The 42,660-nt window shown below is 71.7% G+C and carries 50 protein-coding genes (1 of these 50 cut by a window edge); 28 read left to right on the forward strand and 22 right to left on the reverse strand.

The features are described 5' to 3' along the window. The 6 genes from AB0N73_RS04535 to AB0N73_RS04560 all read left to right on the forward strand — a co-directional run. Nucleotides 1-597, forward strand: the 3' end of a protein-coding gene (locus tag AB0N73_RS04535; RefSeq protein ID WP_363560809.1) for a multidrug effflux MFS transporter. Its footprint begins 762 nt before the window's first position; the window shows 597 of its 1,359 coding nt (coding positions 763-1,359); the start codon falls outside the window, past its left edge; it ends in the stop codon at nucleotides 595-597. A 61-nt stretch (nucleotides 598-658) separates the two neighbouring features. Continuing rightward, entirely contained in the window at nucleotides 659-1,306 is a 648-nt protein-coding gene (locus tag AB0N73_RS04540; RefSeq protein ID WP_363560811.1) for a phosphatase PAP2 family protein, read from the forward strand. A 38-nt stretch (nucleotides 1,307-1,344) separates the two neighbouring features. Then, complete coding sequence (locus AB0N73_RS04545; RefSeq protein ID WP_363560813.1) at nucleotides 1,345-3,777, forward strand: FdhF/YdeP family oxidoreductase; 2,433 nt, start codon at nucleotides 1,345-1,347, stop codon at nucleotides 3,775-3,777. Between the two features lie 55 nt (nucleotides 3,778-3,832). Beyond that, nucleotides 3,833-5,434, forward strand: coding sequence for an SDR family oxidoreductase (locus AB0N73_RS04550; protein WP_363560815.1), 1,602 nt, complete (start codon nucleotides 3,833-3,835; stop codon nucleotides 5,432-5,434). Between the two features lie 10 nt (nucleotides 5,435-5,444). After that, the gene (locus AB0N73_RS04555; protein ID WP_363560817.1) at nucleotides 5,445-5,918 is read left to right on the forward strand and encodes a MogA/MoaB family molybdenum cofactor biosynthesis protein; all 474 of its coding nucleotides are present in this window, start codon (nucleotides 5,445-5,447) and stop codon (nucleotides 5,916-5,918) included. Beyond that, nucleotides 5,915-6,343 (forward strand): molybdenum cofactor biosynthesis protein MoaE, encoded by a 429-nt coding sequence (locus tag AB0N73_RS04560; protein ID WP_363560910.1) that lies wholly within the window; start codon nucleotides 5,915-5,917, stop codon nucleotides 6,341-6,343. The genes AB0N73_RS04555 and AB0N73_RS04560 overlap by 4 nt, the downstream gene beginning before the upstream one ends. Nucleotides 6,344-6,366: 23 nt before the next feature. On the opposite strand, the gene AB0N73_RS04565 is transcribed toward AB0N73_RS04560, so the two are convergent. The 6 genes from AB0N73_RS04565 to AB0N73_RS04590 are packed head-to-tail and all read right to left on the reverse strand — an operon-like array spanning nucleotide 6,367 to nucleotide 10,290. Beyond that, nucleotides 6,367-6,600, reverse strand: a complete 234-nt coding sequence (locus AB0N73_RS04565) for a MoaD/ThiS family protein (RefSeq protein WP_363560819.1) — start codon at nucleotides 6,598-6,600, stop codon at nucleotides 6,367-6,369. Continuing rightward, nucleotides 6,600-6,860 (reverse strand): DUF6457 domain-containing protein, encoded by a 261-nt coding sequence (locus AB0N73_RS04570; RefSeq protein ID WP_363560821.1) that lies wholly within the window; start codon nucleotides 6,858-6,860, stop codon nucleotides 6,600-6,602. The genes AB0N73_RS04565 and AB0N73_RS04570 overlap by 1 nt, the downstream gene beginning before the upstream one ends. After that, the gene (locus AB0N73_RS04575) at nucleotides 6,857-7,465 is read right to left on the reverse strand and encodes an NTP transferase domain-containing protein (RefSeq protein WP_363560823.1); all 609 of its coding nucleotides are present in this window, start codon (nucleotides 7,463-7,465) and stop codon (nucleotides 6,857-6,859) included. Before AB0N73_RS04575 ends, AB0N73_RS04570 begins: the two co-directional genes overlap by 4 nt. Nucleotides 7,466-7,469: 4 nt before the next feature. After that, nucleotides 7,470-7,946, reverse strand: coding sequence for a cyclic pyranopterin monophosphate synthase MoaC (gene moaC, locus AB0N73_RS04580; protein ID WP_363560825.1), 477 nt, complete (start codon nucleotides 7,944-7,946; stop codon nucleotides 7,470-7,472). Next, nucleotides 7,943-9,181 (reverse strand): gephyrin-like molybdotransferase Glp, encoded by a 1,239-nt coding sequence (glp, locus tag AB0N73_RS04585; protein WP_363560827.1) that lies wholly within the window; start codon nucleotides 9,179-9,181, stop codon nucleotides 7,943-7,945. The genes moaC and glp overlap by 4 nt, the downstream gene beginning before the upstream one ends. Continuing rightward, the gene (locus tag AB0N73_RS04590; RefSeq protein ID WP_363560829.1) at nucleotides 9,178-10,290 is read right to left on the reverse strand and encodes a ThiF family adenylyltransferase; all 1,113 of its coding nucleotides are present in this window, start codon (nucleotides 10,288-10,290) and stop codon (nucleotides 9,178-9,180) included. Before AB0N73_RS04590 ends, glp begins: the two co-directional genes overlap by 4 nt. A 161-nt stretch (nucleotides 10,291-10,451) precedes the next feature. On the opposite strand from AB0N73_RS04590, the gene AB0N73_RS04595 reads away from it, so the two are divergent. Genes AB0N73_RS04595 through AB0N73_RS04615 form a run of 5 tightly spaced genes read left to right on the forward strand, consistent with a single transcriptional unit; the run spans nucleotide 10,452 to nucleotide 14,180 of the window. Beyond that, the gene (locus AB0N73_RS04595; RefSeq protein ID WP_363560831.1) at nucleotides 10,452-10,844 is read left to right on the forward strand and encodes a TOBE domain-containing protein; all 393 of its coding nucleotides are present in this window, start codon (nucleotides 10,452-10,454) and stop codon (nucleotides 10,842-10,844) included. A 1-nt stretch (nucleotide 10,845) separates the two neighbouring features. Further along, nucleotides 10,846-11,643 (forward strand): molybdate ABC transporter substrate-binding protein, encoded by a 798-nt coding sequence (modA, locus tag AB0N73_RS04600; RefSeq protein ID WP_363560833.1) that lies wholly within the window; start codon nucleotides 10,846-10,848, stop codon nucleotides 11,641-11,643. Next, entirely contained in the window at nucleotides 11,640-12,449 is an 810-nt protein-coding gene (locus AB0N73_RS04605; protein WP_363560835.1) for an ABC transporter permease, read from the forward strand. The genes modA and AB0N73_RS04605 overlap by 4 nt, the downstream gene beginning before the upstream one ends. Beyond that, nucleotides 12,446-13,546 carry an ABC transporter ATP-binding protein gene (locus tag AB0N73_RS04610; RefSeq protein ID WP_363560837.1) on the forward strand — a complete coding sequence of 367 codons (1,101 nt, stop codon included), beginning with the start codon at nucleotides 12,446-12,448 and terminating at the stop codon, nucleotides 13,544-13,546. The genes AB0N73_RS04605 and AB0N73_RS04610 overlap by 4 nt, the downstream gene beginning before the upstream one ends. 40 nt (nucleotides 13,547-13,586) lie before the next feature. Further along, nucleotides 13,587-14,180 (forward strand): GNAT family N-acetyltransferase, encoded by a 594-nt coding sequence (locus AB0N73_RS04615; protein WP_363560839.1) that lies wholly within the window; start codon nucleotides 13,587-13,589, stop codon nucleotides 14,178-14,180. A 223-nt stretch (nucleotides 14,181-14,403) separates the two neighbouring features. Here the strand turns inward: AB0N73_RS04615 and cydC are convergent, their stop codons facing one another. The 4 genes from cydC to AB0N73_RS04635 form a co-directional block, all read right to left on the reverse strand. Next, the gene (gene cydC, locus AB0N73_RS04620; RefSeq protein WP_363560841.1) at nucleotides 14,404-16,110 is read right to left on the reverse strand and encodes a thiol reductant ABC exporter subunit CydC; all 1,707 of its coding nucleotides are present in this window, start codon (nucleotides 16,108-16,110) and stop codon (nucleotides 14,404-14,406) included. Next, entirely contained in the window at nucleotides 16,107-17,945 is a 1,839-nt protein-coding gene (gene cydD, locus AB0N73_RS04625) for a thiol reductant ABC exporter subunit CydD (RefSeq protein ID WP_363560843.1), read from the reverse strand. Before cydD ends, cydC begins: the two co-directional genes overlap by 4 nt. A gap of 103 nt (nucleotides 17,946-18,048) precedes the next feature. Beyond that, nucleotides 18,049-19,080, reverse strand: a complete 1,032-nt coding sequence (gene cydB / locus AB0N73_RS04630) for a cytochrome d ubiquinol oxidase subunit II (RefSeq protein ID WP_363560845.1) — start codon at nucleotides 19,078-19,080, stop codon at nucleotides 18,049-18,051. Between the two features lie 9 nt (nucleotides 19,081-19,089). After that, complete coding sequence (locus AB0N73_RS04635; protein ID WP_363560847.1) at nucleotides 19,090-20,538, reverse strand: cytochrome ubiquinol oxidase subunit I; 1,449 nt, start codon at nucleotides 20,536-20,538, stop codon at nucleotides 19,090-19,092. A 208-nt stretch (nucleotides 20,539-20,746) separates the two neighbouring features. Here AB0N73_RS04635 and moaA point away from each other — a divergent pair, with 208 nt between their 5' ends. Further along, nucleotides 20,747-21,802 (forward strand): GTP 3',8-cyclase MoaA, encoded by a 1,056-nt coding sequence (moaA, locus tag AB0N73_RS04640; RefSeq protein ID WP_363560849.1) that lies wholly within the window; start codon nucleotides 20,747-20,749, stop codon nucleotides 21,800-21,802. 2 nt (nucleotides 21,803-21,804) lie between these two features. After that, nucleotides 21,805-22,641, forward strand: coding sequence for a formate dehydrogenase accessory sulfurtransferase FdhD (gene fdhD, locus AB0N73_RS04645; RefSeq protein WP_363560851.1), 837 nt, complete (start codon nucleotides 21,805-21,807; stop codon nucleotides 22,639-22,641). A gap of 12 nt (nucleotides 22,642-22,653) precedes the next feature. Here the strand turns inward: fdhD and AB0N73_RS04650 are convergent, their stop codons facing one another. Beyond that, nucleotides 22,654-23,319: an ArsR family transcriptional regulator gene (locus AB0N73_RS04650; protein WP_363560853.1), complete on the reverse strand. Its 666-nt coding sequence runs from the start codon at nucleotides 23,317-23,319 to the stop codon at nucleotides 22,654-22,656. 153 nt (nucleotides 23,320-23,472) lie between these two features. Here AB0N73_RS04650 and AB0N73_RS04655 point away from each other — a divergent pair, with 153 nt between their 5' ends. The 5 genes from AB0N73_RS04655 to AB0N73_RS04675 all read left to right on the forward strand — a co-directional run bounded on the left by AB0N73_RS04655 (nucleotide 23,473) and on the right by AB0N73_RS04675 (nucleotide 27,597). After that, nucleotides 23,473-24,402: a diacylglycerol kinase family protein gene (locus AB0N73_RS04655; RefSeq protein ID WP_363560855.1), complete on the forward strand. Its 930-nt coding sequence runs from the start codon at nucleotides 23,473-23,475 to the stop codon at nucleotides 24,400-24,402. Nucleotides 24,403-24,439: 37 nt separating this feature from the next. Continuing rightward, on the forward strand, nucleotides 24,440-25,060 hold the full coding sequence (locus AB0N73_RS04660; RefSeq protein ID WP_363560857.1) for a hypothetical protein: 621 nt from the start codon (nucleotides 24,440-24,442) through the stop codon (nucleotides 25,058-25,060). Between the two features lie 140 nt (nucleotides 25,061-25,200). Continuing rightward, nucleotides 25,201-25,800 carry a copper resistance CopC family protein gene (locus tag AB0N73_RS04665; protein WP_363560859.1) on the forward strand — a complete coding sequence of 200 codons (600 nt, stop codon included), beginning with the start codon at nucleotides 25,201-25,203 and terminating at the stop codon, nucleotides 25,798-25,800. A 31-nt stretch (nucleotides 25,801-25,831) separates the two neighbouring features. Continuing rightward, nucleotides 25,832-26,368, forward strand: coding sequence for a copper chaperone PCu(A)C (locus AB0N73_RS04670; protein WP_363560861.1), 537 nt, complete (start codon nucleotides 25,832-25,834; stop codon nucleotides 26,366-26,368). Continuing rightward, nucleotides 26,368-27,597 carry a Dyp-type peroxidase gene (locus AB0N73_RS04675; RefSeq protein ID WP_363560863.1) on the forward strand — a complete coding sequence of 410 codons (1,230 nt, stop codon included), beginning with the start codon at nucleotides 26,368-26,370 and terminating at the stop codon, nucleotides 27,595-27,597. Before AB0N73_RS04670 ends, AB0N73_RS04675 begins: the two co-directional genes overlap by 1 nt. Before the next feature lie 6 nt (nucleotides 27,598-27,603). Here the strand turns inward: AB0N73_RS04675 and AB0N73_RS04680 are convergent, their stop codons facing one another. From AB0N73_RS04680 to AB0N73_RS04705, 6 genes are all read right to left on the reverse strand, one after another. Continuing rightward, complete coding sequence (locus AB0N73_RS04680) at nucleotides 27,604-28,023, reverse strand: DUF5684 domain-containing protein (protein ID WP_363560865.1); 420 nt, start codon at nucleotides 28,021-28,023, stop codon at nucleotides 27,604-27,606. A 69-nt stretch (nucleotides 28,024-28,092) separates the two neighbouring features. After that, entirely contained in the window at nucleotides 28,093-28,500 is a 408-nt protein-coding gene (locus AB0N73_RS04685; RefSeq protein WP_363560867.1) for a glucose-6-phosphate dehydrogenase, read from the reverse strand. 119 nt (nucleotides 28,501-28,619) lie between these two features. After that, nucleotides 28,620-29,933, reverse strand: a complete 1,314-nt coding sequence (locus AB0N73_RS04690; RefSeq protein ID WP_363560869.1) for a hemolysin family protein — start codon at nucleotides 29,931-29,933, stop codon at nucleotides 28,620-28,622. A 165-nt stretch (nucleotides 29,934-30,098) separates the two neighbouring features. Then, nucleotides 30,099-30,899, reverse strand: a complete 801-nt coding sequence (locus AB0N73_RS04695; protein WP_363560871.1) for an SDR family oxidoreductase — start codon at nucleotides 30,897-30,899, stop codon at nucleotides 30,099-30,101. Nucleotides 30,900-30,943: 44 nt separating this feature from the next. Beyond that, on the reverse strand, nucleotides 30,944-31,834 hold the full coding sequence (locus AB0N73_RS04700; RefSeq protein WP_363560873.1) for an SMP-30/gluconolactonase/LRE family protein: 891 nt from the start codon (nucleotides 31,832-31,834) through the stop codon (nucleotides 30,944-30,946). After that, complete coding sequence (locus AB0N73_RS04705) at nucleotides 31,824-33,635, reverse strand: glycoside hydrolase family 15 protein (protein WP_363560875.1); 1,812 nt, start codon at nucleotides 33,633-33,635, stop codon at nucleotides 31,824-31,826. Before AB0N73_RS04705 ends, AB0N73_RS04700 begins: the two co-directional genes overlap by 11 nt. A gap of 175 nt (nucleotides 33,636-33,810) precedes the next feature. On the opposite strand from AB0N73_RS04705, the gene AB0N73_RS04710 reads away from it, so the two are divergent. Then, entirely contained in the window at nucleotides 33,811-34,380 is a 570-nt protein-coding gene (locus tag AB0N73_RS04710; RefSeq protein ID WP_363560877.1) for a DNA starvation/stationary phase protection protein, read from the forward strand. Nucleotides 34,381-34,452: 72 nt separating this feature from the next. Continuing rightward, nucleotides 34,453-35,334: an SDR family oxidoreductase gene (locus AB0N73_RS04715; RefSeq protein WP_363560912.1), complete on the forward strand. Its 882-nt coding sequence runs from the start codon at nucleotides 34,453-34,455 to the stop codon at nucleotides 35,332-35,334. 92 nt (nucleotides 35,335-35,426) lie between these two features. Here AB0N73_RS04715 and AB0N73_RS04720 read toward each other — a convergent pair whose 3' ends face one another. Beyond that, nucleotides 35,427-35,765 (reverse strand): hypothetical protein, encoded by a 339-nt coding sequence (locus AB0N73_RS04720; RefSeq protein ID WP_363560879.1) that lies wholly within the window; start codon nucleotides 35,763-35,765, stop codon nucleotides 35,427-35,429. A gap of 269 nt (nucleotides 35,766-36,034) precedes the next feature. On the opposite strand from AB0N73_RS04720, the gene AB0N73_RS04725 reads away from it, so the two are divergent. Beyond that, nucleotides 36,035-36,418, forward strand: a complete 384-nt coding sequence (locus tag AB0N73_RS04725) for a MarR family transcriptional regulator (RefSeq protein WP_363560881.1) — start codon at nucleotides 36,035-36,037, stop codon at nucleotides 36,416-36,418. A gap of 13 nt (nucleotides 36,419-36,431) precedes the next feature. On the opposite strand, the gene AB0N73_RS04730 is transcribed toward AB0N73_RS04725, so the two are convergent. The 4 genes from AB0N73_RS04730 to AB0N73_RS04745 all read right to left on the reverse strand — a co-directional run bounded on the left by AB0N73_RS04730 (nucleotide 36,432) and on the right by AB0N73_RS04745 (nucleotide 38,344). Continuing rightward, complete coding sequence (locus AB0N73_RS04730; RefSeq protein WP_363560883.1) at nucleotides 36,432-36,776, reverse strand: hypothetical protein; 345 nt, start codon at nucleotides 36,774-36,776, stop codon at nucleotides 36,432-36,434. A 121-nt stretch (nucleotides 36,777-36,897) separates the two neighbouring features. Further along, nucleotides 36,898-37,185 (reverse strand): hypothetical protein, encoded by a 288-nt coding sequence (locus AB0N73_RS04735; protein WP_363560885.1) that lies wholly within the window; start codon nucleotides 37,183-37,185, stop codon nucleotides 36,898-36,900. Further along, the gene (locus AB0N73_RS04740; protein ID WP_363560887.1) at nucleotides 37,182-37,778 is read right to left on the reverse strand and encodes an Asp23/Gls24 family envelope stress response protein; all 597 of its coding nucleotides are present in this window, start codon (nucleotides 37,776-37,778) and stop codon (nucleotides 37,182-37,184) included. The genes AB0N73_RS04735 and AB0N73_RS04740 overlap by 4 nt, the downstream gene beginning before the upstream one ends. After that, nucleotides 37,775-38,344, reverse strand: coding sequence for an RNA polymerase sigma factor (locus AB0N73_RS04745; protein WP_363560889.1), 570 nt, complete (start codon nucleotides 38,342-38,344; stop codon nucleotides 37,775-37,777). The genes AB0N73_RS04740 and AB0N73_RS04745 overlap by 4 nt, the downstream gene beginning before the upstream one ends. A gap of 146 nt (nucleotides 38,345-38,490) precedes the next feature. Here AB0N73_RS04745 and AB0N73_RS04750 point away from each other — a divergent pair, with 146 nt between their 5' ends. The 7 genes from AB0N73_RS04750 to AB0N73_RS04780 all read left to right on the forward strand — a co-directional run bounded on the left by AB0N73_RS04750 (nucleotide 38,491) and on the right by AB0N73_RS04780 (nucleotide 42,519). Further along, complete coding sequence (locus tag AB0N73_RS04750; RefSeq protein WP_363560891.1) at nucleotides 38,491-38,979, forward strand: Asp23/Gls24 family envelope stress response protein; 489 nt, start codon at nucleotides 38,491-38,493, stop codon at nucleotides 38,977-38,979. Continuing rightward, entirely contained in the window at nucleotides 38,976-39,164 is a 189-nt protein-coding gene (locus AB0N73_RS04755; RefSeq protein WP_363560893.1) for a DUF2273 domain-containing protein, read from the forward strand. The genes AB0N73_RS04750 and AB0N73_RS04755 overlap by 4 nt, the downstream gene beginning before the upstream one ends. After that, nucleotides 39,161-39,556 carry a hypothetical protein gene (locus AB0N73_RS04760; RefSeq protein ID WP_363560895.1) on the forward strand — a complete coding sequence of 132 codons (396 nt, stop codon included), beginning with the start codon at nucleotides 39,161-39,163 and terminating at the stop codon, nucleotides 39,554-39,556. Before AB0N73_RS04755 ends, AB0N73_RS04760 begins: the two co-directional genes overlap by 4 nt. After that, on the forward strand, nucleotides 39,553-40,158 hold the full coding sequence (locus AB0N73_RS04765) for a DNA/RNA endonuclease G (protein ID WP_363560897.1): 606 nt from the start codon (nucleotides 39,553-39,555) through the stop codon (nucleotides 40,156-40,158). The genes AB0N73_RS04760 and AB0N73_RS04765 overlap by 4 nt, the downstream gene beginning before the upstream one ends. After that, a complete protein-coding gene (locus AB0N73_RS04770; protein WP_363560899.1) occupies nucleotides 40,155-40,772 on the forward strand; it encodes a hypothetical protein in 618 nt (205 codons plus the stop codon). The genes AB0N73_RS04765 and AB0N73_RS04770 overlap by 4 nt, the downstream gene beginning before the upstream one ends. 46 nt (nucleotides 40,773-40,818) lie before the next feature. Next, the gene (locus AB0N73_RS04775; RefSeq protein ID WP_363560901.1) at nucleotides 40,819-40,989 is read left to right on the forward strand and encodes a CsbD family protein; all 171 of its coding nucleotides are present in this window, start codon (nucleotides 40,819-40,821) and stop codon (nucleotides 40,987-40,989) included. 261 nt (nucleotides 40,990-41,250) lie between these two features. Then, the gene (locus AB0N73_RS04780) at nucleotides 41,251-42,519 is read left to right on the forward strand and encodes an ammonium transporter (protein WP_363560903.1); all 1,269 of its coding nucleotides are present in this window, start codon (nucleotides 41,251-41,253) and stop codon (nucleotides 42,517-42,519) included. Nucleotides 42,520-42,660: the final 141 nt, after the last annotated feature.

The following is a 42,660-nucleotide window of genomic DNA, read 5'->3' on the forward strand; positions in this document are numbered from 1 at the left end:
CGCAGTGTGTTCAGCGACCGGGTCTTCGTGGGCGTCCTCGTGATCGGCGGGATGGCGTTCAGCGGGCTCTTCTCCTACCTGTCCGCGTCGTCGTTCCTCTTCCAGCAGAGCTTCGGCTTCGACGCGCAGCAGTACGGACTGCTCTTCGCCGCGAACTCGGTCGGGTTGGTCATCGGCGTGCAGACCGCATCCCGCCTCGCCGCCCGATACGGCCCGCAGTGGGTGCTCGCCTTCTCGACGGTCGCGCTCGTGCTCACGAGCGCCGCGATCATCATCGCGGACCAGGCGGGCGGCGGGATGTGGGGCACGATCATCCCGCTGTTCTTCTTCATGACCGCCTGCGGGTTCACCTTCCCCTGCGTGCAGGTGCTGGCGCTCGACCGGCACGGCAACGCGGCGGGCACCGCGCAGTCCATCATCGGGGCCACCAACTTCGGCGTGGCGGGAATCGTGTCGCCTCTGGTGGGCGGGCTCTCGCACGGTGCCCCCATCACGGCCACGACCATGGCCTCGGTCATGGTCGGGTGCGGGATCATCGCGGTCGCCGCGCTCTGGTTCATCGTGCGCCCCCGCACCGTCGCGCATCTGACTCCCTGAGCCGGAAGGCGGCCGGGTGCAAGGCCCGTGAGCCGGCGCGAGATCCTGTCAGACTGACCGGATGAGCGATCCCACCGCATCCCCTCGCCGCCTGCTGCTGATCTGGGGGATCTGCCTGCTGGCCGTCGGCGCTGCGCTGGGCCTCTGGATCTTCCTCAAGGGAGCCACCCCGTTCGCCGTGGATGCGGGGTGGAACGATCTGCTCGCGGGCGCGCGCTCGCCGGTGCTGCTGTCGGTGTCGACGTTCTTGAACGTCGCCGGCGGCACGATCGTGGGGTCCTTCGTCGTGCCGGTCGTGGGCGTCGCCGCGTTCCTCATCGCCCGCCGGCCGTGGTCGGCGGGGGCGCTGGTGATCGCCATCGCCGCGAGCGCGCTGCTCGTGCAGATCCTGAAGAACGTGTTCAACCGCGCCCGCCCCGAAGAGATGCTGGTCATCAGCGACCACGGCTCGTTCCCCTCGGGGCACGTCGCGAACGCCGCGACCGTGGCCGCCATGCTCGTGCTCCTGCTTCCGCGCGTCTGGACGATCGTGGTGGCTGTGCTCTGGGTGCTGGTCATGGCGTTCAGCCGCACCTACCTGCACGCCCACTGGCTGAGCGACACCCTGGGCGGCGCGCTCGTCGGCGTGGGCGTGGCCCTGGTGTGCACCGGCCTCCTCTTCGAACGCCTCGCCCCCGAGATCAGGCGCGAGGCGCGCTCGGCCACCTGATCGCGCCGACGCGCCCGGGCGCGGCGTAGCATCGGGGCATGGTGATGAAGCCTCCCTCTCGTGATATCGACGAGACCCGCGTCCGCGTGTCCGAGCCGAAGCAGGTGGCCGTGGGGGTGCCGGCAGTCCTCCACGCGCTGCAGATCTCGGCCCAGCAGATGGGCGTCGCCCGGACGGCGCGGACGCTGCTGCGGGTCAACCAGAAGGACGGCTTCGACTGTCCCGGATGCGCCTGGCCCGAAGAGGACCGTCGCCATGTCGCGGAGTTCTGCGAGAACGGCGCGAAGGCGGTGGCCGAGGAGGCCACGGTCCGCCGGGTGGGCCCGGAGTTCTTCGCCGCGCACTCGATCGACGAGCTGCGCGCGCACGACGACTGGTGGCTCGGTCAGCAGGGGCGCCTGACCACGCCGATGATCCTCGACGAGGGGGCCACCCACTATCGGCCGGCGTCGTGGGACGAGGCCCTCGACACGATCGCCGACGCGCTGACCTCGCTCGACGATCCGGATGAGGCCGTTTTCTACACGTCGGGGCGCACATCGAACGAGGCCGCGTTCCTCTATCAGCTGCTCGTCCGCGGTGTCGGCACGAACAACCTGCCGGACTGCTCCAACATGTGCCACGAGTCGTCCGGGTCGGCGTTGACCGAGACGATCGGAATCGGCAAGGGCACGGTGTCGCTCGACGACATCCACAACGCCGATCTGCTGATCGTCGCCGGGCAGAACCCCGGGACGAACCACCCCCGCATGCTGAGCGCGCTCGAGAAGGCGAAGCAGAACGGGGCGCGGATCATCGCGGTCAATCCGCTGCCGGAGGCGGGCCTGCTGCGCTTCGAGAACCCGCAGACGGTGCACGGCGCGCTGCTGGGCGGCACGCCGCTGGCCGACGAGTTCGTGCAGATCCGGCTGGGCGGCGACCAGGCGCTGTTCCAGGCGATCGGCAAGCACCTGCTGGAGTGCGAGGGCCGCGACGGCGGCGTGGTCGACCACGACTTCGTCGCCCGGCACACGAGCGGCTACGAGGCGTACGTCACGGCGATGGCCGAGGCGCAGTGGTCGGAACTCGAGCGCGCGACGGGACTCGACGAGGCGCGCCTGCGCGCGATCGCGGAGGAGGTGCGCACCTCTTCGGCGACGATCGTGTGCTGGGCGATGGGGCTCACCCAGCACAAGCACTCGGTGCCCACGCTGCGCGAGGTCGTCAACGTGCTGCTCCTGCAGGGGTCGTTCGGCCGGCCCGGGGCGGGCGTCTGCCCGGTGCGAGGTCACTCCAACGTGCAGGGCGATCGCACGGTGGGGATCTACGAGAAGCCGTCCGAGGCGTTCCTCGACGCCCTCGAGGCCGAGTTCTCCTTCGCGCCGCCGCGCGAGCACGGCTACGACACGGTCGCGGCGATCCGCGCGATGGCCGCGGGCCGCGTGCGCGTGTTCATGGCGATGGGGGGCAACTTCGTCAGCGCCACGCCCGACACCGCGGTGGTCGAGGAGGCCATGGGCTCGATCGGCCTGACGGTGCAGGTCTCGACCAAGCTCAACAGGTCGCACGTCGTGCCGGGGCGCCGCGCCGTCATCCTCCCCACGCTCGGACGCACCGATCGCGATCGACGCGGCGGTCGCGAGCAGCGGGTGTCGGTCGAGGACTCGATGGGCGCCGTGCACTCCTCGCGCGGGCGCCTCGCGCCGCCCTCCGACGACATGCTGAGCGAGGTCGCCATCGTCGCGCGCCTGTGCGAACGCGTCTTCGGCACGACCGCGGCGACCGCGTCGTCCCGTCCCGCGCACGGCGGTGACGTCGATCGGGATCAGACCGAACGGCCGGCCGCCGAGCACACCACCCCTCCGGATCCCGCCGACCTCACGCATCCGGCCAACGTGCCGCACGCCGACTGGCGGGAGCTCGAGGCCGACTATGCGCGGGTGCGCACCCACATCCAGAACGTCATCCCCGGGTTCGAGGACTACGAGACGCGCATCGACAAGGGACGCACGTTCTTCCTGCCCAACGGGCCGCGGGACGGCCGGCGCTTCGCGACATCGGACGGGCTCGCGCACTTCACCGCCAACGTTCTGGAGTACCCGCGGATCCCGGCCGGGCGCCTGCTGCTGCAGACCCTCCGCTCGCACGACCAGTACAACACCACGATCTACGGCAAGGACGACCGCTACCGCGGCATCCACGGCGGGCGACGCGTGGTGCTGGTGAACGTCGACGACATCCGCGAGCTGGGGTTCGCCCCCGGCGACTCCGTCGACCTCGTCTCGGAGTGGCACGGCCCCCAGGGCCTGGAGGAGCGGCGCGCCGAGGCCTTCCGCATCGTCGCCTACTCGACGCCGCGGGGCAACGCCGCCGCGTACTACCCGGAGACCAACGTGCTCGTGCCGCTCGAATCCGTCGCCGACGTGAGCGGGACGCCCACCTCGAAGTCGGTCATCGTGCGGCTGGAGCGCCCCGGAGGACGACCCGCCTGACGTCCGCGCGCAAGCCCCGGAACCTCCGACGTGGGGGCGGCGTAGGGTCGCCCCCATGAGCGAACTGACGACGCCGACCGGCCACGAAGAGGCACTGCAGGCGGTGCCGCGCGCGGACGGATCGGCGCCGCGTGCGCTCGTTCTCGGCGCAACGGGCTACATCGGCGGGCGACTCACCCCCCGCCTCCTCGCGGCGGGCTACCGGGTGCGCGTGCTGGCGCGCGACGCCGCCCGTGTCGCGGCGCTGCCGTGGGGTGGCGACGTCGAGATCGTCGAGGGGTCCGCCGAGGACGCGGCGGCGATGGCGTCCGCGACGGACGACGTGGACGTCCTCTACTACCTGGTGCATTCGATGGGCGCCGGAGCCGGGTTCGAGGATGCGGATCTGCACGCCGCCCGGACGGTCGCCGCGGCGGTGGCCGCCGCATCCCTGTCGCGCATCGTGTACCTCGGCGCTCTGCACCCCGCGGGCGTGCGCCTCTCGCCGCACCTGCGCAGCCGGGTGGAGGTGGGCGAGGTGTTCCTCGCCAGCGGTGTGCCCACCATCGTCCTGCAGGCCGGCATCGTGATCGGGTCGGGCTCCGCCTCGTTCGAGATGGTGCGCCACCTCACCGAGGTGCTGCCGTACATGCCCGCCCCGAGGTGGGTGCGCAACCGGGTGCAGCCGATCGCCGTGCGCGACGTGCTGCACTACCTGCTCGGTGCCGCACGCGTCGACCCCGCGGTGAGCCGTGCGTTCGATGTGGGCGGTCCGGACGCCCCGCGCTACGGACAGATGATGAACGGCTACGCGGTCGAGGCCGGTCTACCGCAACGGCCCATCGCGCCCCTCCCCGTGCTCACCCCGGGGTTGGCCTCGCACTGGGTGGGTGTGGTCACCCCCGTGCCGCGCTCCATCGCGCGGCCCCTCATCGCCTCGCTCGAGAACGAGTGCGTCGTCAAGGACCGCGACATCGACGAGGTGGTTCCCCGTCCCGCCGCGGGGCTGACGGACTACCGCAGCTCGGTGCGGCTCGCGCTCGGACGCGTCGACGCGGACGACATCGAGACCAGCTGGCAGGACGCCGATGTGTCGGGAGTGCCGAGCGACCCGCTGCCCGGCGACCCCGATTGGGCGGGGCGCACCGTCTACACCGATGAGCAGACTGCGCACGCGGACGCCCCGGTGGAGGAGCTGTGGGCGGTCATCTCGGGCATCGGCGGCGCGAACGGGTGGTACTCGACGCCCCTGCTCTGGGCGATCCGCGGCTGGATGGATCGCGTCGTGGGCGGCGTGGGCCTGCGGCGAGGCCGGCGCAGTCGCACCCGGGTGGCCGTGGGCGACGCGATCGACTTCTGGCGCGTCGAAGCCGTCGAGCCGGGGCGGATGCTGCGCCTGCGCGCCGAGATGAAGGTGCCGGGCCTCGCGTGGCTCGAACTGCGAGCCATACCCGAGGGCGACGGCGCGCGGTACGACCAGCGCGCGGTGTTCTTCCCCCGCGGGCTCTCGGGGCGCCTCTACTGGCTGGCGGTGCTGCCCTTCCACGGGTTCATCTTCCGCGGGATGGCGCTCAGCATCGCGCAGGCGGCCGAGGCGCGGGCGGAGGCCGCGGCCGAGAGCGCGAACGATGCCGCGGGCGCCTCCGCCGCCGCGGCCGGCGGGGGATCCGGGCAATAGGCTGGCTCGCATGCGCCGCGCCGAGGTCATCACCGTCTCCGATCGCTCCGCCGCGGGCGTGCGCGAGGACGCATCCGGCCCTGTCGCGGTGGGGCTCCTTCGCGACGCGGGATGGAGCTGCGGTGACGCGCGCATCGTCGCGGACGGCGTCGACAGCGTCGAGGGCGCGCTGCGCGCGGCGCTCGCCGACGGCGCGCAGCTCATCGTGACGACGGGGGGAACCGGGTTGTCGCCGCGCGATCAGACCCCCGAGGGCACCGCCCGCGTCATCCAGCGCGAGGTGCCCGGCATCGCCGAGGCTCTGCGGCGCGAGGGTGCGGGGGAGAAGCCCGCCATCATGCTGACCCGCGGACGGGCCGGGGTGACGGGCTCGGCGCTCATCGTCAACCTTCCGGGCAAGCCCGCCGCGGTCGCCTCGGGTGTGCCGCTCGTGCTCTCCGTCGCCGCGCACATCCTCGATCAACTCGCCGGAGGAGACCACTGATGACCGTCGCCATCGCCCGCATCACCGACGACCCGCTCGAGGTCGCCGCCCACCTCGACGCCGTCGAGGATGCCGCCTCCGGTGCCGTCACGACCTTCATCGGCCGCGTGCGCGACAACGATCCCGACGCGGCCACGGGCGTCGTCGCGCTGGAGTACTCCGCGCACCCGGATGCCGAGGCCGTGCTGCGCGGGGTCGCGGAACGCGCCGTCGGCGACACCGGTGCCATCGTCGCCGTCAGCCACCGCATCGGCCGGTTGGGCGTGGGGGATGCCGCCGTCGTGATCGCCGTCGCCTCGGGGCACCGCGACGTCGCCTTCACCGTCTGCCGAGAGGTCATCGAGCAGATCAAGCACGAGTTGCCGGTGTGGAAGCGTCAGGTCGAGAGCGACGGAACGACGGCCTGGAAGGGCATCGGGGGCTGAGGCCGCTCGCCGCCGGGCGGTGGTCAGCCGCCGGCGAACGGGGGCAGCACGTCGACCAGCGTGTCGGCGTCGAGCGACGCGTCGTCGTCCGTCCGCGCACCGGCCACCAGCAGGGCGCAGCGCGGCAGGATCCGCCCGAGTGCCGGGCGCTCCGCGGCCAGCGCCGCGCGGAGCGCACTGACGGTGGACTCGGCCCGGATCTCCTCGGACACCCCGGCCAGGTCTTCGGCGGCGGCGAAGTAGCGCACCCGTGCCATCAGCGTGGCCAGTCGTCGGCGAGCTGCGCGATGCGGGCGATCGCCGCCTCCACCTGCTCGGGCGATCCGCCCGCGCGCCCGGCGGCGAGTCCGGCGGCGAAGGCGCTGAAGGGTGCGGCGGGACGGGCCACCGCGCGGGCCACGACGCCCGCGAGGTCGAGGACCCGGGCGACGGGCAGGTCGTCGGGCCCGAGGCCGAGCAGCTCGCGCAGGGCGTCCGCCCACTCGTCGAGGGCCTCGGGGGGAAGGTGCTCGCTCATGGCGTCTCCTCTGATCGGGGGTGCGGCGGCTCGAGGCCGGCCGCTTTGACATCGTCCCAGGTGTCGACGTCGGCCACGACCTCGTCGTCGGCGCGGAACACGGCGAGGGCGAGGTCGTCCAGCAGGATGCGTATCGGCTGGTCGCGGCCCGCGTCGGGGATGTCCTCCGCCGCGCGGCGGAGCGCGCGGGTGCGATAGACGCCCGTGAGCCACTGCGGCCGAGAGCGGGCGTCGCCGAGGCAGATGCCGTCGGTGTCGGCCGGGACGAGTGCCAGGTCGGCCACGAGGCGGCTGACGGCGGCGTGCGGATCGCGCAGGTCGGACGCGAGTACGAGCGTCCACTCCGCGGTGGGATCGAGGGCGGCGAGAGCGGCGACGACCGCGGCCGCGGGGCCGCCGAAGGGGGGATCCTCGCGCAGCCACGTGACCTCGGCGGGGAGGGGCTCGAGCGGCGGGCCGACGACGATGGGTCGGGCGGCACCGGCGGTGCGCGCCGCATCCACAGTCCGCTGCAGCAGCGTGGTGCCGCCGCGGTGCAGCCACGGCTTGGCGATGTTGTCGAGACGCGAGGCCCTGCCGCCCGCGAGGATCACCGCGCCGAGCACGGGGTCAGTCCCCGTCGGGGCGCACCCACGTGCCGGACTTGCCGCCCTCTTTGCGCACGATCCGCACGTTGTCGATGGCCGTGGCCTTGTCGAGCGCCTTGACCATGTCGACGATCGCGAGCGCGGCGACGGTCACGGCCGTCATCGCCTCCATCTCCACGCCGGTGCGGTCGGCGGTGCGCACGGTGGCTTCGATCTCGACGCCGTCGTCGACGATCGCCACGTCGACGACCGCGCCGTGGACGCCGATGACATGCGCGAGCGGCAGCAGGTCGGGCGTGCGCTTCGCGGCCTGGATGCCGGCGATGCGGGCCATCGCCAGCACATCGCCCTTGGGCACGGATCCGTCGCGCAGGGCCGACACGACCTCGCGCGAGGCCCGCACGAAGCCGCGGGCGGTCGCGGAGCGGACGGTGGGCTGCTTGGCCGTGACATCGACCATGCGGGCGTGGCCCGCGGCATCCAGATGGGTGAAGCTCATGAGATCAGCATGACATCGACCGCATCGCCGGGGCGCACCTCGTCGATCTCGGCGGCGACCACCGCATACGCCTCGGCGCGCGCGAGGCCGCCGGCGAGGTGCGAGCCCGAGCCGCCCGCGGTGGCGGGGCGGACGCTCCAGCGCGACGGGTCGGCACGATCGATGGCGGCGGGCAGGTACTGGCGGCGTCCGGGCGGGGTGCGCCAGCCGACGGCCGCGGGCAGACGCAGCACGGGCCGGTGAAGGCTCGTGCGGCCCTGGAACCGCAGCAGCGCGGGACGCACGAACACCTCGAACGAGACGGCGGAGCTGACCGGGTTGCCGGGCAGGCCGAACAGCAGCGCCCCGCCCGCGAGGCGCCCGAACCCCTGCGGCTTGCCCGGCTGCATGGCGACGCGGGTGAAGGCGACGTCGCTTCCCTGCAGCACGTTCTTGACCACCTCGAAGGCGCCCTCGCTGACCCCGCCGGAGGTGATGACCACGTCGGCGCCCGCGGCGGTGGCCGCTGCGATGGCAGCGAGGAAGGCCGCGTCGGTGTCGTCGACGCTCGTGCGCAGCACGACCTCGGCCCCGGCGTCCTCGGCGAGGGCCGCCAGGAGCAGCCCGTTGGACTCCGGGATCTGGCCGCGGCGGAGCGGCGTGCCCGGCGTCACGAGCTCGCTGCCGGTGGAGATGACCGCGACGCGGGGTGCGCGGTGCACGGTGACGGCGGCCACGCCCGCGGCGGCGGCCGCCGAGAGCTGCAGGGGTCCGAGCAGGGTGCCCGCCGGCACGATCTCGGTGCCGACGGCGGCGTCGGCGGCGCGGCGGCGGACGTGCGCGCCGATGGCCCGCGGGGCCCGCAGCACCGTGATCTCGCCGAGCGAGTCGGCGAGTCCTCCGACGGTGTCCTCGAACGGCACGACGGTGTCGGCCGCGCTGGGGAGCGCGGACCCGGTCATGATGCGCGCGGCGCACCCCGCCTCGATCGACGGGTCGAGATCCGTGCCCGCGGGGAGATCGGCGACGACCCGGAGCCGTGCGGGATGCGCGTCGTCGACCCCCGCCACATCCGCGTACCGCACGGCGAAGCCGTCCATGGCGGAGTTGTCGAACACGGGGATGTCGACCCGCGCCGCGACCGGCACCGCCGTCGTGCGCCCCGCCGCCGCGGCGAGGGGGAGCTCTTCGTGGGGGAGCGGGGCGCTCGTGGCCAGGACGTCGGCGAGCTGTTCTTCGACGGTGCGGAGCGTCATGCGGTGTCACCCTCCCAGGTGTTCATGCCCCCCGCGAGCACCTCGGCGCTCGCGCCGGCTGCGTGGAGCGCGTCGGCGGCGCGCTGTGCGCGTGCACCCGCCTGGCAGATGACGAGGAAGGGGCCGTGCCCGAGCGACGCCGGGGCCGCCAGGAGGTCGCCGAGAGGGACGAGCAGCGCTCCGGGAATCGTGCCGCGTGCCGTCTCGTCCGGCTCGCGCACGTCGAGCACCACGACGCCGTCCCGCCGACGCGCGGCGACGCCCGCCGGATCGAGCCGCACGACGGGAGCGGGCTGCGGGTTCGGTGCCGCCGTGCCGGGCTCGGGCGCCGTCGTGGTCGCGCGCGTCGGCAGCAACGGCACTTCGCGCTGGCGTGCGCGCAGGCTGTCGATCAGCAGGATGCGGCCGAGCAGCGGCTCGCCGATGCCGGTGAGGAGCTTGATGGCCTCGATCGCGAGCACGCCGCCCACCTGCAGGCAGAGCGCGCCGAGCACGCCCACCTGCGCGCAGGTCGGCACCTCGCCGACGCTGTCGGGCGGGTAGAGATCCGCCAGCACGACCGGGGCGGTGCCCGCGGGCGGCGCGGACCAGAACACGGTGACCTGGGCGTCGAACTCCTGCAGGGTTCCCCAGACCAGCGGGATGCCGAGGGTCTCGCACGCGGCGGCGACGGCCGCGCGGGTCTCGAAGGTGTCGCTGCCGTCGATCACGAGGTGCGCGTTCCGCAGCAGGTCTGGCGCGTTCGCCGGGGTCACGCGTTCGGGAACGGTCGTCACGACGGTCTCGGCGCCGAGGTCGGCGGCGACGCGCACGGCGCTCGCGACCTTGGGCCGGCCGATGTCGGCGCGGCGGTGCACGACCTGCCGCTGCAGATTGCTGAGCTCCACCACGTCGTCGTCGATGACGATCAGCTCGCCGATCCCCGCGGCCGCGAGGGCGAGGATCGCGGGGGAGCCGAGGCCCCCCGCGCCGATGACGGCCACGCGCGCCGCTGCGAGCCGGCGTTGGGAGATCTCGCCGAAGCCCGCCAGCACGGCGTGGCGCGCGGTGCGCCCGCGTTCGGCGTCGGACAGCGCGGCGACGGGCTCGACGAGGGGCGGGAACGGCATGACCTCAGGCTAGCCCGGCGCCGCGCCCCCGGACGCGGTCGGGCCGCGGATCGCGGCCGGGTGGATCACGCGGGATGCCGGTGCGCCCCCGGCGCCGATAGTTCCTCATCTGCGGTCATATCGCGCGTCTCGAGCCGTGAATGCGGATATATGCTGTGGGGATGCGCAGCTACAAAGTCTCCCAGGCGGCCCGTCTGCTCGGCGTCAGCGACGACACCGTGCGGCGCTGGATCGATCAGGGCGTGCTGCCGGTGACCGATGCCAGCCCGGTCGAGATCCCGGGCGCGGCGCTCGCGGAGCATGCGGCATCCGTCGCGTCGGCCGCGGCCGATCCCTCCGACGTGCTCTCCAGCGCTCGCAACCGCTTCGTCGGCCTGGTGACGCGCGTGCAGATCGAGGGCGTCATGGCGCAGGTCGACATCCAGGCCGGCCCCCACCGTGTCGTCTCGCTCATGACCGCCGAATCCGCCCGCGACCTCGCCCTCGAACCGGGCTCGCTCGCGGTCGCCTCCATCAAAGCCACGACCGTCGTGGTCGAAACCCCGAAGGACTGACATGCGCCTCTCCCGTGTCTCGCTGGCCGCCGTCGCGCTCGTGGCCACATCCCTGCTGGCCGTCGGATGCAGCGCGGCCGCCGATCCGGCCCCCTCCGCATCCGTCCCCTCGGGCGACGACGCGCCCACGGGCAGCCTCACGGTGTTCGCCGCCGCGTCCCTCGGCGCCGCGTTCGACGAGATCGCCGAGGCCTTCGAAGAGGAGAACCCGGGCGTCGACGTGCAGCCCATCACCTACGACGGATCGTCGACGCTCGCGACGCAGCTGCTGGGCGGCGCGTCGGCCGACGTGTTCGCCTCCGCCGACGAGAACAACATGGCCAAGGTGGTCGACGGCGGGCTCGCCGCCGACCCGGTGCTGTTCGCCTCGAACACCCTGGTCATCGCCGTGCCGGCCGGCAACCCCGCGGGCATCACCTCGCTCGAGGATCTGGCCGACGCCGATGCGACGGTGGTGCTGTGCGCGCCCGAGGTGCCGTGCGGCGCCGCATCCCAGACGCTGCTGCAGAACGCGGGAGTCACCGTGACGCCGGCGAGCTCCGAGCAGAACGTGACGGCGGTGCTGACCAAGGTCGCCGCGGGTGAGGCGGATGCCGGGCTCGTCTACGCGACCGATGTGGTGGACGCCGAGGGCGTCGAGTCGATCGTGCCGGACGGGGCGGACGAGGTCGTCAACCACTACCCGATCGTGGCGCTGACCGATGCGCCCGAGCCGCGCAACGCGGCGGCGTTCGTCGCGTTCGTGGCGGGCGAGCGCGGCCGGTCGATCCTCGAGTCCTTCGGCTTCGGGCCCGCATGAGTCGCGGCGGGCGGACGGGCGGGTTCGTTCCGCGCTCGCTCGTCGTCCCCGCCGTCCTCGGGATCGGGTTCCTCGTCCTGCCCCTCGTCGCTCTCGTGGGCCGCGTCGAGTGGGCCACATTCGCCGCCGACATCACCTCGCCCGTGGCGCTCTCCGCGCTCGGACTCTCGCTCGGCACGGGCCTCACAGCCACCGCGATCTGCGTCCTGGTGGGCGTGCCGCTCGCTCTGCTCATCGCCCGCTCCGGGGCGCGGGTCGCGGCGGTGCTCCGCGCCCTGGTCACGGTGCCGCTCGTGCTCCCGCCGATGGTGGGGGGTGTGGCGCTGCTCTACCTCTTCGGCCGCAACGGGTGGTTCGGCGACATCCTGGGCGGTATCGGGGTGCGGCTGCCGTTCACGACCGCCGCCGTGGTGCTCGCGCAGACCTTCGTCGCGCTGCCCTTCCTCGTCCTCGCTCTCGAGGGTTCGCTGCGCGCCACCGGCACGCGGTTCGAGGAGACGGCGGCAGCGCTCGGCGCGGGGCGCTGGACGGTGCTGCGCCGGATCACCCTGCCGCTGGCGGCACCGGGGCTGATCGCCGGAACCGTGCTGTGCTTCGCGCGGGCGATCGGCGAGTTCGGGGCGACGGCGCTGTTCGCCGGCAACGCCCCGGGGGTCACGCAGACGATGCCGCTCGCGATCTACACGGCCTTCAACGGATCGGGCGTCGCGCAGAGCACGGCCGTCGCCCTCGCCCTCCTGCTTCTCGCCACCGCCGTGCTGGTCCTGCTGCTCGTCCGCGCCTGGCGACCGGGGGCCGTGCGATGAGCGGCGTCTCCGCCGCGCGTCCGGCTGCCGGCGCGGCGATGCTCGAGGTCGACGTGACGGTCGCGCATCCCGGCTTCACCCTGACCGCGCAGCTCGCCGCGGCCGCGGGCGAGACCGTGGCGGTCATGGGTCCGAGCGGTGCCGGCAAGTCGACGCTCCTCGCGGCGATGGCCGGCCTCATCCCGCTGCAGAAGGGCGCCATCACGCTCGCCGGCGACGTGCTGTCGGAGCCCGGTGCCCAGATCGCCGCCGCGCGCCGCGGCACAGTGCTGCTCGGGCAGGATCCCCGGCTGTTCCCGCACCTCGACGTGCGCGAGAACGTCGCCTTCGGCCTGCGCGCATCGGGCGCTCCGGCCCGTGCGGCGCGGGCGCAGGCCGAGCAGTGGCTGGCCCGCGTGGGCCTCGACGGCGCGGGTGCGCGCCGGCCCGCGGAGCTCTCGGGCGGGCAGCAGCAGCGGGTCGCCATCGCGCGCGCCCTCGCCGCCGAGCCGCGGCTCGTGCTCCTCGACGAGCCCCTGACCTCGCTCGACCCCGTGACCGCCGACGGCATCCGCAGCCTGCTCGGCGAGCACCTGGCCGGCCGCACCTGCGTGTTCGTCACCCACGATGCCGTGGATGCGGTGGCCATCGCCGACCGCGTCGCCGTGATCGAGGGGGGTCGCGTCACCCAGGCGGGCGCGGTGCGCGACATTCTGCGCGCCCCGGCCACCCCTTTCGTCGCGGCGCTCGCCGGGCTCAACCGGATCATCGGCACCGCGGTGCCCGGCGGCATCCGCTGCGGCGCGATCACCGTGCCCGCACCCGACGTGCCCGGTGCGGCGCGCGGCGCCGAGGTGGCCGCGGTGTTCCGTCCCGCGCGGGTGCGCATCGTCGCGGCGTCCTCGGCGGAGGCGGCGGAGGGGGCGGAGGCGGGCGGGACGTGGCGCACCACCGTCGCCCGGGTCGAGCCGACGCTCAGCGGTGTCCGCATCCACACCGTCGACGCCGGAATCGCGGTCGACGCGACCCTCGACGACCTCGCCGTCCACGATCTGCGTCCGGGCACCCCCCTCCGTCTGGCCGTCGACGCCGACGACGTTCGAGTGCTTCCGGCATAGCGGCGGCGCGGCGATCGGGGGCTCGTCCTAGGCTCGGAGCATGAGCCGCATCCGCCCGTTCCGTGCCGGCGACGAGGCCGCGCTCGCCGACATCTGCCTGCGCACCGCGGATGCCGGGGCCGATGCGACGGGCCTGCTCGAGGACGATGCGCTCTGGGGCGACATCTTCGTCCTGCCGTACGTGGCGCGTCATCCCGATCTCGCGTTCGTGGTCGCCACCGATGACGATCGGGTGGCCGGTTACGTCGTGGCCACGGACGACACGCGTGCGTTCGAGGACTGGTTCGGGGAGTCGTGGTGGCCCGGCCGCCGGGCGCGCTTCGCGGTGCCCGAGGCGGCAGACCGCACGCGCGACCTGCTGGCGTACGCCGACGCCCGCCGGGCCGGCGCGGAGCCGTTCGGCGACACGCATCCCGCGCACCTGCACATCGACCTGCTGCCCGAGCTCCAGGGACAGGGCTGGGGACGCCGGCTCATCGACCGTGCCCTCGAGGAGCTCCGCCTCCGCGGCGTGACGGGCGTCCATCTCGTGGCCGCCGCCGACAACACCGGCGCCGCCGCCTTCTACGACCGCCTCGGCTTCGTGCGCCTGCCCTCCCCGCCGGGCGCGCAGGCCTTCGCCCTCGCCCTCTGAGGCAGCTCACCGCGGCCCGCTGTCGCGGTGCGCTGCTGCGCCGCCCTGCTGCTGCGCCGCGCTGCGCCGCCGCGTCGCCGCCGAGCGGAGGGGATCGAGCCAGCGGAGGACCCATCCGCGGGTTTCGGTCCTCCCTTCGCTCGATCTCCTCCCGCCGATGTCGTTGGGGTCGCCCAGCGCGAGGCGACGCCGACAGGAGAGGAGGCGCGTCGAGCCGAGGGGGCTAGGCCAGGCGGCCGGATTCCAGGCGCACCTCGCGGTCGACGAGTCCGGCGGGGACCGCCACGTGCGAGACGAGGATGACGGCGCGGTCCTCGCCGACGGCGCCGAGCAGGTCGGTCAGCAGGGCGTCGGATGCGGCGGGGTCCACGCCCGCGGTCGGCTCGTCCAGGACGAGCACGGGGAACGCGGCGAGCAGCGCGCGGGCGAGCGCGATGCGCTGCGCCTGCCCGCCCGAGACGAGTGCGCCGCGTTCGCCGAGCGACGCGTCGAGGCCGCCGCGCCCTCGCGCCCATGAGCCCAGGCCCACGCGCTCGAGCACGTCCCACAGGTCGTCATCGCGCGCCGTGTCGCGGGCGAAGAGCAGGTTCTGGCGCAGCGACTCGTCGAAGAGGTACGGCGACTGCTCGCACAGGCCCACGGTGCGGCGCAGGTCGTCGCCGGAGATGTCGCGAGCCTCCACATCCCCGATCCGGTACGAGCCGTCGTAGTCGAGGAAGCGCACGAGCACGTGTGCGAGCGTGGTCTTGCCGGCGCCGCTCGGGCCCGTGACCAGCACACGCTCGCCGGGGGCGACCCGCAGGTCGATGTCGACGAGTCGTCCCGCGTCGTCGACGGATGCGGCCGCGCCGCCATCGGCCGCGGTGCTGCCGGCGGGGCGATCCGGCCAGCGTGCGCCGACGCGTCGCAGCGTCAGGCCTGCGCCGAGGGTGGGCGCGACGCCGGTGGGCGCGGGCTCGTCCCGCGGGAGCCCGGCGGGCACCTCGTCGGGCACCGTGGCAGCGATGCGCTCCGCCGCGGTCCGCACCTGGCGCCACGAAGCGAGGGCGAGCGGGACGGGCCCGAACACCTCGAACATGGCCATCGGCAGCAGCACGACGACGGCGAGTGCGGGCCCATCGAATCCGCCCTGCCCGAGGACGCCGATGCAGGCGACGAGCGTCAACAGCGAGGCGACCCCGGCGAGCAGCGACACCGCACCCGAGGTGAGACCCTGCGCGCCCGCCCTCCGCACGGTGGCCGCGCGGAGGTCTTCGTCGGCGGCGCGGATGCGGGCGTGCGCGGTGTCGGTGGCATCGAAGGCGGTGAGCACGTCGAGCGAGGTCAACTCGTCGACGAGCGCGTCGGCCAGGCGTGAGCGGAGCGGCGCGACGGCGCGCTCGGCGCGAGCGCCTGCGCGCCAGCCCACCCAGACCGCCAGCGCGAAGGCGACGATCAGGCAGACGGCGAGCACGGCGCCGGCCGGGGGAGAGAGCAGCGCCACGAACACGACGCTCGCGAGCGAGGCGAGACCGGCGACGCCGAGCGGCATCACGACGCGCAGCGGGAGGTTCTGCAGTTCATCGACGTCATCGACGAGGCGCGAGAGCAGGGCGCCGCGCCGTGTGGTTCCCAGCCCGTCGGGCGCCAGCGGCACGATCCGGCGCACGAGAGCCGCGCGCACGATCGCCAGGCGCCCCAGAGTCGCGTCGTGCCCGGTGAGCCGCTCGAGATAGCGGAACACCCCGCGGCCCAGCGCGAACGCGCGGATCGCGACGACGACGGCGGTGATGTACATGACGGCCGGCTGCTCGGCGGAGCGCGCGATCAGCCAGGCGCTGGCCCCGAGCAGGGCGATCGCGCTGACAGCGGTGCCGACGCCCGCCGCGAGCGCCCACGAGAACTGGCGGAGCGGTGGCTGGGCAGAGCGCAGAACGTCGGTGGTCCTCATCGGGCGTCCTCCGTCTCGGAGTCGACGGGCACGCCGGTGGGCAGTGGCAGGGTGACGACGGTGTCGGCGATGGCGCGCGCCGAGGTGCGATGCGACACGAGCAGCACCCCCGCATCCTCGTCGTCGGCGACACGCCGCACGGTCTCCCACAGTGCGGCCTCGATGTCGGCGTCCAATGCGCTCGTCGGCTCGTCGAGGACGAGCACGCGCGCGGACGTGCGCCGCAGGCGGTAGAGCGCCCGGGCGACGGCCACCCGCTGCGCCTGACCGCCCGAGAGGCCGGCGCCGGTCGCGCCGAGCGTGACGTCGGCGCTGACATCGACGCGTGCCTCGGCGAGGCAGCGGCTCACGAGGGCCTGATCGGGATGCGGGTCGCCCAGGCTGACGTTCTCGGCCACGGTGCCCGCCAGCAGCCCCGCCCGCTGCCCGGACCAGGCGATGATCCCGCGCGCGGCCGCATCCGTGTCGCACGCGCGGCCGGCCACCTCGAGGACGCCCTCGAACGGCGCGAAGCCGAGGAGCGCGGCGATGATGCTCGACTTGCCGGCGCCGCTCGGGGCTTCCAGCAGCAGCACCTGGCCGGCGCGCACCGTGAGGTCGACGGGCCCGATGAGGTACTCGCCCCGGCGCACCGTCATCCCCCGCGCCGTCAGCAGCTCATTCGTCGCAGATGCGGGGTTGCGCTCCGCGCCACCCCGCATCTGCGACGAATGAGCAGAGGTGGCGGCGTGAGAAGAACCGGCGGCGGCACCACCACCGGCGACATCACCGGCGACACCACCGGCGACACCGCCTGCGGAGCCACTACCGGCGGCCGGAGCAGGGGCAGGGGCGGGGAGGGCGCGGGCGGCATCGAGGGTGGTGAAGATCTCGTCCGTGGCGGCCACGCCCTCGGCGGCGGCGTGGAACTGCACGCCCACCTGCCGCAGCGGGAGGTAGGCCTCGGGGGCCAGGAGCAGCACGAAGAGCCCGACGAGCAGCGGCATGTGCCCGCCCAGGAGGCGGAAGCCGATCTCCACCGCCACGATCGCGACCGAGATGGAGGCGAGGAACTCGAGGGCGAAGCCCGACAGGAACGACACCCGCAGCACCGTCATGGTCTCGCGCTTGTAGTCGCGGGTGACGGTCTCGATGCTGTCGGCGGCGCGGTGATGACGCCCGAACACCTTGAGCGTGCCGAGCCCGGCGATCGTGTCGGAGAAGCGCGCGGCCAGCCGCTGCAGCGTCGCGTACTGGTGCTTCTGCACGGTGCGCGTCGCGAGCCCGATGAGCACCATGAACACCGGGATGAGGGGCATCGTGAGCACGACGATGATCCCCGACAGCGGGTCGGCGATCAGCATCGTCAGCAGCAGGATGGGCAGGGTGATGGCCGTGGCGACCAGCTGCGGCAGGTAGCGGCCGAAGTAGGCGTCGAGTGCTTCGAGGCCGTGGCCCGCGGTGATCGCCAGCGCCGAGCTGTTGCGCTGCGAGAGCCAGGCGGGGCCGAGACGCTCGACCGCGCGCACGAGCCCGTCACGCAGCTGCAGCGAGGCGCGGGCGGCGCCGATGGCCGACGTCCGCTCGGAGGCGGCGATGAGGAGCCCACGGATGAGGGCGAGCCCGGCGGCGCCCGCGAGTGCCGGCAGGAGCGACTCGATCGGTGCTCCCTCGATGGCTCCGACGAGCGTCCAGGTGAGCAGCCACGCGAACCCGATGATCACACCGGTCTGCGCGAACACGATCGCGGCGGTGACCACCAGGAACGCCCGCGACGCGGTGCTGTAACGCAGCAGGCGCGGGTCGACGGGCCGGTTGCTCTCGCGCGGGGGCGCGTCGGCGGCATCCGTGGTCACAAGACGATCCTGCCTCATCTGTTCGCGGACCCGTCCGCGGCGAGGTCGCGGACGGAGGTGCCGCCGTGCGGTCCGAAGGGGACCGAACCGCACGGCGGCGGTCTCAATGGGCGACAGCGGCCGCCTTCTCGATCCGCGAGCGGGTGACGCGCTTGCGGAAGATCCAGTACGTCCAGCCCTGGTACAGCAGCACCAGCGGCAGGAAGATCACCGCGGCCCACGTCATGATCGTGAGGGTGTAGTCGGTGCTCGACGCGTTCTCGATCGTCAGGGTGCCCGCGGGGTCCGTGCTGGAGGGCATCACGTTCGGGAACAGCGCGAGCCACAGGGCCAGCACCGCGAACGCGACGGTCGCGGCGCCGAAACCGAACGCCCAGCCCTCGCGGTCGGTCGCGTTCGCCAGCAGCGACGCGACGAGCAGGAGGGCGGCGAGGGCTGCGCAGACGATCACCAGGATCAGCGCCGGAGCGGCGGCGCCCGCGGCGTTCAGCACGGTCCACACCAGGAACGCCGCGGCCACGACGACCGTGAGCAGTCCGGACTTCGCCGCCAGGGCGCGCGCGTCCTTCCGCACCTGCCCGTCGGTCTTCAGCGCCACGAAGTACACGCCGTGGGTGAAGAACAGCAGCAGGGTCGTCAGGCCGCCGAGCAGCCCGTAGGGGTTGAGGAGGGTGAGGAGCGAGCCGGTGAACTCGTGGTCGGCGTCCAGCGGCACGCCCTGCACGATGTTGGCCACCGCGACGCCCCAGAGGAACGCCGGCACCGCGGAGCCGACGACGATCATCGTGTCGAACCCCTTCTTCCACCGCAGGCTGTCGCGCTGGTGGCGGTACTCGAACGAGACGCCGCGCACGATGAGCGCCAACAGGATCAGCAGGAGCGCCAGGTAGAAGCCGCTGAACAGGGTGGCGTACCACTCCGGGAAGGCCGCGAACAGGCACGCGCCGGCGACGATCACCCAGGTCTCGTTGAGATCCCAGACCGGGCCGATCGTGTTGATGATCTGACGGCGCCCGATGTCGTCCTTTCCGAGGAACGGCAGCGACATCCCGACCCCGAAGTCGAAGCCGTCGAGGACGAAGTAGCCGACGAACAGGATGCCGACGATGAAGAACCAGATGTAGGGAAGGTCCATGGCGCTCTCCTAGTAGACCGTCGTCGGGACGGAGGTGTCGGCGTCGTCGGAGTCGCCGTCGGGCGACTTCTCGGGGATCGGCTCGGGGCCCTTCTGCGCGGCCTTCAGGATGAGGCCGAACTCGACCACGGCCAGCACCGCGTAGATCAGCGTGAAGGCGATGAGCGAGATGAGCACGTTCCACCCCGGGACGCTGGGGGAGACGCCGTCCTCGGTCAGCATCAGGCCGAACACGATCCACGGCTGACGGCCCATCTCGGTGAACACCCACCCGGTGAGGCTGCCGAGCAGCGGCAGCGGAGCCGACCAGATCGCGACGCGCCATGCCCACTGCGGGACGGTGCGCGTGGCCTTCTTGCGCGTGATCCACAGGCCCACGACGGAGATGAGGGCGGCGACCGCGCCGAAGCCCATCATCCAGCGGAACGACCAGTAGGTGACCCAGATGACCGGGGCGAAGGGGAGCTCGCCGCCGAGCTGGTCGGCGAACATCGGCCACGCCTGGGTGTAGTCCGCGTTGAGGTTGTTGATGCCCTCCACGCAGCCGTCGAGGGTGTGGGTGGACAGGAACGACAGCAGGTACGGCACGCGGAGCGACCAGATCTCGCTCGTCCCGTCGGGGGTGCCGAGGGAGAAGAGCGAGAACGACGCATCCGCCCCGCAGGCGGTGTTGTACAGCGCCTCCGCCGCGGCCATCTTCATGGGCTGCGTCGCCACCATCTGCAGACCCAGCTGGTCGCCCGACAGCGCGACGCCGATGAACGAGCCGAGCACCATCCACATCCCGAGCCGGAGGGCCGGACGCATGGCCTCGACGTGCTGCGAGCGCGCCATGTGCCAGGCGGCCACCGCGACGACGACGGCCGCGGCGAACATGATCGCGGCGAACATCGTGTGAGGGAAGGTGGCCAGCGCGACGCGGTTGGTCAGCACGGCGAAGATGTCGGTGAGCTCGGCGCGACCGCCGTCCTCGGCCATCTGGTAGCCGACCGGGTTCTGCATGAACGAGTTGGCGGCGAGGATGAAGTACGCCGACATCACCGCGCCGATCCACGCCATCCAGATGGTGGCGAGGTGCAGGCGCCGCGACAGGCGATCCCACCCGAAGATCCATAGACCGATGAAGGTCGCCTCGAAGAAGAACGCCAGCAGCCCCTCGAATGCCAGGGGAGCGCCGAAGACGTCGCCGACGAAGCGCGAGTAGGCCGACCAGTTCATGCCGAACTGGAACTCCTGCACGATGCCGGTGACGACACCCATGGCGAAGTTGATGAGGAAGATCTTGCCGAACAGCCGGGTGAGCTGCAGCCACTTGGTGTGGCCGGTGCGCACCCACGCGCTCTGGAAGATCGCGACGATCAGACCCATCCCGAGCGTGAGCGGCACGAACAGGTAGTGGTACAGCGTCGTGAGGCCGAACTGCCAGCGCGCGAGCGCGAGCGGATCCAAGAATTCCATCGAGCGTCCCCTTCTCGGCTGCGGCGGCCGGGGTCGTCTTCGAGACGGGGTCGACGCAGGTTGGACCTAGTTTCGCAAAAGGTAAGACCACTAATCCGAGTGCTGGCCGTGAATAATCCGAGAGCGCGTTTCGGGGTCGCACGGCCCGACACCCGCGGAGAGGGCCGTACGCTCGGTGCATGGCGGATGAGCGAGCGGAGGCCCGGCGATGACGGCTGTCCCCGTGGCCATCCGCTCCCGCCCGCCTGTCGCCCAGGCGTCGGCGCCGGGGTCCCCCCTCGTCGACGGTTTCGGTCGCGTGCACCGGGATCTGCGCATCTCGCTCACCGACCGATGCTCGCTGCGGTGCACCTACTGCATGCCCGAGCAGGGCAACGAATGGCTGGCCCGCGAGAGCATCCTGACCATCGACGAGATCGAGCGCGTGGCGCGGGTCGCGGCCGCCGCGGGCATCACGACCTTCCGGCTGACCGGCGGCGAGCCGCTGCTGCGCCGCGACATCGTCGACGTGGTGCGGCGGCTGTCCGTCATCGAGAGCCCCGACGGCCCCGTCTCGATCGCCATGACGACCAACGGCATCCGGCTCCCCGAGGTGCTTCCCGCCCTGGTGGATGCGGGACTGCAGCGCCTCAACATCTCGGTCGACACGATCCAGCGCGAGCGCTTCGCCGCGCTCACCCGCCGGGACCGGCTCGACGACGTGCTGGAGGGGATCGCCGCGGCGGCCGCATCCGGACTCCGGCCCCTCAAACTCAACGCCGTCGCGATGCGCGACGTGAACGATGACGAGCTCGTCGATCTCGTGGCCTTCGCCGTCGAGCACGGCGCGCAGATGCGGTTCATCGAGCAGATGCCGCTGGATGCCGGTCACACCTGGGACCGCACGCGCATGGTCACGCGGGACGAGATCCTCGAGGCGCTGCGCACGCGCTGGGAGCTCACGCCGGTGCCCGGTCGCGGCGGCGCTCCCGCCGAGCGCTGGACGCTCGACGGCGGTCCGCACACCGTCGGCGTCATCGCCTCGGTCACGGCGCCGTTCTGCGGCGACTGCGACCGGATGCGGCTGACGGCCGACGGACAGCTGCGCAACTGCCTGTTCTCGACGACCGAGTACGACCTCGTGCCGATCATGCGCGGCGGCGAGGATGACGCCGCGATCGACGCGATGCTGCGCTCCTGCGTGGGCGGCAAGCTCGCCGGGCACGCGATCGACGACCCCTCCTTCCTGCAGCCCGCGCGCGGGATGAACGCGATCGGGGGCTGAGCATGGGCCGGATCACCGCGCGCCGTCCCGTCGTGCGCCTCTCGGTCGGCTCCGAGCCGACGCGTCGGGCCGACATGCTCGCCGTCGAGGAGCCGTTGGAGATCCGCGTCGCCGGGACGCCACTCGCCGTCACGATGCGCACGCCCGGCCACGACGTGGAGCTGGCCGCCGGCTTCCTCGTCTCCGAGGGCGTGATCGCCCGCCGCGACGAGTTCTCGGGGGCCATCCACTGCGGAGGGCCGGGCACGGGCGGCGTCGAGAACACGTACAACGTGCTCGATCTCACCCTGGCACCCGGCGTCGCGCCGCCGGCGCCCGAGGTCGCGCGGAACTTCTACACGACGAGCTCGTGCGGCGTGTGCGGCAAGGCGTCGATCGAGGCCGTCGAGACGGTGTCGCGGTACGACGTGGCTGAGGATGACGCCGTCGTCGACGCGGCGCGACTGGTCGAGTATCCCGAGCGGCTCCGTGCGGAGCAGGCGGTGTTCGCCAAGACGGGCGGACTGCACGCCGCCGCGTTGTTCGACGCGGCGGGGGAGCTCCTCGTCGTCCGCGAGGATGTGGGGCGCCACAACGCCGTCGACAAGATCATCGGCTGGGCCTTGCTCCAGGACCTGCTGCCGCTGCGCTCGGTCGTGCTGCAGGTGTCGGGCAGGGCGAGCTTCGAACTGGTGCAGAAGGCCGTGATGGCCGGCATCCCCATCCTGTCCGCGGTGTCGGCACCGTCGTCGCTCGCCGTCGAGCTCGCCGTCACCTCCGGGCTCACCCTCGCGGGCTTCGTGCGCGCGCCGTCGTTGAACGTCTACAGCCGGCCGGAGCGGATCCTCGCGACGGTCTGAGCGCGTGCGCGCTCAGACGCGCGCGGGCTGCGGGCTGGACACGCCGCTGACGACGGGCTCGGCGGAGCGCATCTTCATGAGGCGCACGACGCAGTTGCGCGGATCGCAGGATGCCGCCATCCGGTCGACGCGCAGCGGCCCGCCGGCTTCGGCGAGCACGCCGTCCATCAGGCCGAGGTGCACGGCGCACAGCGTCTCGCGGTGGTCGGGGTCCGCGCCGGCGTTGGGGCAGGGGGAGATGTCGACGGTGAGCTCGGCTTCGTCGACGATCGGGTCGAACCCGGCATCTCCGAGATCCTCGATCAGAGCGTCGATCTGGTGGACGGCATCGGAGGAGAGGCCGCTCTCGGCGCTGTCGGTCCACGGCATCACGCGGCGCATCAGATCGCCCCGCTGGGCGGCCTCCCGCACCTTGCGCTGGGCGACGGCGCTCAGCCCCTGCCGGTCGGAGGTCGTGCTGTAGAGCACGCGGGGGCGTCCGCGGGTCGTGCGCCGCTCTGTCTCGGCCACGATGTAGCCGCCGTCGATCAGGCGCTGCAGGTGCTCGCGCACCGTGTTGGCGTGCAGGTCGGTGGCCTCGCACAGCTCGGTGATCGTCCGCTGGCCGCGCTTCTGCAGGGCGTGGAGGATCTGCACTCGGGAGTAGCTGGAGATGGCGCTGTAGCCGGGACGGGTCATGTGTTCATTGTGCGCTTTTTCGCGGCGAATTGAAAGGTCAGACCACAACATTTCTCAGGCGGGGGATCGGAAGCCGCCGTGGGCCGCGACACGCGCCGCCGCGCCCCATAGCACGGGTACGGGCGGGGCCCCGCGAGGTGAGAGAGTGTCTCCATGGCCTCCGTGCGCACCGGCATCGTCTTCAACCCGAGCAAGACCAAGCGGGAGGAGCTGGAGCGGGCGTGGGCCTCCGTCAGCCCCGACACCGAGCCCGAGTGGTTCGAGACGACCCCCGAAGATCCGGGCCAGGGTCCCGCGCGCGCCGCGGTCGAGGCGGGGTGCGAGCTGGTCATCGCCGCGGGCGGCGACGGCACCGTCCGCGCCGTGGCCGAGGCGCTCGCCGGAACCGGGGTGACGCTCGGCATCGTGCCGCGCGGCACCGGCAACCTGCTGGCGCGGAACCTCGGCGTGCCGCTGCTGAGCGTGCCCGCCGCCCTCCGCCGTGCGGTCACGGAGGAGCCGCGGGCGATGGACATCGGCGTCGTCGACATGACGACGGAGAAGGGCGTCGAGTCCCACGCGTTCGTCGTGATGGTCGGGTTCGGCCTGGACGCGCAGATGCTGGCCGAGACCGACGACGACCTCAAGTCGCGGGCGGGCTGGCTGGCCTACGTCGCTGCGATGGGGCGCGCGCTGTCGACCTCGAGCGTGCTCTCGGTGAGCGTCGCCGTCGACGACGAGGAGGCCGCGGAGGTCGAGGCGCACACGCTGCTGATCGGCAACTGCGGCGCGATCCAGGGCGGTGTCACGCTCTTCCCCGATGCCGAACTCGACGACGGCCAGCTCGATCTGCTCGTGCTCAGCGCCGCCGGGCCGCTCGAGTGGATGGACACCTTCCGCGCCGCGGTCTGGGACAACGGCGTGATGCGTCTCTTCGACAAGGACCGTGCCGCCACGAGCACCGAGAGCGCCCGCCACGGGCAGGCCACGCGCGTGCGCGTCGAGCTCTCCGAGCCCCGCGCGTTCGAGATCGACGGCGAAGAGGTCGGCGAGGTCACCGCGTTCGAGGCGCGCATCGAGGCGGGCGCCCTGCGCGTCAGCTGAGAGCCGCACGCGTCGCGTGACCTGCGAGAATGAGGCCATGCGGCGCTCCTCGACTCCACGCCTCGCGCGCGGTGTCACGGCAGCCTCCGTGGCGACGTTCGTCGCTCTGCTCTCGCACGTCGCCGGTGGTGGGCAGATGCCGGCCTGGATCGGCATCGTCGTGCCGTGGCTGCTGTCGGTCGTGGTGTGCCTGGCGCTGTCCGGCCGCCGGACCTCGGTCATCCGCACCGGCATCGGCGTCGCCCTCAGCCAGGTGCTCTTCCACCTGCTCTTCGTTCTCGGCACCTTCGCCCCGTCCGCAGGCTCCGCGATCCCGGCCGGACACGTGCACACCGCCGGCATGGTCATGTCGGCGCCCGACGCGTCGTCGGCCGCCCTCGTCGCCGATGCCACGATGTGGATGTGGCACGTCGCCGCCGGGGCCGTGACCGTCCTGGCGTTGCACCGGGGTGAACGCGCGCTGCTGGCGCTCCTCGCGCTGCAGGGCGAGATCACCCGGTGGGTACGTCGCCGGATCCTCGCCGCCATCCGGGTTCCTCGTCCCGTCGTCGCGCGCCGCATCCACGCGGCTGCGCACCGTCTTCTCCCGCCGCCTCCGTCGGCACCGGCACCGGCGCTCCTTCCTCGCCGCGGTCCGCCGCTCGCCTCCGCGATCTGATCCGCTGTCCCGACCGCTGCGCGGTGGGGAGGCGCTCACACGGGCACGCCGTGCGCTCCCGTGTTCCCGCGCACGCCTGCGCCCGCGCCGGGTCTCCCGGCATCTCCGACGCCTTCGGGCGTTCGACGGAAGGTTTCTCCATGTCCCGATTCCGCGTTCTCGCGGCAGGGATGGGGCTGGCCGCCGTGGTCGTTCTGACCGCGGCACTGCCCGCATCCGCTCACGACGAACTCGTCGCGAGCACGCCCACCGACGGCGAGCAGCTCGCCGCCGCTCCCACAGCCATCGAGCTCGACTACTCGGCCGAGGTCCTCGACGTCGGGGCCCTCGTCATCGTGGCCGACGCCGATGATCACGACTGGGTCGCCGGTCCCGCTGTCGTCTCGGGCACCTCGGTGTCCGTCCCCCTGACGGAGAACATGCCCGACGGGGGATACGAGGTGCGGTGGCGCGTCGTCTCGAGCGATGGCCATCCGATCTCGGGGGTCATCCCGTTCGCCGTCGGTGACGCCGAGCCGCTCGTGCGCACCGCCGTACCGAGCGCGTCGCCCTCCGAGGCGGCGAGCACGGCGGCCCCCGACGCCGCGGGCACGGACACCGCGGCGTCCGAGGACGGCGGCGTGGTCCGGGTCGTTCTCATCGGTCTCGGCGGTGCGATCGTCGCGACCGCCGTCCTGCTCATCATCCACCTCCTGCGTCGTCGCGACCCCGCCGACGACGCCGACGGCCCGCGTCCGTGACCGGCCGTCCCTCCTCTCGAAAGGCACACTCATGAACACTCTCTCCTTCCGCACCCGCGCCGGCATCGTCGGCCTCGCGCTGGCCGCTCTCGCCCTCACCGGGTGCGCGGGCGCCCCGGCACCCGCCGTGACCGATGCCGCGCCCGCCGCCGATGCGATCTCGGTCACCGACGCGTGGGTCACGTCCGCCGACTCCGGGATGTCCGCCGGCTTCGGCTCGATCGAGAACGACGGCGACACCGACGTGACGGTCACCGCCGCCCTCTCCGAGGCCTCCTCGATGCTCGAGCTGCACGAGACCGTCGAGAACGAGTCCGGCGCGATGGTCATGCGTCAGATCGAGGGCGGCTTCGTCATCCCGGCGCACGGCTCGCTCGATCTCGCTCCCGGCGGCGACCACATCATGCTGATGGACCTCGCAGCGCCGCTCGTCGCGGGGGACGAGGTCACGTTCACGCTCGTCTTCGCCGACGACTCGCGGTTCACGTTCACGGCGCCGGTGAAGGACTACGCCGGTGCCAACGAGAACTACGAGGGCGGCGACGCGGACATGGACATGGAGCACTGATGCCCGCACGCGATCGCACACCCCGCACCGATCGCACCGGCGCCACCCGGCGGCAGTTCCTCTTCGGAGGGGCTGTCGCCGGGGTGGGCGCCGTCGCGGCGATCGGCATCGATGCGGCCGTCCGCGGCGGCGGCACGGCCGAGGCCGGGGCATCGACTCCGTTGAACGGCACGGCGACGGTGCCCTTCCACGGTGCGCACCAGGCCGGGATCGACACGGATGCCCAGGCGCACGCCGTGTTCGTCGCGCTCGATCTCGCGCCCGAGGTCGACCGGGAGGGACTGCGCCGGCTCCTGCGCATCCTCAGCGACGACGCCGCGCGGATGACGCAGGGCGAACCCGCGCTGGCCGACTCGGAGCCGGAGCTCGCCGTCACGCCCGCGCGTCTGACCGTCACCTTCGGGTTCGGCCCCGGTCTCGTCGCGCGAGCGGGAGGCGCCGTGCCGTCCTGGCTCGCTCCGCTTCCCGCTTTCACGATCGACCGCCTCCGGCCGGACTTCGGTGACGGAGACCTGCTCGTCCAGGTCGCGGCCGACGATCAGGTGACCGTCGCGCACGCCGTGCGCATGCTGCTGAAGGACGCGCGGAGCTTCACCTCCGTGCGCTGGACGCAGCGCGGCTTCCGACGTGCGCACGGTTCGGAGCGCCCCGGCACGACGATGCGCAACCTGTTCGGTCAGGTCGACGGCACGTCCAACCCGCTTCCGGGCACGACGGAGTTCGATCGTGTGGTGTGGGCGGAGGAGGGATGGCTCGCCGGCGGCACCGGCGCGGTCGTACGACGCATCCACATGGATCTGGATGCGTGGGATCGCCTCGACCGCCCGGGACGCGACCAGTCGGTCGGACGCTTCCAGTCCACGGGCGCGCCGCTGACCGGTACCGCGGAGTTCGACGAACCCGACTTCGCCGCGACCACGGCCATCGGGTTCCCCGTCATCCCGGAGTTCTCACACCTGCGACGCGCACGCAGTGAGAACGAGGGCGAGAAGATCTTCCGCCGCGGTTACAACTACGACGACGCACCCGGCGCCGGTGCGATCTCCGACGCCGGGTTGATCTTCGTGTCGTTCCAGGCCGATGTGGAGCGTCAGTTCGTGCCGATCCAACGGCGGCTCGACGAGCTCGATCTGCTCAACGAGTGGACGACGCCGATCGGTTCCGCCGTGTTCGCGATCCCGCCGGGGTGCGCGCCCGGCGGGTACATCGGTGAGACGTTGCTCGGCTGAGCGGCCTCAGGCCGGCTGCGGCGCCGTGGACGGCGGGATCGACCCGTCGTCCACGGGCCGGTAGGTGTCGCTGCCCCATCCCAGGATCGGGTATCCGACGAACGGGAAGAACCACAGCCCGACGACGCCGAAGAGCGCCGAGCGGCCGAAGTTCCGCGCGATCGCCAGCGCGGTGATGATCGTGATGACCAGGCCGACGATCGGCAGGATCCACAGGATCAGCCACCAGCCGGGCTTCTGGCCCACCTTGAGGTAGGTGTAGGCGTTGTAGAACGGCACGATCGCCGCCCAGCCGGGCCGCCCGGCCTTCCGGAACGTCGCCCAGGTGCCCGCGATCTGCAGCACGGCGATCACCAGGCTCGGAATCGAGACGTACCAGGCCGAGGTCCACGCCGCGTAGGCGTCCCACCAGCTCTCCGTGTTCATGTTCCCCCCTTTGCGCGTCGCGGATCGACGCAGGGGGAGAGTAGCGCAGGTGCGCGCCGCGTGTCGTGGTCAGCCGACCTTCTCGCCGCACATTCCGCACACGCCGTTCGCGTTGGCCTCGACGAAGCAGTCCGGGCACACGGCGCGAGCCCGCTCGGGGATGCTGGGCTTGGTCGAGGGCTGCCGCGGTGCGGTGGCCTTCTTCCGTGCCGGGGTCGCTCGCGTCGCGGGGGTCGGGGCGACGACGGCGACTGGCTTCGGCTCCGGCTTGTGCTCGGCGCAGTAGAACCGCACGAAACCGCTGTGGTCGTTCGGATGCCGGTGCTTGACCGCCCACAGTTCCGTGCGCGGCAGCGGAGCGGATGCGGCGCCGCATCCTGCGCAGCGACCCGGTTCTCCGGGGGCCAGCTCGGACACGAGCAACGGTGTCTCGAAGGGGATGTTCTCGCGCCAGTCGGCGGAAGAGGCGATCTTCACGGGGGTGTCCTTCCGGGCAGGATGCCGCCGTGACGGGGATGGCGCGCGCTCCTACCCTTCCACGGTAGGCCACGGGAGAGGACCCCGGCGCCCTGCGGGGCGACCGGGGTCCTCCACGGTCAGTCCTGGTCGGATGCGGCGTCGGCGTCGTCGTCGCCGATGGGCCGCGTGACCAGGAGTTCCGAGATGCGGCGACGGTCGACAGCGGCGACCTGCACGGTCGCTCCGGGAACCTCGATCGTGTCGCCGACCCGGGCGAGGCGGCCCAGCCGCTCGACCACGTAGCCCGCGATCGTGTCGGAGGTGCCGCGGGGGAGCGCGATCCCGGTGGCCTCCTCGAAGTCCTGCAGGTTCAGTCGTCCGTCCACGCGCCCGGCATCGCCGGCCGCGAGATCGGCGGTGATGTCGGTGTCGTACTCGTCGAAGATCTCACCGACCACCTCCTCGACGAGGTCTTCCAGGGTCACGATGCCGTCCGTGCCGCCGTACTCGTCGACGACGACGGCGATCTGATGCCCCTCCGCCCGCATGGCTGTGAGGGTCGGCAGGACCCGTGCGGTCGAGGGGAGGTACGTGATCTGGCGTGCGATCGTGTGGAGGGGGCGGGCCGGATCGTCGGTCGCCGCCTCGAACAGGTCGCGCACGTGCACGAACCCGCTGATGTCGTCGATGGACTGGTCGACGACCGGGTAGCGCGAGTACGGAAGATCGTGCACCTGGCCGATGGCGTCGGCGACCGAGCCCTGCGCGTCGAGCGCCACCACCTCGGGGCGAGGGCGCATGACCTCGCTCAGCTGGCGGTGCCGCAGCGACAGGACGTCGTCGAGGATGCGGCGCTCGTCGTCGGGGAGCCCTTCGTGGCTCGAGACGATGTCGCGCAGCTCCTCCTCGGTCATCTCCTCGCCACTCTTGTTCGGGTCGCCGCCGAGCAGGCGCACGAGCAGGTTCGTCGAGACCGACAGCAGCCAGATGACCGGGCGCATGAGCCGCGCGAAGCCGCTCAGGATGGGGGCGACGCCGTAGGCGAACTGGGCGTTGCGTTGGATCGCCAGTCGCTTGGGCACCAGCTCGCCGAGGACGAGCGAGAGGTACGCGATGATCAGCGTCAGCACGATCGTCGCGAGAGTGGATGCAGCGGTCTCGCCGACGCCCCAGCCCACGAACAGCGGCGCGACCGACGGAGCGATCGACGACGCACCGTACGCGGCCGACGCGAAGCCCGCCACCGTGACGCCGATCTGCACGGCCGAGAGGAACGTGTTGGGGTTGCGGGCGAGGTCGGCGACCTTCTGCCCGCGCTTGCCGCGCTGTGCGAGCGCGTTCACCTGGCTCTCGCGAAGCGTGACGAGAGCCATCTCGGTCGCGGCGAACACGCCACCGATCAGGACGAAAACGACGACGAGGACGATATTGAGAAGGAGGTCGCCGTTCATCGGCCGACCTCCTGTGTGCACACGGACGCGCCCGGGGTCACCCGGGCGCTGGGTTCATGACTGTCGGAGGAATCGGCAGAGTGTGTCATGGTCCGATCGTAGGGGCCCGGCCGCGCGGAAAACCGAGAAACCGCCCGGCCGGGGCCCGTTCGAGACACCCGATCCTCAGATCGTGGCCACGGATCCGGCATCGACCCGGTAGTTCGAGCCGTTGACGAACGACGCGCGCTCCGAGCAGAGGAAGGCGATGACCGCGGCGACCTCGGCGGGCTCGCCCCGGCGCCCGAGTTCCATGTACGGACGCTCCTCGGCGAGGAACGACTCGATCGCCTTGACCTTCGTCACGCCGAGCTCGTCGGCGCGCTTGGCCATCATCGCGTCGGTCATCGGCGTGTGGATGAAGGCGGGTGAGACCGCGTTGACCAACAGCCCCTCGGAGGCGTAGCTGCGCGAGAGACCCTTCGCGAGCGCCAGGATGCCGGCCTTCGCCGCGCAGTAGGGCAGCTCGTCGTCGTACGGCTGCACCGCGTCCTCCGAGGCGAGCAGCACGAGCCGGCCCCATCCGCCGGTCCGAAGGGCAGGAAGGAACTGACGAATCAGGCGCACCGGCCCCAGGAGGTCGATCTCGATCGTCTTGGTCCAGCCTTCGTCGCTGATCTCGTGGAAGAGCCCCTGCGCGCCGGTGACGCCGGCGGACTGCACCAGGATGTCGATGTCGCCGACCGCTTCCTGGACGTTCGCGTCGAGCTCCGCCAGCGAGTCCAGGCTGGTGATGTCGGCCGCGAAGGCGAACAGACGGCCTTCTTCGGCCGCGAGCTTCGATGCGGCTTTGTCGAGGGCGGCGGCGTCGAGGTCGCTGATGACCACGGTCGCGCCCTCGTCGAGCAGGAGCTGCGCCGTCTCCCATCCGATACCGGAGTCGCCTCCGGTGATCAGTGCCTTCTTGCCGGCGATACCGAGGTCCATGTCCTGTCCTTTCTCTCCGGGCGACGGTGTCGCCCGATTCCGGATCAACGTGCCGTTGCGGGCGCGCCGAAGGTGTGCACGGGCCGGCCGCTGCCCAGCCCCGTGAAGGCGAAGATGGCGCCGCTGAGCGGCGCCGACACGAGATCCTCCTCGCGGAGCTGCTCCCGGGCGGTGCCGACGAACAGGGTGTCCCGGCCCGGTCCGCCGAAGGCGACGGAGGTGACGTTCGGCGCCGGAACGGAGAGCGTCTGGGCGATCTCGCCGTCGGCGCTCCACTGCACGACCTCCCCGTCGCCGTAGAGGCCGTTCCAGAACGAACCGTCGTCCGCGCGCACCAGGCCGTCCGACATCCGGCCCCGGAGGTAGGGTTCGAGCGCTCCCAGCGCCTCTGCCTGCGGGCCGTACGCCCCGCGGTAGACGGTCCGCGTCGCCGTGTCGGTGACGAACATCTCGCGACCGTCGTCCGACCACTCCATTCCGTTGGCGACGCCGAAGCCTCCGCGCAGGACCCGCACCGACCCGTCCGCGCCGAACGAGTACAGCGCCGCATCCGGTGCATCCGAGGTGGTGTTCATCGCGCCGACGACGAAGCGTCCGAACGGATCGACCTTGCCCTCGTTGAAACGGATGCCGCCGTGTCGATGCGGCACGGCGGCGACCGTGCCGGTGATCACCCCGTCGGCGTCCAGGAGCACCACGGTGTCCTTGAGCGCGGCCACGTAGCCGTCGCCCGTGGACGGCTGGACGGCGCTGACCGGCGCGGGTAGCGCCACGACACGGTCGTCCGACCCGTCCGGATCGCCGTCCAGGCGCCCCCGGTGGAACGTGCCCGCGGTGATGTCGACCCACGCGAGCTCCTCGGTGCGGGCGTCCCAGAAGATGCTCTCGACCAGCACGGATCGCACCGCTCGGAACACCCGCGGATCAGCGGCCACCGAGCGCCTCCGCCGGCACGAGCTCGCGGATCGTGAGCGCGGCGCTGACCACCGCGAGGTGGCTGAGCGCCTGCGGCAGGTTGCCCCAGAACGCGCCGTCGGATTCGGCGATCATCTCGGAGAACACCCCCACGTCGTTCGCGCGGCCGACGAGGTCGTCCATCGCGGCGACGGCCTCGTCGTGACGGCCGACGCAGGCGAGGGCGCCCGCCCGCCAGAAAGCGGACGAGACGAACGTGTGCTCCTCCTGGTCCATGCCCGTGTAGCGGTACAGCAGGTGGCCCGCGCCGAGACGCTCCGTGAGCGCGTCGATCGTCGCCGACATCCGCTCGCCGCGATCGAACCCGCTCTCGGCGTGCAGCAGCACGGACGTGTCGAGATCCGTGGTGCCGGGGTACATCACGTAGGACTGCGCCCGGTCGGACCAGCCGTACTGGGCCACCCATTCCGCGATCCGGTCGCGCTCGGCCGACCAGCGGGCGGCCGAGCCCGGGATCGCGCCGGCCTCGGCCAGCAGCACCGCGTCGCGGAGCGCCTGCCAGCAGCCCATCTTCGACGAGGTGTAATGCTGCAGCTCGGGCAGTTCCCACATCCCCGAGTCGCGGTTGCGCCACAGATCGCACGTGCGATCCGCCATCGCGGCGAGCATGCGCCCGGTGGCGACGTCGAGCACGTTGCCGGCGTCCACGTAGGTGCGGCAGATCGAGAAGAGGTCGCCGTACACCCCGAGCTGGAGCTGACCGTGCGCGGGATTGCCCGATACGACCGGTCCGATGCCGTCCCAGCCGTCGACGTCGCTCTCCTGGACGCCCTCGGTCACGTCACCGTCCAGCGTGTAGAGCACGTGGAGCTCCGGGCCGTTCTGCTTGATCGTGCGCAGCAGCCACGAGATCGCGGCGTGCGTCTCCTCACGCAGCCCGAACCGGACGAGCGCGTGCGCGGTGTAGGCGAGATCGCGCACCCAGGCGAAGCGGTAGTCCCAGTTCTTGCCGCCGCGGGGGTTCTCGGGCAAAGAGGTGGTCGCCGCGGCCGCGATGGCGCCGGTCGGCGCGTAGACGAGCAGCTTGAGCGCGAGGGCGCTGCGCTGCACGGCCGCCTGCCACGGGCCCTCGTACGAGAACTCCCGCGACCAGGTGCGCCACCCCTCGATCGTGCGATCGATGCTCCGGTGCACGTTCGCGGGATCCGGGAGGTGCAGGGGTTCGCCGTCGGTGGCGACGAGCACCAGCAGATGGCGGCTTCCCTCCTCGGTCTCGAAGTCGCCGTGCACGGACGCGGTGGTGCCGCCGTCGGCGTCCGCGTGCGGGCCGCCGATCCCGTCGCCGACGACCGCGAGCGAGGTGTTCCCGACGCGCAGGATGCAGGATTCGCCGACCGTCTCGATCCACGGGGATGCGGTCTGCAGCCGCGTGCCCGGTCGCACCCGCCACGTGAACGCCACCTGGCCGGAGATGCCCTCGATGCGCCGCGCGAGCTCGGCCCACGGCAGCCGGCCGGCCACACCGGTCACGAGCGCGTCGGTGATCCGCGCGCGTCCGCTGTCGGTCGTGACGGTGGTCTCGAGCACGTTGGTCCGCGGGATGTAGCGACGTCGCACGGTGTAGGCATCGACCGGCGCGAGCTCGATGGAGCCGCCGTTCTCGGCATCGAGCAGACGGGCGAAGACGGGTGGCGAATCGAGGTTCGGCACGGGCAGCCAGTCGATGCCGCCGTCACGGGCGATCAGCGCGACCGTCCTGCCGTCGCCGATCGGGGCGTAGTCGCGCAGGGGCGTGGCGGGGGTGGTCCCGGGTGTCGGCATGGCACCACGGTAGGCAGCCGCAGCCGCCGCAGCCGCCGGGTTGCACGAAGCGCCCGTCGTGGGTACGGGGCGTTCGCGGTTAGCAACGCGCACGCCGCTCGACAACCCCCGTGGCGGCGGGCCGGCGCGGCGTTACGGTCGCAGCATCCCGGTTTCCGAATGCGAGGAGAGCATCATGGCCACGACATCCAAGAGCGCGAACACGGCGCCCACGCGCAACAAGCGCCGACCGGCGCGCGGCGGGGCGGGTGCCGGCCTGACCGACGAGCAGAACGCCGAGAACGGATTCATCGCGTCCGAGTCGCTGAGCGAGAACCTCCAGAAGGTCCTCGTCGACCTCATCGAGCTCTCGATCCAGGGCAAGCAGGCGCACTGGAACGTCGTCGGGCACAACTTCCGCGACACGCACCTGCAGCTCGACGAGATCATCGAGGCGGCGCGCGAGTTCAGCGACACGGTCGCCGAGCGCATGCGCGCGCTGCACGCCCTGCCCGACGGGCGCAGCGACACGATCGCCGAGACCACCACGCTTCCCGAGTTCCCGCAGGGCGAGCTCGACACCGCCGAAGTGGTGGATCTCGTGACCGAGCGCCTGGAGGCCACGGTCGGCACGTGCCGCGACGTGCACGACGACGTGGATGACGAGGACCCGACGAGTGCCGACATCCTGCACTCCATCCTCGAGCGCCTCGAGCAGCTCGCCTGGATGGTCAGCGCAGAGAACCGCAAGCCGGGCGCGCGGTAGCGCCGTCGCGTCGCTCCCGCAACCCTGGTGGCGGGAGCGACGCGTCGACCTAGCGTGGCGGCCATGTCGAACATGTACACCCCACAGGATCCGACCACGCAGTACCCCCGGCCCCCCTTCCCCCCGCAGCAGCAGTCGGGCCCCGGCGACATCCACAAGATGGACCCCGCGCCCGATCACGGCGAGACGACCTATGTCGGGTTCGGGCGGCTGCCCGGCCGCAAGGCGCTCATCACCGGAGCGGATTCCGGCATCGGCCGTGCCGTGGCCATCGCGTTCGCCCGCGAAGGGGCGGATGTGGCCCTCAGCTACCTCCCCGAGGAGCAGGCGCAGGCCGAAGAGGTCGCCGCCCTCGTCGAGAAGGAGGGGCGCACCGCGGTACTCCTGCCGGGCGATCTGCAGGAGGAGGAGACCAACATCCGCGTCGTCGAGACCGCGGTGGAAGCCCTCGGCGGACTCGATGTGCTCGTCATCAACGCCGGGACGATGCCCACCGTCGACAGCATCGACGACTTCGAGACGGTGACGCTCGACCACGTCGTCAAGGCGAACATCTACCCGCTCTTCTGGCTCACCAAGGCGGCATCGCCGCACCTCGAGCCCGGCGCCGCCATCATCACGACGTCGAGCGTGCAGGGATTCCAGCCGTCGCCCTCTCTCGCCGAGTACGCCGTCTCGAAGGCGGGCATCGCCAATTGGACCCGTGCGCTCTCGCAGCAGCTGATCTCTCGCGGGATCCGCGTGAACGGCGTGGCGCCGGGGCCGATCTGGACTCCGCTGCAGCCGGCGTTCGTGCCGAACGAGAAGATCGAGGAGTTCGGGTCGCAGACCCCCATAGGGCGCGCCGGTCAGCCTGTCGAGCTGGCACCCGCGTTCGTCTTCCTCGCCTCGCAGGAGTCGAGCTACGTCGTGGGGGAGACCATCGCCGTCACCGGCGGCATGCCGGTGCACTGACGCGCGTCAGCGCACGACACTCACGGCCCCCCGGTGTACGCACCGAGGGGCCGCGGTCGATGTGCACCCGTGCCGCGAACGCGGGATGCGTCTCAGACGCTCTGCAGCGCCGGAGCGGTGGCGCGCTGTCCGTCGAACAGCGCGAAGTCGATGGTCATGCCGGCCGACGAGCTCGCCGCGTGGGAGAGCGTCTTGAGGATCTCGGGATCGAGGACCTCGGGCTCGGCGCCGTCGAAGACGAAGCGCAGCGGGATCGACGGATCCAGCCACAGCGTGGACCGGCCCGGGTCGCCGGCCTCGACGTGCCGCCACGACAGCGTGAAGCTCTCGTTGCGTCTCAGCTTGGTGGCCACGACCACCTTGATGTGGGCCAGCACGCGATCCGGGATCACGATGGCCTGGTCGGTGTTGCCGTAGAAGAGGTTTCCCATGATCGGCTCCTGCCTCGCCACGCGTTTTTTCGGGTGGCGATCGGGTTGCGCTGGTCCGGGGGGACCGGTGCGGTGACCGCGTGTCGCAGTCCGTCCCATGACGCTATCAGATGCTAAGGAAAATTAGATTAGTTTCCGTACTATTAGGTTATTGAGTCGTCGGTAGGGGAGAATGGACCCGACGCGACGACTCGGTTGCAGCGAGGGGCGACAGCATGGATTCCGGCCCACCATCGGTATCGGGCCTCCGGCGTGCGCTGCAGCGATATGTGGACGCACGATCGGCGGCGATCATCGAGGCGCGCCGTGCGCTGAAAGTCAACGAGGTCGACGCGCGCGCTCTTCTCTACATCGCGGCCCATCCGGGAACCCGTCCGGGGCATCTCCGCGACTACCTGGGTCTCACCTCCGCCGGCGTCACGACCCTGGTCGACCGGCTTGCCGGGCGCGGCGTCGTGAGTCGGACCATCGATCCCGATGACCGGCGGGTCAACCGTCTGAGCCTGCTCATCGATCTCGGCGTCGAGCCCTGGTCGGGACTCACGCGCTTCGACGACCATTTCGACGAGGTGGTCGGCGCCGCCGACCCCGACGAGGTCTCGCGCCTCGCCGATGCGCTCGACGGTTTCACCTCGGGCGTCCTCGCGCGCTGACGCGCGCGCCGGTTCAGGCCTGCTGGTCTGCGGCCGTCGCGTCCGACTTCACCTGCAGGAACCCGCAGAGCGTGGCGACGATCACGAGTTCGTTGGCGAGCGCCAGGACGTCGGTGGGGCTCGCCTGCACCGGCGTCTCGCGCGAATCGAAGGTCACGACCCAGCGTGAGGGGTCGACCGGATCCGGCTGGATGTACGTCGAGGTCGAGGCGTTCGTCATGGCGACGCCGATGAGTCCGGTGTCCGCGCCGTCCGCGCCGTCCTGTTCGATCACCCGCAGACTGCCGGAGATCGGGTAGCCGAAGGCGCGGAACTCGTCGAGCCACTCATCGAGCGTGTGCTTGTTGCGGAACGCCATGCGACTTCCTTCCCCCAGGGTGGCGCCGGAAGGCGCTGCTTCTAGTATCGCCGGACGCGACGACATCGTGTCGACTCGGCGGCACATTGGTGCACTCCTCGACGGGTGAGGAGCGGAGCGGTCAGTGGATGCGAGCGACCCGCACGGTGATGCTCGGGGCCTCGGGCACGTGCGCGGCGAGGAGATCCGCGACGGTGCGCGCGGTCTCGGGCGTCGACCCGTCGATGCGGGTGGCGATGCGGAGGTCGATGGTCTCTGCGGCGGGCGCGATCCCGACGGCGCGCGCGGCGTCGGAGGCGAGATCGGTCAGCACGCGTCCCACCCGACGCGGGAAGACGTCGGTGACGCCGTCGACGGCGCGGGCCAGCGCCTCGGCGGTCGAGGTCTGGTCGTCGGGAGAGGAGGTCATCGGGAATCCCTTGCGTTCTCCCACCCGTGGACGTCCTCGACGGTGATGTTCACCGCTGTGACGTTCAGCTCGGTGTGGCGCTCGAGTGCGTCGATGGTGTTTCGGCGCAGTGCGTCGATCGGATCGAAATCGGGTCGGTCCCAGCGCACGGACACCGAGAGATCGATCTCCACCGGCGCCCCCGGCGTCTCCGCCTCGCCGAGGATGGCGGTGCGTCCGATGACGAGGCCGTCGATCTGGTCGGCGGTGGAGCGCAGCAGCGCCCGCACCGCGCCCTCCGTCACGCTGAGGTGCACCCGGGGATCGGGGTGCTGCAGCGGGAGGTCGCGTCCGGAGCGCACCTCGGTGGCCACGATGTCCATGATCCCGCTCAGCCAGCTCGCGGGCGGGGCGGGCAGGGCGCGGGCATCGTCGGCCACGAGCTCACGGGAGAGGGCGCCGAGGCGTTCGAGGGACTCGAGCACGGCCAGGCATTCCGGGCAGCTCTCGATCGACGGATCGCGGGGGGTCCGGTCGGCCAGCAGGTAGTCGCTGAGCTCGTCGACGGTCTTGCCGCAGTCCAGAGTCGGAGGGTCGATGTGAGACGAACTCATCGCCATCCCTCCATTCGGATCATGATGCTCGCGCGTGCGCGGGCGAGGTTGCCTCTCACGGTGCTGGCGGGGAGATCCAGCTCCTCGGCGATGTCGCCGTAGCTCAGCCCCGCCACCTCCCGCAGCAGCCAGGTGCGGCGTTGGTCGTCGGGGAGGGTGTCGAGAGCAGCCGAGAGTGCGGCGAGTCTAGCGTTGTGGATCGTCACCTGCTCCGGCTGGGTCTGCGCAGGTGTGGAGAAGTCGCGGTCCTCGAGCGGCGTTTCGCGGGATCGTCGGCGCACGAGCGCCAGCGCCTCGCGGCTCGTGATCCGCATGAGCCAGGCCTTGACCGCATCGCCGTCGCGGAGGGTGGGCAGCTGACGCCAGGCGGTCACGAACGCGTCCTGAACGATGTCGTCCGCGTCGGCCAGGGATCCGGTGATCCTCTTGACGTACGCGCGCATGATGCCGCTGTGACGCCGCACGATCTCGCGGAACGCCAGCTCGTCGCCGTCGACGGCGCGCTCCACGAGGATGCGGTCGCTGAGCACGGTGAGTGTGCTGGGGGGCCGTTCGGATTCCGGCATGGAGCGCCCCTGGAAATCGGTCGGAACTTTTTTGTGACGATTCGATGCGTCGCCGCCTCGTATCAATAACGGCGAAGTTATCGCCCGAGTGTGACGCGGCCGAGCGCTCTTGCCAGGCCGTCCCGAACGAGATATGGAGGCACATCATGGCCAGCAACACCGAGAAGACGACCCCCACGGCCGCTCCCGTCGCCACCGGCGGCGCACGCGTCGACCGCACCGACGCCCTTGCTCGCCCCGTCGCGCCGGGAGCGACCGCCGGACGCACGGTCATCGCCGACGGCGTCGTGGCGAAGGTCGCGGGCATCGCCGCGCGCGAGGTGCTGGGCGTGTACGCGCTCGGCGGCGGCGGACAGCGAGCCCTCGGCTTCTTCCGTGACGCCATCAACGCGACCGACCTGACGCAGGGCGTCAAGGTCGAGGTCGGCGAGACGCAGGCGGCTGCCGACCTGACGATCGTCGTCGAGTACCCGGCCCCCATCCAGGAGGTCGCCGACAACGTGCGCGCCGCCGTCGCCGGAGCCATCACCCGTCTCGTCGGTCTCGAGGTCGTCGAGGTCAACGTCGAGGTCAACGACGTGCACCTCCCCGGCGACGACAACGACGACGACGCCGACGAGTCCCGCGTCGCATGAGCGCCACCATCGGAGGCGCCCTGATCGGGGCCCTGTTCGCCGTGGCCGCGCTGGTGTTCGGCTTCTGGGGCTTCCTCCTCGTCGTCCTGTTCACCGCGATCGGAGCGCTCGTCGCGCGCGTCGCCTCGGGTCAGCTCGACCTGCGGGCCCTCGCGAACGTGTTCTCGGGCCGCCGGACGTCATGACCGGGGCACTCGTCGGTGGCCGTGACGGCGGCGGCGCCACCGTCGCCGACACGGCCGCCGTCCTGCCCGGGCGCACCGTCGTCCACGATCGCGCGCTGAAGGCCGTGTGCGAGCAGGCCGCTGCCACGAGCTTCGGCGTCCAGCGCCGGCAGGTCTCGGTGGATGTGGGTGCGTCGGGAGCGTTGCTGGCCCTCCGGGTCGAAGCGCCCCTGGCGGTCCCGCCTCTCTCCGACGACGAGGCGATCCGCCGGGGCGGCGACGTCATGGCCCGCATCGACGCCATCCGCAACGACCTGCACGACCGCGTGACCCGATTGAGCGGGCGAGAGCTCGCCCGCATCGACGTCGTCATCACGGGCGCCATCGTCCACACACCCAGGAGAGTCAGATGAACGCCGTGGCCACATCCGCGCCCCCGCGGGACCGCGTGCTGCGTCGCGTCGTGCGACGTGAGACGCACTCGCCGCGAACGGTCGCCGCGGTGACCGTCGCGATCCTCGTCATCGTGGCTCTCGCCTATCTCGGTGTCGAGCTGGTGCTGGCGATGACATCGTCCGCGCCCCTGCTCGTGGCGCCGCTCGATCTGCTCGCCGGCGCAGCGACGCTCCCCGAGAGCGGCATCCCCGCCGCCGTGGTGGCGATCGCGGCGCTCGTCGCGGTCATCGGCGTCGCGCTGATCGTCGTCGCGTTGAGCCCGGGCCGACTCGCCAAGCACGAGATGCCGGGGGAGGACGCGCCCGTCCTCGTCGACAACGCCGTGATCGCCGGGGCGCTGGCCCACACCATCAGCACGGAGCTGGGACTGGAGCGCAGCCGCGTCCGCGTCGGCGTCTCCCACCGCACCGCCGACATCACGGTGCGTCCCGTCGCGGGCATCCCGCTCCCCGCATCCGATGTGCGTGAGAGCGCCGAGCGTGCACTCGAGGAGTACGGCACGGCGCCTTCGCTGCGCGTCGTCGTCCGTATCGCGCGCACCGAGGGAGACCGGTCATGAACACCACGAATCGCATCCTCAACCGCGCCGTCATCCTGATCGTCGGCCTGATCCTGCTCGCCGCGGGCGCCGTCGGCGTGGCCGGCATGGTGTGGCCGGCCGCATCCGAGGTCTGGACGTCGACCGGTGACGCCGTGGTCGGATGGGTCGCGGATGCCGAGCAGTCGACCCTGATCGGCGACACCGCCGCCTCGTGGCTCGGTGTCGCCGCGGTCGCCGCCCTCGTGCTGGTGATCGCGCTGCTGGTCTGGCTCATCGTCGGACTCTTCTCGCGCCGCTCCCGTATGAGCCACAACGGCTCGACGAGCGATGGCGCCGTGAAGGGACGCACGATCATCCGCGAGGCGTTCACCGCCGACCTCGTCTCGGCTTCGCTGGCCGATCGTGCGGACGTCCTCTCCGCGCGGGTGACGGCCAACGACATCCGCCGCGAGCCCGTGCTGCACGTCTCGGTCACGCCGCGCCCGACCTCTTCGCCGCGTGACGTGGCCGACCACGTCAACGACCTCGTGCGGAACCTCCACGCGCTGTCGGGAACACCGACGCGCACGGTCATCTCCCTGCACGCCAACCTGCGTTCACGTCTGGCAGGCGAGCGCCGGGACCTCTCGTGATCGCGCAGCCCGCGCGATCCGTCACCCAATGAGAAAGGAGCCCCCCATGGGACTCGACGACAAGATCAAGAACGCCGCCGAAGACATCGCCGGCAAGGCCAAGGAGACCCTCGGCAAGGCCACGGGCAACGAGAAGCTCGAGGCCGAGGGCAAGGCCGACCAGACCAAGTCCGACCTCAAGCAGGCCGGCGAGAACGTCAAGGACGCCCTCAAGTAATCGAGGCGACCATGATCGGGTGGGGCAGCGCACAGCGCGGCCCCACCCGATCGCTGCGTGCAGCGCGTGAACCTCGGCGCACCCGGGGGACTCACGAGCGGTGATCTGCGCATCTACGGGAGTCGGACACGTGTTGTTTACACGCCGGGCCCCTTCGCAACATGGCGGAAACAATCGCGCGACGGCGGCGGAAACCTGCGAGCGCCACTCTGGTGGAACCCGACGCTACGCCCTGCGTCCCTGCAGAGAGGTTTGTCCGACATGGATCAAGGAAACACAGCATTCATACTGATTGCTGCAGCGCTCGTGCTGCTCATGACGCCAGGACTCGCGTTCTTCTACGGCGGTCTCGTCAAGGCGAAGAGCGTCATCAGCATGATGATGATGAGCTTCGGTGCTCTCGGACTCATCGGCGTGCTGTGGGTGCTCTTCGGCTACGCGATCGCCTTCCCCGGTGCCGAGGGCATCGTGGCTCCCTGGTCGATCGACTGGTCCGCACTCGGCCTCACGAGCCTGCTCGAGACGCCTGACGGCGCGGCGTTCCCGCCGCTCGCCTTCGCCTGCTTCCAGGCGACCTTCGCCATCCTGACGGTGGCCCTCGTCTCGGGCGCCATCGCCGACCGCGCCAAGTTCGGCGCCTGGATGATCTTCGCCGCCATCTGGGCGACGGTGGTCTACTTCCCGGTCGCCAGCTGGGTCTTCAACTTCGGTCTCGCCGACGACGGCAGCTTCGCCTACGGCGGCTGGATCACGATGGGCATGCAGGAATGGTTCGGCGTCGGCGCGATCGACTTCGCCGGTGGTACCGCGGTGCACATCAACGCCGGTGCTGCGGCCCTCGCCCTGGCGCTCGTCCTCGGCAAGCGCGTCGGCTTCCAGAAGGGCGCACACGTCCCCCACAACCCGCCGTTCGTCCTCCTGGGCGCGGGTCTGCTGTGGTTCGGCTGGTTCGGCTTCAACGCGGGCTCGGAGCTCGCCGCTGACGGCACCGCCGCCCTGGCCTTCATCAACACGATCGCGGCGCCCGCCGCCGCTCTGCTCGCCTGGCTGATCGTCGAGAAGATCAAGGACGGCAAGCCCACCTCCGTCGGTGCCGCATCGGGTGCCGTCGCCGGTCTGGTCGCCATCACCCCGGCGTGCGCCTCGCTGCACCCGATCTGGGCCATCGTCCTGGGTCTGGTCGCCGGTGCCCTCTGCGCCCTGGCCATCGAGCTCAAGTACAAGTGGGGCTTCGACGACTCGCTCGACGTCGTGGGCATCCACCTCGTCGGTGGTCTGATCGGAACCCTGTACCTCGGATTCTTCGCCAACGAGACCGGCCTGTTCATGGGCGGCGACGGCACGCAGCTGCTCGTGCAGACGATCGCCGCGCTCTCGGTCCTCGTCTACTCCTTCGTCCTGGCCTACGTCATCGGCTTCGCGATCGAGAAGACGATCGGCTTCCGCGTCAAGAACGAGGACGAGATCGCCGGAATCGACACCACGGTGCACGGCGAAGAGGGCTACGTGCTCGCTGACACCCGCGCCTGACACGATCACGATCGAGGTGTGCCGGGCGGCCGTGGCGCCCCGGCCACCACCCGTTATACGGGGGGTGTGATTCAATTTACAACGCGGTCCGCCCGCCCCCGGCCGGCAGCAGATATACGGATATCAAACCTAGTAAAAGAA

The organism is Microbacterium sp. NPDC089189, from assembly GCF_040685095.1.
Taxonomy (GTDB): Bacteria; Actinomycetota; Actinomycetes; order Actinomycetales; family Microbacteriaceae; genus Microbacterium.

Bases quoted from the DNA above. Each gene is read 5' to 3' on its own strand.
- AB0N73_RS04720 (WP_363560879.1), bottom strand. From the start codon at position 35,765: ATGGGAAACCTCTTCTACGGCAACACCGACCAGGCCATCGTGATCCCG.
- AB0N73_RS04715 (WP_363560912.1), top strand. From the start codon at position 34,453: ATGTACACCCCACAGGATCCGACCACGCAGTACCCCCGGCCCCCCTTC.
- AB0N73_RS04695 (WP_363560871.1), bottom strand. From the start codon at position 30,899: ATGGACCTCGGTATCGCCGGCAAGAAGGCACTGATCACCGGAGGCGAC.
- AB0N73_RS04555 (WP_363560817.1), top strand. From the start codon at position 5,445: ATGCGCCGCGCCGAGGTCATCACCGTCTCCGATCGCTCCGCCGCGGGC.
- AB0N73_RS04660 (WP_363560857.1), top strand. From the start codon at position 24,440: ATGCGGCGCTCCTCGACTCCACGCCTCGCGCGCGGTGTCACGGCAGCC.
- AB0N73_RS04635 (WP_363560847.1), bottom strand. From the start codon at position 20,538: ATGGAATTCTTGGATCCGCTCGCGCTCGCGCGCTGGCAGTTCGGCCTC.
- AB0N73_RS04705 (WP_363560875.1), bottom strand. From the start codon at position 33,635: ATGCCGACACCCGGGACCACCCCCGCCACGCCCCTGCGCGACTACGCC.
- AB0N73_RS04605 (WP_363560835.1), top strand. From the start codon at position 11,640: ATGAGTCGCGGCGGGCGGACGGGCGGGTTCGTTCCGCGCTCGCTCGTC.
- AB0N73_RS04545 (WP_363560813.1), top strand. From the start codon at position 1,345: ATGGTGATGAAGCCTCCCTCTCGTGATATCGACGAGACCCGCGTCCGC.
- AB0N73_RS04565 (WP_363560819.1), bottom strand. From the start codon at position 6,600: ATGGCACGGGTGCGCTACTTCGCCGCCGCCGAAGACCTGGCCGGGGTG.
- AB0N73_RS04750 (WP_363560891.1), top strand. From the start codon at position 38,491: ATGGCCAGCAACACCGAGAAGACGACCCCCACGGCCGCTCCCGTCGCC.
- AB0N73_RS04650 (WP_363560853.1), bottom strand. From the start codon at position 23,319: ATGACCCGTCCCGGCTACAGCGCCATCTCCAGCTACTCCCGAGTGCAG.
- glp (WP_363560827.1), bottom strand. From the start codon at position 9,181: ATGACGCTCCGCACCGTCGAAGAACAGCTCGCCGACGTCCTGGCCACG.
- AB0N73_RS04670 (WP_363560861.1), top strand. From the start codon at position 25,832: ATGAACACTCTCTCCTTCCGCACCCGCGCCGGCATCGTCGGCCTCGCG.
- AB0N73_RS04590 (WP_363560829.1), bottom strand. From the start codon at position 10,290: ATGCCGTTCCCGCCCCTCGTCGAGCCCGTCGCCGCGCTGTCCGACGCC.
- AB0N73_RS04745 (WP_363560889.1), bottom strand. From the start codon at position 38,344: ATGCCGGAATCCGAACGGCCCCCCAGCACACTCACCGTGCTCAGCGAC.
- AB0N73_RS04595 (WP_363560831.1), top strand. From the start codon at position 10,452: ATGCGCAGCTACAAAGTCTCCCAGGCGGCCCGTCTGCTCGGCGTCAGC.
- AB0N73_RS04665 (WP_363560859.1), top strand. From the start codon at position 25,201: ATGTCCCGATTCCGCGTTCTCGCGGCAGGGATGGGGCTGGCCGCCGTG.
- AB0N73_RS04760 (WP_363560895.1), top strand. From the start codon at position 39,161: ATGACCGGGGCACTCGTCGGTGGCCGTGACGGCGGCGGCGCCACCGTC.
- AB0N73_RS04755 (WP_363560893.1), top strand. From the start codon at position 38,976: ATGAGCGCCACCATCGGAGGCGCCCTGATCGGGGCCCTGTTCGCCGTG.
- AB0N73_RS04675 (WP_363560863.1), top strand. From the start codon at position 26,368: ATGCCCGCACGCGATCGCACACCCCGCACCGATCGCACCGGCGCCACC.
- modA (WP_363560833.1), top strand. From the start codon at position 10,846: ATGCGCCTCTCCCGTGTCTCGCTGGCCGCCGTCGCGCTCGTGGCCACA.
- AB0N73_RS04770 (WP_363560899.1), top strand. From the start codon at position 40,155: ATGAACACCACGAATCGCATCCTCAACCGCGCCGTCATCCTGATCGTC.
- fdhD (WP_363560851.1), top strand. From the start codon at position 21,805: ATGGGCCGGATCACCGCGCGCCGTCCCGTCGTGCGCCTCTCGGTCGGC.
- AB0N73_RS04730 (WP_363560883.1), bottom strand. From the start codon at position 36,776: ATGGCGTTCCGCAACAAGCACACGCTCGATGAGTGGCTCGACGAGTTC.
- AB0N73_RS04780 (WP_363560903.1), top strand. From the start codon at position 41,251: ATGGATCAAGGAAACACAGCATTCATACTGATTGCTGCAGCGCTCGTG.
- cydB (WP_363560845.1), bottom strand. From the start codon at position 19,080: ATGGACCTTCCCTACATCTGGTTCTTCATCGTCGGCATCCTGTTCGTC.
- AB0N73_RS04550 (WP_363560815.1), top strand. From the start codon at position 3,833: ATGAGCGAACTGACGACGCCGACCGGCCACGAAGAGGCACTGCAGGCG.
- cydC (WP_363560841.1), bottom strand. From the start codon at position 16,110: ATGAGGACCACCGACGTTCTGCGCTCTGCCCAGCCACCGCTCCGCCAG.
- AB0N73_RS04655 (WP_363560855.1), top strand. From the start codon at position 23,473: ATGGCCTCCGTGCGCACCGGCATCGTCTTCAACCCGAGCAAGACCAAG.
- AB0N73_RS04570 (WP_363560821.1), bottom strand. From the start codon at position 6,860: ATGAGCGAGCACCTTCCCCCCGAGGCCCTCGACGAGTGGGCGGACGCC.
- AB0N73_RS04690 (WP_363560869.1), bottom strand. From the start codon at position 29,933: ATGAACGGCGACCTCCTTCTCAATATCGTCCTCGTCGTCGTTTTCGTC.
- moaA (WP_363560849.1), top strand. From the start codon at position 20,747: ATGACGGCTGTCCCCGTGGCCATCCGCTCCCGCCCGCCTGTCGCCCAG.
- AB0N73_RS04740 (WP_363560887.1), bottom strand. From the start codon at position 37,778: ATGAGTTCGTCTCACATCGACCCTCCGACTCTGGACTGCGGCAAGACC.
- AB0N73_RS04710 (WP_363560877.1), top strand. From the start codon at position 33,811: ATGGCCACGACATCCAAGAGCGCGAACACGGCGCCCACGCGCAACAAG.
- AB0N73_RS04610 (WP_363560837.1), top strand. From the start codon at position 12,446: ATGAGCGGCGTCTCCGCCGCGCGTCCGGCTGCCGGCGCGGCGATGCTC.
- AB0N73_RS04540 (WP_363560811.1), top strand. From the start codon at position 659: ATGAGCGATCCCACCGCATCCCCTCGCCGCCTGCTGCTGATCTGGGGG.
- AB0N73_RS04615 (WP_363560839.1), top strand. From the start codon at position 13,587: ATGAGCCGCATCCGCCCGTTCCGTGCCGGCGACGAGGCCGCGCTCGCC.
- moaC (WP_363560825.1), bottom strand. From the start codon at position 7,946: ATGAGCTTCACCCATCTGGATGCCGCGGGCCACGCCCGCATGGTCGAT.
- AB0N73_RS04765 (WP_363560897.1), top strand. From the start codon at position 39,553: ATGAACGCCGTGGCCACATCCGCGCCCCCGCGGGACCGCGTGCTGCGT.
- AB0N73_RS04735 (WP_363560885.1), bottom strand. From the start codon at position 37,185: ATGACCTCCTCTCCCGACGACCAGACCTCGACCGCCGAGGCGCTGGCC.
- AB0N73_RS04680 (WP_363560865.1), bottom strand. From the start codon at position 28,023: ATGAACACGGAGAGCTGGTGGGACGCCTACGCGGCGTGGACCTCGGCC.
- AB0N73_RS04775 (WP_363560901.1), top strand. From the start codon at position 40,819: ATGGGACTCGACGACAAGATCAAGAACGCCGCCGAAGACATCGCCGGC.